The organism is Paractinoplanes durhamensis (genome assembly GCF_016862175.1).
Lineage (GTDB): Bacteria > Actinomycetota > Actinomycetes > Mycobacteriales > Micromonosporaceae > Actinoplanes > Actinoplanes durhamensis.
In genome coordinates this window covers 1-57,671 of the sequence record NZ_BOML01000064.1, presented here as the reverse complement: position 1 = coordinate 57,671, position 57,671 = coordinate 1, and the positions used below count along the sequence as shown (strand labels likewise).

Annotated in this window: 44 protein-coding genes (1 of these 44 running past the window's edge); 20 read left to right on the top strand and 24 right to left on the bottom strand. The window is 70.2% G+C overall.

Annotated features, from left to right (window positions below; genetic code table 11):
* On the top strand, window positions 1-1,133 hold the 3' portion of the coding sequence (locus tag Adu01nite_RS39135) for an MFS transporter (RefSeq protein ID WP_203734386.1). Its footprint begins 94 nt before the window's first position; the window shows 1,133 of its 1,227 coding nt (coding positions 95-1,227); its start codon lies beyond the left edge, outside the window; its stop codon occupies window positions 1,131-1,133.
* A gap of 16 nt (window positions 1,134-1,149) precedes the next feature.
* On the opposite strand, the gene Adu01nite_RS39130 is transcribed toward Adu01nite_RS39135, so the two are convergent.
* Window positions 1,150-1,524: a hypothetical protein gene (locus tag Adu01nite_RS39130; protein ID WP_203734385.1), complete on the bottom strand. Its 375-nt coding sequence runs from the start codon at window positions 1,522-1,524 to the stop codon at window positions 1,150-1,152.
* Between the two features lie 7 nt (window positions 1,525-1,531).
* Entirely contained in the window at window positions 1,532-7,876 is a 6,345-nt protein-coding gene (locus Adu01nite_RS39125; RefSeq protein ID WP_203734384.1) for an RHS repeat domain-containing protein, read from the bottom strand.
* A 313-nt stretch (window positions 7,877-8,189) separates the two neighbouring features.
* Between Adu01nite_RS39125 and Adu01nite_RS39120 the strand changes: the two genes are divergently transcribed.
* The 3 genes from Adu01nite_RS39120 to Adu01nite_RS39110 are packed head-to-tail and all read left to right on the top strand — an operon-like array spanning window position 8,190 to window position 16,360.
* Entirely contained in the window at window positions 8,190-14,045 is a 5,856-nt protein-coding gene (locus Adu01nite_RS39120) for a LamG-like jellyroll fold domain-containing protein (RefSeq protein WP_203734383.1), read from the top strand.
* A 57-nt stretch (window positions 14,046-14,102) separates the two neighbouring features.
* Window positions 14,103-14,654: a PadR family transcriptional regulator gene (locus Adu01nite_RS39115; protein ID WP_203734382.1), complete on the top strand. Its 552-nt coding sequence runs from the start codon at window positions 14,103-14,105 to the stop codon at window positions 14,652-14,654.
* Complete coding sequence (locus tag Adu01nite_RS39110; RefSeq protein ID WP_203734381.1) at window positions 14,651-16,360, top strand: acyl-CoA dehydrogenase family protein; 1,710 nt, start codon at window positions 14,651-14,653, stop codon at window positions 16,358-16,360. The genes Adu01nite_RS39115 and Adu01nite_RS39110 overlap by 4 nt, the downstream gene beginning before the upstream one ends.
* 6 nt (window positions 16,361-16,366) lie before the next feature.
* Here Adu01nite_RS39110 and Adu01nite_RS39105 read toward each other — a convergent pair whose 3' ends face one another.
* Window positions 16,367-16,945 (bottom strand): TetR/AcrR family transcriptional regulator, encoded by a 579-nt coding sequence (locus tag Adu01nite_RS39105; protein WP_239133041.1) that lies wholly within the window; start codon window positions 16,943-16,945, stop codon window positions 16,367-16,369.
* A gap of 65 nt (window positions 16,946-17,010) precedes the next feature.
* Between Adu01nite_RS39105 and Adu01nite_RS48770 the strand changes: the two genes are divergently transcribed.
* Complete coding sequence (locus tag Adu01nite_RS48770; RefSeq protein ID WP_307836673.1) at window positions 17,011-18,186, top strand: class I SAM-dependent methyltransferase; 1,176 nt, start codon at window positions 17,011-17,013, stop codon at window positions 18,184-18,186.
* Between the two features lie 19 nt (window positions 18,187-18,205).
* Here Adu01nite_RS48770 and Adu01nite_RS39090 read toward each other — a convergent pair whose 3' ends face one another.
* Window positions 18,206-18,817, bottom strand: a complete 612-nt coding sequence (locus Adu01nite_RS39090; RefSeq protein WP_239133040.1) for a GNAT family N-acetyltransferase — start codon at window positions 18,815-18,817, stop codon at window positions 18,206-18,208.
* A 1,370-nt stretch (window positions 18,818-20,187) separates the two neighbouring features.
* Here Adu01nite_RS39090 and Adu01nite_RS39085 point away from each other — a divergent pair.
* The gene (locus Adu01nite_RS39085; RefSeq protein WP_203734379.1) at window positions 20,188-20,628 is read left to right on the top strand and encodes a hypothetical protein; all 441 of its coding nucleotides are present in this window, start codon (window positions 20,188-20,190) and stop codon (window positions 20,626-20,628) included.
* Window positions 20,629-21,138: 510 nt separating this feature from the next.
* Here the strand turns inward: Adu01nite_RS39085 and Adu01nite_RS39080 are convergent.
* On the bottom strand, window positions 21,139-22,083 hold the full coding sequence (locus Adu01nite_RS39080) for a serine hydrolase domain-containing protein (RefSeq protein ID WP_203734378.1): 945 nt from the start codon (window positions 22,081-22,083) through the stop codon (window positions 21,139-21,141).
* A 252-nt stretch (window positions 22,084-22,335) separates the two neighbouring features.
* Window positions 22,336-23,076, bottom strand: coding sequence for a GNAT family N-acetyltransferase (locus tag Adu01nite_RS39075; protein WP_203734377.1), 741 nt, complete (start codon window positions 23,074-23,076; stop codon window positions 22,336-22,338).
* Between the two features lie 186 nt (window positions 23,077-23,262).
* Here Adu01nite_RS39075 and Adu01nite_RS39070 point away from each other — a divergent pair, with 186 nt between their 5' ends.
* Window positions 23,263-23,667 carry a hypothetical protein gene (locus Adu01nite_RS39070; protein ID WP_203734376.1) on the top strand — a complete coding sequence of 135 codons (405 nt, stop codon included), beginning with the start codon at window positions 23,263-23,265 and terminating at the stop codon, window positions 23,665-23,667.
* A 57-nt stretch (window positions 23,668-23,724) separates the two neighbouring features.
* Here Adu01nite_RS39070 and Adu01nite_RS39065 read toward each other — a convergent pair whose 3' ends face one another.
* The 3 genes from Adu01nite_RS39065 to Adu01nite_RS39055 all read right to left on the bottom strand — a co-directional run bounded on the left by Adu01nite_RS39065 (window position 23,725) and on the right by Adu01nite_RS39055 (window position 26,916).
* Window positions 23,725-23,910, bottom strand: coding sequence for a hypothetical protein (locus tag Adu01nite_RS39065; protein ID WP_203734375.1), 186 nt, complete (start codon window positions 23,908-23,910; stop codon window positions 23,725-23,727).
* On the bottom strand, window positions 23,907-25,661 hold the full coding sequence (locus Adu01nite_RS39060; RefSeq protein ID WP_203734374.1) for a cellulase family glycosylhydrolase: 1,755 nt from the start codon (window positions 25,659-25,661) through the stop codon (window positions 23,907-23,909). The genes Adu01nite_RS39065 and Adu01nite_RS39060 overlap by 4 nt, the downstream gene beginning before the upstream one ends.
* Window positions 25,662-25,776: 115 nt before the next feature.
* Window positions 25,777-26,916 carry a helix-turn-helix domain-containing protein gene (locus Adu01nite_RS39055; protein ID WP_203734373.1) on the bottom strand — a complete coding sequence of 380 codons (1,140 nt, stop codon included), beginning with the start codon at window positions 26,914-26,916 and terminating at the stop codon, window positions 25,777-25,779.
* 93 nt (window positions 26,917-27,009) lie between these two features.
* Here Adu01nite_RS39055 and Adu01nite_RS39050 point away from each other — a divergent pair, with 93 nt between their 5' ends.
* Window positions 27,010-29,226, top strand: coding sequence for an aminotransferase class III-fold pyridoxal phosphate-dependent enzyme (locus tag Adu01nite_RS39050; RefSeq protein ID WP_203734372.1), 2,217 nt, complete (start codon window positions 27,010-27,012; stop codon window positions 29,224-29,226).
* A gap of 1 nt (window position 29,227) precedes the next feature.
* A complete protein-coding gene (locus Adu01nite_RS39045) occupies window positions 29,228-30,823 on the top strand; it encodes a xylulokinase (protein ID WP_203734371.1) in 1,596 nt (531 codons plus the stop codon).
* On the opposite strand, the gene Adu01nite_RS39040 is transcribed toward Adu01nite_RS39045, so the two are convergent.
* Window positions 30,801-31,550, bottom strand: a complete 750-nt coding sequence (locus Adu01nite_RS39040) for an NPP1 family protein (protein ID WP_239133039.1) — start codon at window positions 31,548-31,550, stop codon at window positions 30,801-30,803. The two genes, Adu01nite_RS39045 and Adu01nite_RS39040, sit on opposite strands and share 23 nt — an antisense overlap.
* A 106-nt stretch (window positions 31,551-31,656) precedes the next feature.
* Here Adu01nite_RS39040 and Adu01nite_RS39035 point away from each other — a divergent pair, with 106 nt between their 5' ends.
* The 5 genes from Adu01nite_RS39035 to Adu01nite_RS39015 all read left to right on the top strand — a co-directional run bounded on the left by Adu01nite_RS39035 (window position 31,657) and on the right by Adu01nite_RS39015 (window position 37,766).
* Window positions 31,657-33,030, top strand: coding sequence for a M4 family metallopeptidase (locus tag Adu01nite_RS39035; RefSeq protein ID WP_203734369.1), 1,374 nt, complete (start codon window positions 31,657-31,659; stop codon window positions 33,028-33,030).
* A gap of 141 nt (window positions 33,031-33,171) precedes the next feature.
* On the top strand, window positions 33,172-33,855 hold the full coding sequence (locus Adu01nite_RS39030; protein WP_203734368.1) for a hypothetical protein: 684 nt from the start codon (window positions 33,172-33,174) through the stop codon (window positions 33,853-33,855).
* Window positions 33,856-33,871: 16 nt separating this feature from the next.
* Window positions 33,872-34,432, top strand: a complete 561-nt coding sequence (locus Adu01nite_RS39025; RefSeq protein ID WP_203734367.1) for an AAA family ATPase — start codon at window positions 33,872-33,874, stop codon at window positions 34,430-34,432.
* Window positions 34,433-34,637: 205 nt separating this feature from the next.
* Window positions 34,638-37,574, top strand: a complete 2,937-nt coding sequence (locus Adu01nite_RS39020; protein ID WP_203734366.1) for a helix-turn-helix domain-containing protein — start codon at window positions 34,638-34,640, stop codon at window positions 37,572-37,574.
* Between the two features lie 27 nt (window positions 37,575-37,601).
* Window positions 37,602-37,766: a hypothetical protein gene (locus tag Adu01nite_RS39015; protein WP_203734365.1), complete on the top strand. Its 165-nt coding sequence runs from the start codon at window positions 37,602-37,604 to the stop codon at window positions 37,764-37,766.
* A 69-nt stretch (window positions 37,767-37,835) separates the two neighbouring features.
* Here Adu01nite_RS39015 and Adu01nite_RS39010 read toward each other — a convergent pair whose 3' ends face one another.
* Window positions 37,836-38,378: a DUF4352 domain-containing protein gene (locus Adu01nite_RS39010; RefSeq protein WP_239133038.1), complete on the bottom strand. Its 543-nt coding sequence runs from the start codon at window positions 38,376-38,378 to the stop codon at window positions 37,836-37,838.
* A 106-nt stretch (window positions 38,379-38,484) separates the two neighbouring features.
* Window positions 38,485-40,644, bottom strand: a complete 2,160-nt coding sequence (locus Adu01nite_RS39005) for an MMPL family transporter (protein ID WP_203734364.1) — start codon at window positions 40,642-40,644, stop codon at window positions 38,485-38,487.
* A gap of 178 nt (window positions 40,645-40,822) precedes the next feature.
* On the opposite strand from Adu01nite_RS39005, the gene Adu01nite_RS39000 reads away from it, so the two are divergent.
* From Adu01nite_RS39000 to Adu01nite_RS38990, 3 genes are all read left to right on the top strand, one after another.
* Window positions 40,823-41,956 carry a sensor histidine kinase gene (locus Adu01nite_RS39000; protein ID WP_239133050.1) on the top strand — a complete coding sequence of 378 codons (1,134 nt, stop codon included), beginning with the start codon at window positions 40,823-40,825 and terminating at the stop codon, window positions 41,954-41,956.
* On the top strand, window positions 41,953-42,633 hold the full coding sequence (locus Adu01nite_RS38995; RefSeq protein WP_203734362.1) for a response regulator: 681 nt from the start codon (window positions 41,953-41,955) through the stop codon (window positions 42,631-42,633). The genes Adu01nite_RS39000 and Adu01nite_RS38995 overlap by 4 nt, the downstream gene beginning before the upstream one ends.
* A 99-nt stretch (window positions 42,634-42,732) precedes the next feature.
* On the top strand, window positions 42,733-43,425 hold the full coding sequence (locus tag Adu01nite_RS38990) for a ferritin-like domain-containing protein (protein WP_203734361.1): 693 nt from the start codon (window positions 42,733-42,735) through the stop codon (window positions 43,423-43,425).
* 46 nt (window positions 43,426-43,471) lie between these two features.
* Here the strand turns inward: Adu01nite_RS38990 and Adu01nite_RS38985 are convergent, their stop codons facing one another.
* The 7 genes from Adu01nite_RS38985 to Adu01nite_RS38955 form a co-directional block, all read right to left on the bottom strand.
* Window positions 43,472-44,836, bottom strand: coding sequence for a HAMP domain-containing sensor histidine kinase (locus Adu01nite_RS38985; RefSeq protein ID WP_203734360.1), 1,365 nt, complete (start codon window positions 44,834-44,836; stop codon window positions 43,472-43,474).
* Entirely contained in the window at window positions 44,826-45,518 is a 693-nt protein-coding gene (locus Adu01nite_RS38980) for a response regulator transcription factor (protein WP_203734359.1), read from the bottom strand. The genes Adu01nite_RS38985 and Adu01nite_RS38980 overlap by 11 nt, the downstream gene beginning before the upstream one ends.
* Window positions 45,519-45,572: 54 nt before the next feature.
* The gene (locus Adu01nite_RS38975) at window positions 45,573-46,085 is read right to left on the bottom strand and encodes a DsrE/DsrF/DrsH-like family protein (protein WP_203734358.1); all 513 of its coding nucleotides are present in this window, start codon (window positions 46,083-46,085) and stop codon (window positions 45,573-45,575) included.
* Window positions 46,086-46,099: 14 nt separating this feature from the next.
* Window positions 46,100-46,414, bottom strand: a complete 315-nt coding sequence (locus Adu01nite_RS38970; protein ID WP_203734357.1) for a TusE/DsrC/DsvC family sulfur relay protein — start codon at window positions 46,412-46,414, stop codon at window positions 46,100-46,102.
* Window positions 46,415-46,419: 5 nt separating this feature from the next.
* The gene (gene sqr / locus Adu01nite_RS38965) at window positions 46,420-47,661 is read right to left on the bottom strand and encodes a type III sulfide quinone reductase, selenoprotein subtype (protein ID WP_203734356.1); all 1,242 of its coding nucleotides are present in this window, start codon (window positions 47,659-47,661) and stop codon (window positions 46,420-46,422) included.
* A 302-nt stretch (window positions 47,662-47,963) separates the two neighbouring features.
* On the bottom strand, window positions 47,964-48,683 hold the full coding sequence (locus tag Adu01nite_RS38960; RefSeq protein WP_203734355.1) for a YceI family protein: 720 nt from the start codon (window positions 48,681-48,683) through the stop codon (window positions 47,964-47,966).
* Window positions 48,680-49,192, bottom strand: a complete 513-nt coding sequence (locus Adu01nite_RS38955) for a nitroreductase/quinone reductase family protein (protein ID WP_239133037.1) — start codon at window positions 49,190-49,192, stop codon at window positions 48,680-48,682. Before Adu01nite_RS38955 ends, Adu01nite_RS38960 begins: the two co-directional genes overlap by 4 nt.
* 109 nt (window positions 49,193-49,301) lie before the next feature.
* On the opposite strand from Adu01nite_RS38955, the gene Adu01nite_RS38950 reads away from it, so the two are divergent.
* Complete coding sequence (locus Adu01nite_RS38950; RefSeq protein WP_203734354.1) at window positions 49,302-50,168, top strand: TetR/AcrR family transcriptional regulator; 867 nt, start codon at window positions 49,302-49,304, stop codon at window positions 50,166-50,168.
* 101 nt (window positions 50,169-50,269) lie between these two features.
* Here the strand turns inward: Adu01nite_RS38950 and Adu01nite_RS38945 are convergent, their stop codons facing one another.
* The gene (locus tag Adu01nite_RS38945) at window positions 50,270-51,637 is read right to left on the bottom strand and encodes a sensor histidine kinase (protein ID WP_239133036.1); all 1,368 of its coding nucleotides are present in this window, start codon (window positions 51,635-51,637) and stop codon (window positions 50,270-50,272) included.
* Window positions 51,638-51,720: 83 nt separating this feature from the next.
* On the opposite strand from Adu01nite_RS38945, the gene Adu01nite_RS38940 reads away from it, so the two are divergent.
* Complete coding sequence (locus Adu01nite_RS38940; RefSeq protein WP_203734353.1) at window positions 51,721-52,395, top strand: response regulator transcription factor; 675 nt, start codon at window positions 51,721-51,723, stop codon at window positions 52,393-52,395.
* 77 nt (window positions 52,396-52,472) lie between these two features.
* Complete coding sequence (locus Adu01nite_RS38935) at window positions 52,473-54,212, top strand: phosphatidylglycerol lysyltransferase domain-containing protein (protein ID WP_239133035.1); 1,740 nt, start codon at window positions 52,473-52,475, stop codon at window positions 54,210-54,212.
* Here the strand turns inward: Adu01nite_RS38935 and Adu01nite_RS38930 are convergent.
* From Adu01nite_RS38930 to Adu01nite_RS38915, 4 genes are all read right to left on the bottom strand, one after another.
* Window positions 54,170-54,907, bottom strand: a complete 738-nt coding sequence (locus tag Adu01nite_RS38930) for an SGNH/GDSL hydrolase family protein (protein WP_203734352.1) — start codon at window positions 54,905-54,907, stop codon at window positions 54,170-54,172. The genes Adu01nite_RS38935 and Adu01nite_RS38930 overlap by 43 nt on opposite strands.
* Before the next feature lie 2 nt (window positions 54,908-54,909).
* On the bottom strand, window positions 54,910-55,935 hold the full coding sequence (locus Adu01nite_RS38925) for an alpha/beta hydrolase (protein ID WP_203734351.1): 1,026 nt from the start codon (window positions 55,933-55,935) through the stop codon (window positions 54,910-54,912).
* Complete coding sequence (locus tag Adu01nite_RS38920; RefSeq protein ID WP_203734350.1) at window positions 55,910-56,836, bottom strand: hypothetical protein; 927 nt, start codon at window positions 56,834-56,836, stop codon at window positions 55,910-55,912. Before Adu01nite_RS38920 ends, Adu01nite_RS38925 begins: the two co-directional genes overlap by 26 nt.
* A 71-nt stretch (window positions 56,837-56,907) precedes the next feature.
* Window positions 56,908-57,651: a TSUP family transporter gene (locus tag Adu01nite_RS38915; protein WP_203734434.1), complete on the bottom strand. Its 744-nt coding sequence runs from the start codon at window positions 57,649-57,651 to the stop codon at window positions 56,908-56,910.
* Window positions 57,652-57,671: the final 20 nt, after the last annotated feature.

Here is a 57,671-nt window from a genome sequence, read left to right as displayed (position 1 = left end):
ACGGCATCGCGGTCGCGGCCGGTCCGCTGCTGGTGGCGGCGCTCACCGACGACCCGTTCCTGATCTCGATGGCCTCGCTGCTGCGCTGGCTGCCGCCGCTGCTGTTCGGCCTGCACGCCGGGGTGCTCTCCGACCGGCACGACCGCCGCCGGATCGTGCTGATCGGCGACGGCAGCCGGGTGATCGTGCTCGCCGTGATGATCGCGTTGCTGGCCACCGATCGGCTCACCGCGGCCGGCGCGCTGATCGCCCTCGGCCTGCTGGCCACCGCCGAGGTCTACGCCGACAACACCGGTTCGACGCTGACCCCGATGCTCGTGCACCGCGACGACCTGGCCCTGGCCAACGCCCGCATGCAGTTCGGCTTCCTCACCCTCAACCAGCTGGCCGGCCCACCGATCGGGGCGGCCCTGTTCGCGATCGGCTACGTGTGGCCGTTCGCCGGCCAGGCCGTCCTGGTGCTGGCCGGCGTGCTGCTGGTGGCGCGGGTCCGGCTGCCCGCGGGCGTCGCGCGTTCCGGCTCGGCGGGCAGCGCCCTGCGGGACATCCGCGAGGGCCTCGCGTGGACGGTGCGCCATCCCGCCGTACGCACCCTGGTCCTGACGATCTTGATCTTCAATGTGACCTTCGGGGCCGCCTGGTCGGTGCTGGTGCTCTACGCCGCCGACCGGCTGGGGCTGGGACCGACCGGGTTCGGCCTGCTCACCACCGTGTCGGCGGTCGGCGGCCTGCTGGGGACGGGCCTGTACGGCTGGATCACCGCCCGGGTGAGCCTGGGCAACGTGATGCGGATCGGCCTGATCATCGAGACCCTGACCCACCTGATCCTGGCCGCGACGACGTCACCGTGGGTGGCGATGCCGGTGTTCTTCGTCTTCGGCGCACACGCCTTCGTCTGGGGCACGACGTCGGTCACCGTGCGCCAGCGGGCCGTCCCGGCCGAGCTGCAGGGCCGGGTGAGCAGCGTCAACACGATCGGCGTCTTCGGCGGCCTGGTCATCGGCTCAGCGTTCGGCGGTCTCCTCGCGACGCACTGGGGAGTGGCCGCCCCGTTCTGGTTCGCCGGCATCGGCTCAGCCATCTTCCTGGTCATGCTGTGGCCGCAGCTCACCCGCATCGCCCACTCGGGCTGACCGAGCGGGGCCTGTTTCAGGCCACCGGCTCGATCAGCCCCTTTCCGCCGGCGCGGAGAACGGGAACCAGGAGACGGAGCGCCGCCGCCTGGGACTCCACCGACGCCTGCATTTCGGACGGTGTCCGGGCGGCGATCCGGATCCGGTCCGGGTCACCGACCCGCGCCAGGTCCAGGACGGCCCGCATCGGCGCCCGGTAGACCTGCACGACGTCGTCGTAGCGAAGGTTCGTCTCGACCGCGTCGCCACGTCTCTCGTGCACGACCCAGACCGCCCACGGGCCGTCGGAGTAACCGACGAACCCGTCGTGGCTGGTGTCGGCCCCGGTGAAGCCGAGGTCATCGACCAGGAACTGGAAGCGCGCGACGACACATTCGGAGAAGTCACCCATTACTCGCTCACTTCTTCTGCACGATCCAATACGTATCCTTCTTTTCCCACTTGTAATGCTCATCGAGATATTCCAATTCTTTGGAATAAATCCCGCCACCTTTTTTAAAGGCGGCGGGATTGTGCATGAGACGGATCTCATCGCCCCGCCCCAGTGCCTCGTCGATGAACTGCATGTTCCGATTCCAGGTGTAGCGGTTCGGTCCTTTGTTCGGCAGGTCGAGGACGTTGTAGTCGGGGTTGCCCCGGTACCTCCACAACGCGTTCGGATCGTCCGGGGTAAGGCCGTCCAGTTTTCCGAGCAAGGTTACCCGGGGTTTCCCGGGGACGACCTTGGGCGTTTTCGGGGCGTGCGGCTTCGGCGCGCTCGCCGCGGCGTCGGCCTTGGCCACGCCGGCCTCGACCCGGGCCGCTGCGCTCTCGGCGCCGAGCCCGCCGGTGGCCGCGGCCGAGATGACGAAGAAGGTGAAGTGCCCGGCGCACTCGGCGAAGCTGTTCGCGCAGCCGATGTCCTCCTCGAGCGCGCCGCAGCCTTTCTGGGCCACGCATTGGAAGAGGTGCACGACGGTCATCGCCGTCCGGTACGGCCGCTTGGCCTCCTCGATGCAGCCGTCGATGCCACCGGACAGGCAGCTGAACGGATTCAGCGAGTTGACCAGACCGCCGGCGTCGCTGAGGACGGTGGTGGCGAACTTCTTGATGGCCTGCCGGTTCTGCTGGCCTTTCTTGCGACCGCCTTCGCTGACCGCGACGTCGCTCATCGACCGGTCGAGGGGCCGGCCGAAGCCGTCGTCCAACTCGTAGTCGATGGCCTTCAGGCCGTCCGGGTCGGCGCTGGTGATCGGGTTGTCGCCGGCGTAGGTGTAGCCGCCGAGCTGGTTGACGTCGGCCCCGTCGAGGAGGGGGTCGGCGCTGATGAAGCGGCCCAGCGCCGGGTCGTACTTGCGCGCCCCGAGGTCCGTGTAGCCGGTGACCGCGTCCGTCGACTTGCCCAGGTAGCCGTGGGTCATGTCCGGCCAGGCCGTGGTGTTCGGGCTGCCGCGCACCTCGCCGTACGGCTTGTACTGCTTGCGGGACACCACCTGGGTGGCCACGTCCATGGCCAGGGCGGACGTGCCGTGCGGATCGGTGAACAGGTAATCGGTGCCGGCACTGCCCGGCAGGGTCGAGCGCACCGCCACCACGCCGCCGCCGTGGGTGTAGCTACGGACCCCGCCCAGCACGACCGCCGGCGTGACCGACGTGTCGGCGACCACCTCGGTGTCGCCGGCGAACAGGGTCGTGCGGCCCGGGTCGCGGCGGATCAGCTGGTTGCCGTCGGCGTCGTACACGTACTTCGTGGTGCCGGCGGCCGACGCGACCGACGCCAGGTTGCCCTCGTCGTCCCAGCTCAGCGTCTGGGCGTTGCCGGTGGCCGGGGTTCGGGTGACGAGGTTGCCGATGGAGTCGTAGGTGAAGGCGGTGGGGTTGGTTCCGCCGGTCGTCGCGGTCAGGGTGTGCGGCTGCGGACCGCTCTTGCCGCACCCGCTGCTGCAGCCGTTCGTGTAACCGGTGATGGCGTCGGTACCGCCGCCGGTGGCGTGGTCGATCAGCGAGGTGCGGTCGCCCACCGGGTTGTAGGCGTACGTCTGCCAGTAGGAGCCCGCCCCGCTCGACAGCGTCCCGGTGGCGCAGTTCCCGTCGACCGTCTTCGCCTCGACGAGCCGGGCCAGCGCGTTGTAGGCGAAGCACTGGGTGTCGGTGACGACGTTGCCGGTCTCGGACTGCTTGTCGACCACCGACAGCGGGTTGCCGGCCTGGTCGTACGTCCACGAGGTGTCGTCGACCCGTGGACCGATGCCCTGAGTACGGTCGACCGTGCGGCCGGACAGGCGCAGCGTCTCCTCGTCGTACGAGTAGTACGCCACCGCGAGGTTGGTCGACGGGCCCATCGCCACCCGGGTCGGCTTGGCGAAGTCGCTGTAGGTCGTACCGGAGACGTAGAGGTTGGTGCCGGCGGTGCTGACCGGCGCCCCGAGCCCGTCGTACCCGTAGGTAATGACCTCGCCGGACATGCCGGTGACGGCCGGGTCGGTCTGCGTGGTGACCTGTTCGGTGTTCGGGCTGAACGCGAACGTCGTCGAGTAGGTGGTCGGCAACGGCGCTTCGACCGCCGGCAGCGTGATCTTCTGCCCGGCGGGGTTGCCCAGGGCGGTGTAGCCGGTGACCCCGACCGTGTAGGCGCCGTTGATGCCGGGGACGAATCGCGAGGACGACGTCGGTTTGCCGATCCGCAGCGTGTCGTAGGTCCACTGCGCGTACTGGAAGCCGGTGGTCTTGCTCGTCGCGGTCAGCTTCCGGCCGAGCAGGTCGTAGGTGTAGTCGAGCTCGATGTTGCGGGCATCGGTGGCGGCGACGACGTTGCCGGCATCGTCGTGCCTGGTCGAGCTGTAGCCGGTATCCGGGTCGGTCTGCGCGATCGGCCGCCGGAGCAGGTCGTACTGATAGGTCCAGACGGAACCGTCCGGCCCGGTCAGCTTCGCCCGCTCACCGGCCGCGGTGTACTCGTACGCAATGCTCTGGCTCGTCCCGCCGGAGGCGCTGAAACCCTGCGTGACCGAACCGCTCAGCGTGGGCGCCGCGGTGAAGTGGTCGAGTGTGGTGGTCTGACCGCGGGCATTCGTCGTGGTCCGGGCGGCGACGGCGCCTTCCGGCGGCAGCACGGTCAGGGTGTCTCCGGTGTACGCCGTCCGCGTGCGCCGGGTGAGTGACCCGTTGTGCTCCTCGGTGCTCTGGGTGACCCGGCCCATGGCGTCGTGGTCGGTGACCGTGGTCTGCGGGATCGACACCTGCGAGATGCGATCCGAGATCAGCGTGGCGGTCGGCGGCCCGGCCGTCGAGTACGCGTTGTTGGTGAGCACGCTCCAGCCGTGCGAGTCGTACTGGGTGTCGGAGACGGTGACGCTGTCGTTCTCGCCGGTCGTCTGCGTTTCGAGCGGACGCAGGAGCGCGTCGTACAGCGTCTGGTCGACCGCGTATTCGCCGCTGTCGAGCAGGCTGCGGGTGGCGACGACGGACGGCGCGGTCCGCGACATCGTGTAGCTGAAGGTGGTGTTCGCCTGCGCCTGAGCGGCCTTGCTCTTGTTGGGCAGCCAGACCGCGGTGAGCCGGCCGAGCGCGTCGTAGGTCAGCGACGTCAGCTTCCCGGCCATGTCGGTCTTGGCGGTGGGCAGCAACCGGGCCGGGTCCAGGGTGGCGGAATCGAGGTAGCAGTTCTTGCTGGAGACGGTGACGACGGCGCAGTTCGTGCCGGGGGTGACCGCGGTGACCGTCGTGACGGTCACCGGCAGGGCACCGGAGGCGGGCGACCGCCGGGTGTAGACGGCCTGGGCGAGGCTTGTCGTGCCGTCGGCGGCCGTCGAGTTCGGGGTCCGGGTGGTCGCGGTGACCCGGCCGTAGCTGTCGTAGGTGGTCCGGGCGATGTCGATGAACGCGGTGGCGGTGGCACCGGTCGCCGCCGACGACTGCTGCACCAGGGTGACCAGGCCACGCGCCGGCCGCGCCGGGTTGCTCTGCCCGTCGCCGTTGTAGGCGAACGCGTTGCCGTCGTACGAGGTGCGGCTGTCGGACAGCAGGGTGCCGGTCGCCGTCGCCCCGGCCGATGAGCAGTCCTGGTCGGTCACGGTGATCTCGGCCGGCACCACCAGGGTCGCGACGCTGCCGTCGAGGTAGCGGGTGAACGTGCAATGCGCGACGTTGCCGGCCGCGCCGATCTCACCGCGGTCGTCGGTCTGCACCGCCATGCCGGTGGTGCTCTGGCCGAGCGTGGTGTTGTAGAAGGTGTCGGTCTCGGTCTTGCGCCAGCCGTAGGAGACCGCCTGCCGGGTGAGGCTCTTGGCGTCCCGCACCATCTGGGCCTTCAGCGTCGGCAGGCCGGTGCGGGCCCGGGACGCGGTCGGCCCGATCAGAGTCGGCACGGTGACCGTCGCGCTGTCGATCGTGCCGCCGGCACCGGTGTAGGTGACGGATTCGAAGACCCGCCCGGCGTAGGCGTCGTTGTCGGCGACCGTGACCGCGCCGTCGGTGCTGTTCAGCGGAGCGACGCTGCGGGTGTCGCCGCCGGGCAGCCGGTCGCCGTTCATGCCGAGGAAGTAGTAGCTCTTGGACAGCGTCTTGCGGTCGAAGACCTGGGTCTTGTCGGTGTAGTGGAAGACCGACGTGTCACCGGTGGTGACGTCGACCTCGGGATAGCCGCGGAACTGGCCCCACGTGCGGTTCTTGGCCTTGACCACCTCGTTGTCGTCGAAGTGCCAGCCCGGGTTCCCCTGGTAGCTGTATTCGGTGACCAGCTTCGGCTGGGTGCCGTCCTGGTATTTGTTGTTGTTGTCGATCGTGGTCACCTTGGTGACCGGGTGCGTGTAGAACCAGTCCATCAGCGGGCGTGGCTGGCCCTCCGGCGTCCAGTAGACCGGGAAGCAACCGGTGGTGTTTGTCGACGCGAACGCCTGCGCGGCGACGTCGTCCGGGTCGGCAGGGTCGCTGGCCGGGACGCTCGAACAGTCCGGCGTGCGGTAGACGACATCGGTCTCCGCGCCGGTCTCGGTGACAATGTTGCTGATCCGGTCGTGGTACATCCGCGGCAGGCCGGGCAGGGTGCCGACCCGGTTGGCGATCTGGATCGGGTTGAACGTGATCGCCGGTGTCGAGGCGTCCGCGTCGGCGCCGCCGATCCGGTCGAGGCCGGTGTGCTGGATGGAGTCGAGCCACAATGACGGCGCGTGGTCGCCGCCGTCCGGGAACGAGTGCGTGAAGTCCCACCGGTCGACCGGCTTGGTGACCCCGCCGACCTGGATCTGGGTGGTGATCGAGGCGAGCCGCTTGCGGGTCCAGAACGACGGCGAGTGGTGGGTGCAGTCGCCGGTGGCATCGCAGTTCAGGTCGACCGGCACATCCGGGTAGTACTCGGGATGCGCGGTGCCGAACGAGCAGTCCAGGGTGCAGCGCTCGGCGGTGGTGAAGACGACCTGCTCGGGCGCGGTGGCCGCGAAGATGGTCGACGCGGTCATGCCGTAGTCGATGCGCTTGAGCGAGCCGCCGCGGACGTACGAAACCGGGGTGTTCTTCAGGTTCGGGCCGTAGTAGCCGGTCTCGGTGTCGTAGTAGTACGCGACCGCGTTGCTGCTGGTGTCGACGACGTAGTCGAGATTGAACCGGTAGCCCAGCGTGCAGGCGGTGTCGGCAAACGTCGACGAGTCGGAACAGACTGCCACCCCGTCGTGCGCCTGGTAGACCGGCATGGTCCAGGCCGACTTGGTCTCCTCGTTGCCGGCCGCCCAGGTGGGCAGCCGGTTGAGACCGAAGTAGTACTGGATCCCGCCTTCGGTGACCCGGAAGTACTCGCCGTTCGCCGTGCCGTTGGTGGCCCCGGTCAGATTCTCGATCTTCGTGGTGGCGCTGTCCGTGGCCGGGCGGAACGTGTGGGTCGCGTCGTCGTAGACGATCGGCGTGGACGAGCCGTTCAGCGACAGGGTCAGGATCTGCCCGGCCCAGCACTGGTCGCCGTCGTGGGCGGGCGCCCCGGAGCCGGCGACGTCCTCGCATGCCTTGTAGGTGCGCTCGATGTAGTTCTCCGTCGACGACCAGCCGTCGCCCAGCCAGGACGACTGATTGTTGGTCGACTCGGTGCGGGCGTCCTGCGACGCCGAGTTGTAGTCGACGCTGATCTGCGGTGCGGCCCCACCGACCGCGGCGGGCACGGTGATCGGGTACGCGTAGGTGAAGGCACCGGTGTTGCCGCCGGTCGACCAGGTGCCACCCGGCGACAGCGTGGTCGCGGAGTAGTCACCGGCCGGGCCGCTGACCGTGGCGTCGGCGGCGAGCACGGTCGCCCCGGTGGCGGCGAGCGAGACCGGCCCGGACAGCGTGGCCGAGATCGGGGTCTGTGTCTGGCAGGCGGGCACGGTCGGAGTGGTCAGCGCACAGGCCGGCAGACGCACGAGCCGCAGCCGGTCGGCGAAGTCACCGCCGTACGCGTTCCGGAAGGTGGCCGCGTCCACGTCCACCTCGACCGAGCCGGACCCGCGCAGCGAGAACAGCAGGCCGCGCACGCCGGCCGCAGCCGCGGCCGCCCGGCCCGGCGTCGTGATCGTGACCGGTGCCCGGTTGCCGGAGACCAGCACCGGCAGCCCGCCGCGGCTCTTGTTGCCGGCCGCCACCGTCGCGGTGCCGGCCGCCGGGAAGTCGGCGTGACCGGCGGGATTGAACTTCGGGTAGGCCTTGCGTTCGACAGCCGGAGCCGAGCGCTTCGGCTTGGTCAGCTCGACCCGCTTGGTCGGCGGCGGCGCGGCCGGATCGGCCGCCGAGGCGCCCGTCACGACCGCCACATTCGTCAGCGCCGGTGTCACCACCAGCAGCAAAAGCGCAGTAATCAGACCGTTTTTCGACAGCATGGAACGCAGCCCTCCCCCGTGGTGGCTGACACCGGATCGGATCATCCGACCGGTGACGAGGAGGCTACGACACGTGTTCGCGAGAGTCGGTCCTATTTAGACATAGATCTAGGTCACAGTTACGTATCTAAATTTGTTGCTGCTTGTCGATCCCTTGATCACGGGGTGGCCAGGCCTGATCCGGAACAGCAGAATGGCCGCGGGGCCTATGTGTTTCACGGGGAAGGACTCCATCACCATGTCTTCACGCGCGTCGCGCCGTCATCTGGCCATTGCCACCGCACTGGCCGTAACCGCAGCTCTGGGCGCCGCACCGGCGGCCCAGGCCGCACCACCACCCACCAACCTCGAGAAGGCCGCGGACACCCGCACGCCGGTGACGATCGCGTCGGAGACGACCGAGTCATCCACGGTGACGGCCAACCCGGACGGCACGTTCACGCTCACCGCCAGTTCCAGCCCGCAGCGGGTCCGGCAGGGCAACTCCTGGGTGCCGGTCGACACCACCCTGGTGAAGAAGGCGAACGGCGACCTCGCACCCCGGGCCACGGTCACCAGGCTGACCCTCGGCGGCCGCGGCGGCACCGACCTGGTCCGGCTCACCGACGGCGCCAACGCGCTCGCCTTCACCTGGCCCACCAAGCTGCCCAAGCCCACCATCAGCGGCAGCACCGCCACCTACCCGGGCGTCCTGCCCGACGTCGACCTGAAGGTGACCGCGAACCCGACCGGCTACTCGTCGATCCTGGTCGTCAAGAACGCGCAGGCCGCGGCCAATCCAGCCCTGCAGGAGCTCGACCTCGGCGTCACCGGCACCCAGGTGCGGATCGCCGACACGGCCAACGGCGGCGCCGAGGCGACCGACGTCAAGACCGGCCGCACCGTGTTCCGCACCGACACGTCGCTGATGTGGGACAGCACCCCGGCAGCCTCGGCTTCTTCACCCCTCGAGAAGCCGGCGGCGGACCGGGTGGGTGCTCACGTCGCGAAGATCAAAGTGGGGGTACGCGCGGGGAAGCAGCACCTCAGCCTCGACCGGTCGCTGCTGACCGCGAAGACCACCAAGTACCCGGTCTTCGTCGACCCGGTCTGGTCCGGCAACCCCAGCCAGCTGAACTGGGCCCGGATCTCCAGCAACGGCTGGAACGTCTACAACTCGACCTCGACCAGCGGCTCGTACAGCGCCCGGATCGGCCTCGACGACTGGCCGGGCGGCGCCGGCGAGAAGGCCCGCACCTACTACTCGATGAACACGTCCGGCCTGCACGGCGCCGTGGTCACCGCGGCCCGCCTCTACGTGGTCGAGCGCTGGGCCGCCTCCTGCTCCAGCACCACGGCGGCCGTCTATGGCGCCGGCCCGGTCGCCGGCTGGAACGACGCCGGCCTCAACTGGGGCAAGCAGCCGACGGTCAGCGCCCTGTCCACGGCCAACGGCGGGCGCATCGACTGCGGCAAGTCGACCGAGCGCACCAGCCCGGCCTCGCTGAACTTCGACGTCACCAGCTGGATCCAGCGGGCCGCGAACGGCAAGTGGAACCTCGCGAACATGATGGTCCAGGCCCAGAACGAGAACGACAAACTCAGCTGGAAGCAGCTCGGCTTCGGTGGCGGTGCCACCCTGTCGGTCACCTACAACTTCCGGCCCAAGCTGCTGAACGGCACCGGCACGCCGAAGATCTCCCCCGCGGTGGCCGACCAGGGCACGTTCTACACCACGTCGAAGACGCCGACGCTGTCCGCCCGTGCCGCCGAGCTCGGCCCCAACGGCAAACCGCTGGAGAACGTCCGCATCCTCTACTCGCTCTACAAGAAGACCGGGACCACGTGGGCGCTGCTCACCCAGGGCTTCAGCGGCTACAGCCAGTACGGCGGCGACTGGACCACGCCGACCCTGGAGGACGGCCAGTACGGCTGGAAGGCCACCGCGCAGAACGCCTCCGGCTTCTGGGCCGGACCGGGCGACGGACTGTGGACGGCCAACCAGGGCTTCATCGTCAACACGAGCGCGCCACCACAGCCGCTGATCGCCTCGACCCAGTTCCCGCCGGGCGAGATCATCGGCGCCGCCTACGACACCGTGGGCACCTTCACGCTGACCCTGCCCGACCGCCAGGGCAAGAACTACGGCGTCGTCGGCTACCTGTTCTCGCTCGACGGCGACCTGGCCAACTTCAACTACGCCCAGAACAAGGGCATCGCCTGGACTCCCGGCACGGTGATCACGCCGGGCGCGGTCTACTACGCCAAGGCTGACAACAGCAACGGTACGGGCACCGTGGTCACCGACGGCAGCACCGCCGTCGCCTTCGCCCCGCGCAGCTCGAACAAACATGTCCTGTTCGCCAAGACGGTCAACACCGCCGGCACCACCTCCGGCGAGCAGACGTACAGGTTCATCGCGGGCACCACCAACCCGATCTACGCGTACGGCAACGACCTGATCAGTGGGTGGACCGCCACCAACACCGACGGCACCACCACCGTCGTACCGCCCGCGACCACCACCAGCACCACCGGCTCGCTGATCGCCCAGCCCAGCCAAGCCGGGTACTTCTTCGCCAACGGCTACCAGGCGATGCTGTCCAACCGGACGACCACCAAGGTCGCCCAAGGGGACGCAGCAACCTTCTACTTCAACCTCCCGCGGTCCGGCTTCTGGCAGATCGGCGCCAACCTGACCACCGGTGCCGACTACGGCAACTACTCGGTGGTCCTGGACGCCGGCACGGCCGGGGCCACCACCCTGCTGCCGGGCTTCGAGGCCTGGAGCAATCCGACCGCCACCCGCTATGTCGACGTCGGCCTGGTCATGAACGGCACGCTCCCCCGCAACCTGGCCAAGGGCGTGCACTCGCTCACCCTCACCCTGGTCGGTAAGCACTCGTCGTCGACCGGCTACCAGGCCGGCATCGACGTGATCCGGCTCGCGCCGACCCTCGGCTGCGCGATCGACGACACCGCCGGCTGCCTCAACAACACCGGGATCAGCACCTTCACCGCGGGCACCCTCACCACCGCCGACGCGGACGGTTCCGGCTGGAGCCTGGACTCGGCGACCCTGCGGGCGGCCGGCTGGACGCCCGGCCGGACGGTCACCGTCGACGGTGCGGCGATCAAGCTGCCGGACGCCTACGGCAACGGCCAGGCCGACAACATGCTGGCCTCCGGCCAGCTGGTCACGGTGCCGGCGACCGCGGTGAACAAGGGCAACGCGGTGGTCTTCGCGGGCTTCGCGACGATGGGCGCGGTGGCCGGGGCGACCGGCCGGATCACGTACGCGGCGGGCACCTGCCGGACCGGCCCGACCGAGGACTACACGATCGGCTCGGTCACCGACTGGGCGAAGGGAACGGCCGGCACCACGATCCTGACCATGCCGTTCCGCAACCACCGCACCGTCATGCAGAACGCGGACAACACCGCCAGCCTCTTCGCGATCAGCGTGCCGCTGAACTGCCCCGGCGCGACGGTCGCGGCCATCAGCGTGCCCACGGTCTCCAACGGGGTCATCGACGGGGTGCCGGCCATGCACCTGCTCGGCCTCGGTATCCGCCCGCTCTCGGCCACCGGCGCCACCCGCTGGACCGGCAGCTGGTCGACCGCCCAGGACACCGGTGCGATCAAGACGACCGCGAATGTCAACGCCACCCTCAACGGCCAGACGATCCGGGTGCCGGTGCAGCTCAGCATCGGCAACGAGGCGGGCGGCAAGGTCCGCGTACACCTCGCCAACAGCCTGGGCACCGCTCCGGTGACCTTCGACGCCGCCTCGATCGCCATCGCCGACCCCGGCGGCGGCGGAGCCGACGCGGTCGAGGCACCGATCCGGCTGACGTTCGGCGGCAGCGCCGCGGTAACCCTCCCGGCCGGCGCCGACGCGGTCAGCGACCCGGTCACCCTGGACGCACCGCAGCAGGTCACCGCCCTGGTGAGCGTTCAGGTGCACGGCACGGCCGCGGCGCTGGCCGGGCACCGGGACGCCCGCACGCCGGTTTACGTCAGCGCCGCCGACGGCGCCGACCACACGACCGCGCAGGCCGGCACCGGCTTCACCGCCACCACGATCGGCATCCCGTTCGTGGCCGGCGTCGACGTCAGCACCCCCGCCGCGGCACCGGCCGGGTCGGTGGTGCTCTACGGCGACCACACCGTCGACTCCGGAACCGGCAGCCTCGGCGACAACCTGACCACGGCGTACGCCGGAAGCCAGCTGACCGGCTTCCTCGTTCCGGCCGGCATCCTGAGCCAGGGCAGCAGCACGGCCCAGGTGCCGACCACCACCGGCCCGGTCGACCGCGACGTGCTGGCCCGGACCGGCGTGCGGGTAGCGCTGATCTCGGCCGGCACCAACGACCTGCTCGCCTGCACCGGCACCGCCGACGCGTGCGCCTCGGCCACCCGGGACAGGTTGATCGCACTCGCCGGCCAGCTGCACGCCTACAGCCCCGACGACGCGATGAACGACGCGGTCAACCTGCCCGGCCCGGCCCGCCGGATCAAGGTGTACGTGGCCACCGTGCCGCCGTTCGCCGGCGCGCACACCGCCGCCCAGGAGGCGGCCCGCAAGCAACTCAACGCGGCCATCAACGACGCGAACTACCCGCTGCTGGGCAGCGCCGACGACGCCATCGACTTCGCCGCGGCCGTCGCCACCGGCGGCGACGCCACCGCCGAGACGGTCAAGGCCGAGGACCTGACCGGCGGCAAGCCCAACGCCGCCTACTACCAGGACCTGGCCCAGCAGTACCTGAACCAGGCACTGGTCACCGACGGCTACCCCGGCGACGACAGCAACCCGAACAACATCAAGGGCGACCCGATCGCCCAGTGGAAGCTCAACGGCTCCGGCGCTGACGACGGTGCCGGTACCGGCGTCGACCAGACCCTGCACCCCGCCACCCTGCACAACGTCACCGACGGCCCCGGCCACTTCGGCGACACCAAGTCCGGCCACTTCGACGGCAGCACCAGCTACGCCGAGGCGGCGCTGGCCCAGAACACGGCGCGCAGCTTCACCTTCGCGGCGTGGGTGCGACTGTCCGACACGTCGACGGACCGAACCATCCTGAGCCGCACCTCCACCACCGGCTTCGGCTCCCTGACCCTCGGCTACGACGCGGCGTCGAACCTCTGGGTGGCGAAGATGCCCGCCGCCCCCACCGGCACACCCGAGTGGGCGGCGGCGTATTCCGACGAGGGCGACCGCCCGCAGATCGGCGTCTGGACCCACCTGACGGCCACCTACGACACCGCGTCGCAACTGCTCCGCCTGTACGTGGACGGCAACCCCGACGGCATCGACGACACGGTGACCCCGTTCAACGACGCGGCGGGTGCCACCTGGATCGGCCGGGGCAGCGACTGGTTCGCCGGCGACATCGCCGACGTGCGGGTCTGGGACCACGCACTGACCGAGGTGGAGGCCACCACGGTGGGCGGCGCCACCCCGCTGGTGAAGTGGAACTTCGACGACGCAACCGGCACCAAGGCCACCGACGTCAGCACCTACGACCACCACGGCGCCCTCAACAGCGGTGCCAGCTGGACAAGCGCCGGCCACACGGATTGGGCGGTGCACATCGACGGCAGCGGCGGCGCGGTAACCACGGCCGGCCCGGTCCTGCGCACCGACCAGTCCTTCACGGTGGCAGCGTGGGTGAAGCTGACCAACAACGCCTGGAACTACAGCGCGGTCAGCCAGGAGGGCATACACAGCGCCGCGTTCGGCCTCTTCTACGGCATGAACTGCGCCTGCTGGTCGTTCAGCACCAACCAGGCCGACGTACCACTGCCGACGGGCGGCCAGGCAGCGTCCCCGGCCTCCGCGGTCACCTTGAACACCTGGACCCACCTGGCCGGCGTCTACAACGCCCGCGACCACACCGTGAAGCTCTACGTGAACGGCACCGAGGCCGGCACCGGAACAGCCCCGAACGGCGTCTACCACGCCACCGGCCCATTTGTGGCCGGCCGCTCCCGCTACGACGACCACCCGACCGACAACTGGCCAGGCGACATCGACGAGGTCCGCGCCTACCAGGGCGCCCTCTCCCCCACCGCAATCCAGAACCTGGCCTCGGCCGGCTCGGCATAAAAGCCGCTTACAGAGCGAGCCTTGCTATGCAACGAATTGCATAGCAGGATGAGTGGCATGGCGCTCGAGCACGCGATCCTCGTCTCGCTGCTCGAGCAGCCCGCGTCGGGCTATGAGCTGGCCCGGCGCTTCGAGCGCTCCATCGGGCGCTTCTGGACGGCCACCCACCAGCAGATCTACCGCGTGCTGAAGCGAATGGAAGCGGACGGCTGGGTCGCGGGGCTCGATGTCGGGCAGGACGGGCGGCCGGACAAGCGGTCCTACCGGGCCTCCGACGCGGGGCGTGCGGTGCTCACCGAGTGGCTGCGGGCGCCGGTGCAACCCGAGGCGGTCCGGCACGATCTGGCGGTCAAGATCAGAGGGGCCGCGTTCGACGACGCTGCGGGCCGGGGCCGGCTCATCGATGAGGTCCGCCGTTATCGCGCCACCCATGAAGAGACCCTCGCCCGCTATCTCGCCGGTGCGGAGCGCGACTTTCCGGCCGGCCGCGCCGAAGACACCGGGCAGCAACTTCAACACGTCGTCCTGCGCGGCGGGATCGCCTATGAGCGGATGCTGCTCGACTGGCTCGACGACGTACTCGAAACGCTTCTGAAAGGTTTGCCGTGATCCTCAATCCGCGCACCTATGACCCGACGCATCTCGACGCCGAATCGCGGCGGCTGCTGCGGGCGACCGTCGACTTCTTCGAGACTCGCGGCAAGCAGGCGCTCATGGCCAGCTACATCGATCGGGCCTGGTATGCCGACTTCCTCGACTTCGCGGCGAAGGAGGGGCTGTTCGCGACGTTCATGACGCCGGCCGCCGACGGTGACGGCAATGCGAACAAGCGGTGGGACACGGCGCGCAACGCGGCGCTCAGCGAGATCCTCGGCTTCTACGGACTCGACTATTGGTATACCTGGCAGGTCACCGTGCTCGGGCTCGGGCCGGTCTGGCAGAGCGCCAATCCGGTGGCCCGCGCGCACGCCGCCCGGCTGCTCGACGACGGGCACGTGATGGCGTTCGCGCTGTCCGAGCGCGGGCACGGCGCCGACATCTACGCCACCGACATGGTGCTCACGCCGACCGATGACGGCGGTTTCACGGCGAGCGGCACCAAGTACTACATCGGTAACGGCAACGTCGCGGGGCTGGTGTCGGTGTTCGGGCGGCGGGCCGACGTTCCGGGGGCGGACGGCTATGTCTTCTTCGCGGCCGACAGCCGGCACCCGTCGTACCGGCTGATCAAGAACGTCGTGAACAAGCAGATGTACGTGAGCACGTTCGAGCTGACCGACTATCCGGTGCGCGAGGAAGACATTCTGCACACCGGCAAGGCCGCGTTCGATGCGGCGCTCAACACCGTCAACATCGGCAAGTTCAACCTGTGCACGGCGGCGATCGGGATCTGCGAGCACGCCATGTACGAAGCGGTCACGCACGCGCATCGGCGGGTGCTCTACGGCAAGCCGGTCACCGACTTCGCGCATGTGCGGCGGGAGCTTTCCGACGCGTACACAAGGCTGTTGGCAATGAAGCTCTTCAGTGATCGGGCCGTGGACTATTTCCGTTCGGCCGGGCCCGACGACCGCCGTTATCTGCTCTTCAACCCGATGACCAAGATGAAGGTCACCACCGAGGGCGAGCGGGTCATCGACCTGATGTGGGATGTCATCGCGGCCAAGGGCTTCGAGAAGGACACCTATTTCGACAAGGCGGCGACGGACATCCGCGGCCTGCCGAAGCTCGAGGGCACGGTGCACGTCAACCTCGCGCTGATCCTCAAGTTCATGCCCCATTACCTTTTTAATCCGATGGCGTACGCCGAGGTGCCGACCCGGCACGACGATGCCGACGACGAGTTCCTGTTCCGGCAGGGCCCGACCCGGGGGCTCGGCGCGATCCGCTTCCATGACTGGCGGATCGCCTACGACGCGCACGCCGAGCTGCCCAACGTGGCCCGCTTCCGGGAGCAGGCCGACGGGCTGTGCGAGCTGCTGCGCACGCACGCGCCGACCGAGGAGCAGCAGAAGGACCTCGACTTCCTGCTCGCCGTCGGGCAGTTGTTCGCGCTGGTCGTCTACGGCCAGCTGATCCTGGAGCAGGCCGACCGGACCACCCTTGGAAAGGGCCTGCTCGACGAGATCTTCGCGGTGCTGGTGCGGGACTTCTCCGAGTACGCGACCGACCTGCACGGCAAGACCGCCACCACCGACGACCAGGCCGCCTGGGCTCTTTCCTACGTCCGCCGGCCGGTCGCCGACCCGGCCCGGACGGCCGAGGTGTGGCAGCAGGTGGTCGCGCTCGTCGGCGCGTACGAGATGAATCCCTGACCCGCATCATCCACGGTCTGCTCGACAGAGGTGCAGCGCGCTGGTCCGAAACGCCCGGCGGGCGTCCGTCGTGGAAATCCTCCCGGCTGCCATCTCGGCGGCCGCCACGTGGATGAGCCCGACTACCGCTGCGGCGAGCCACGGCGGCGGGACCCGGTCGTCGAACTCGCCGACGGCCTGCCCGCGTTCGATCAACCGGGTCAACCGGTCGGTGATCGGCACGTGACGCTGCGGATCGAGTTCGGGTGCCCCGTTCAGTGCGTCGGTGTGCAGGATCGGATATTTCGCCAGGACGTCCCAGAGGAGGTCCAGCCACTGTCCGAGCGCCTCAGCCGGCGCGCCCTCCTCCGGATCGAGCCGGTCCACTCGGGACGTCAGGTCGGCCGAGATGTGGCCGATCACCGCGGCGATCAGGTCCTCGCGGGTCGGATAGTGGGCATAAACGGTCTGCCGGGCCACCCCCGCTGCGGTCGCGAGGTCACGCATGCTGGCTTGCGGCCGTTCGGCCAGCAGATCGATAGCGGCCTGCAGCACCGCCGCGCGACTGCGTTCGGCATCCGCCCGCCTGGCTCGTAACTCTGACACAGTTGTCAAGGATAGCGTCCACCGTTAACTTGGACAGTGATGTCAGAGATAACGGGGGTTCGCTGATGGAGCCGTTGATCGTTCTCGTCGCCGTGACCGCGATCCAGTCCGCCGTTCGACGGCTGCGATCGTGGCCGCTTCCCTTGCGGGACGGCCTCGCCGCGATGTTCGTCATGACCGGGACAGCGCATTTCATCGGCCTGCGCGCCACGATGATCGCCATGGTGCCGCCCGGCTTCCCGGCGCCGGCCACGCTGGTCTCGATAACCGGGGCACTCGAACTGCTGGGCGCGCTCGGCCTGCTCGGGAAGCGCACCATGCCCTGGGCCGGCCTCGGCCTGTTCCTGCTGCTGCTTGCCGTCTTCCCGGCCAACGTCCACGCCGCCCGCGCCGGCATCTCGACCAGTCCCGGCGACTCACTGCTACCCCGTACCCTGATCCAGCTGGTCTTCCTGGCGGCGACCCTCACGATCCCCATCGAGCATTGGCGCTCGCGCCGCCGCACGTCCACCAGAGCTACCTACGGTGTCGACGGCGATTTCCGCCGGGTGTCCGCGGGCACGCAGCTCACGATCGTCGTCCTGGTCTGGCTCGGGCTGATCGCTCTCACGGTCACCGCGCTCGCCCTGGACTGGATCGTGGTCGCGGTACTCGCCGGGGTGGTCACGCTCTGGCTGCTGTTCGCGATCGCCACCTACGCCTACACGACCCGAGCCGGCAAATTCCGGGTCTGGTCCGAACTGCTCACCGGCCTGCGGCTGCACGGTGACGAGGAACTGCTCGATCTCGGCTGCGGCCGAGGCGCCGTCCTGCTCGCCGCGGCCAGACTCCTGCCGCAAGGCCACGCGACCGGTATCGATCGGTGGCAAGCCGACCAGACCGGCAACTCCGCCGACGCAACCCACCGCAACGCCCGCCGCGAAGGTGTCGCCGACCGAGTACGCCTGTTCACCGGCGACATCCGCAGCCTCCCCTTCGACGACGACAGCTTCGACGTCATCGTCAGCAGCCTGGTCATCCACAACATCCACGACGCCGACGACCGGCGCGCGGCAATCGACGAGTCCGTCCGCGTACTACGTCCCGGCGGCCGCCTATTGATCGCCGACCTGGCCCACACCGACGACTACCTCGCCCGCCTGCAACACCACGGCCTCACCGCCGGCCGCCGCAACCTGGGCCCCCGAATGTGGTGGACCGGCCCATGGGGGCCAACCCACCTGGTGACGGCCACGTCCTGACCAAACGCCACGGGAGCCTTCAGCAACCCGGTCGGCTCCCGCGCATCCGGCGCCATTCGTCGGCGAGCACGGCGAAATCGAGTCGCGTCCTCCACTCACCCTTGAACAACTCGTTGTGCACGAGCCGGGACTCCTGACGCATCCCCAGACGCCGCGCTATCGCCGCCGAGGCCTCATTACGCTCGTCGATCCGTGCCACAATCCGATGCAACCCGAGCACCTCGAAGCCGAGGCTCAGTACCGCACGCGCGGCCTCAGTCGCATACCCATGCCCTTGGCGGCCGGGATGGAACACGTACCCGATCTCGCCACCGCGATGTTCGCGGCTGCGCCAGAAAAGCACCACATCGCCGATGAGTTCGCCCGTCGCGGTGAGTTCCACGCCCAATCTCAATTCCTGGCCCTCGTCGGTGAGCCAGCTACCCGCCCAGCGCGACGCTAGGTGTTCCTCGATGTCAGCGCGGGTCATCGGCTCGAAGGGCAGGTAACGGCAGACTCCCGCGTCAGCTCGGTAATCGAGCAGAGCATTGACGTCCGGGCCGGCCAGCGGGCGCAGGGACAGCCGCCGCGTACGCAAGGGATAGCCAGGATGTGGCGATGCCGCCGGCGATAGATCGACCATATCGATCATCATCCTCTTCTATCGACATCCGCTCAACGGCATGATCAAGTGCGCGTTCATCGGCATTCCGGACTTCCGCGAGGCGAACCAGCGTCAACGGATGACGGCACGGCCACCGGTGTCGGGCATACGAGGGTGATACGCCAAGTCCTATCGTCTGTGGTAACTCCAAGATCCGCAGCAAGTGACCCCGGACGTCCGGGTCTACGCTGTGTTACCGGCGAGATAGCGCCGACGCCGCTGATCGCGGACACAAGCGGACGACGGCCATTACCCCTCAATCGGGCCAGTCGAGGCGGATACGTTACTCGGTCGGCGCCGCGTGCAAGTGTCGCGGCATGACGACAAACCGAAAGGCCATGCCGCGTAAGCGGCCGGGCGCGATCTAGTTCAACGCCCAGTGGTTGCCGTCCGCGATCCACCCGGCCGGACCATCTATTTGACCGGGCTTTCGGAGGATGACGGACTCGGTCGGCATAGGGTGGAGACGAGAGGCGCCTTCCCGGCTACTTCCGCCAAGGTCGAACTGGTCGGTAGTTCCGCTTCACATGATGGAATCGGCTGGGTCACTGCCCTGGAAGGACGGTCCGCGGGCAACGCGCTCCTGGTGACGTCATCCGCCGGTGTGTCAATGGCCTTGGCCACGGCTGCGGACTGGTGCACGGACTGCCGACTGGGCTCCTCCGGGGGAGAGGGGTCCGCTGTACGGGGCTCCGGCGCCGACGGGGTGACGGTCACCTTTTTGCCCCCTACCTTGCTGCGGCGTTCTGCCAGATCTCGCTGCTCGGCTTCGACCGCGACCGGCGGGGGCACGGCTGCGACGGGCGGCTTCGAAGGCGCTGTCCCCCAGCTCGCAGATGCCTGTACATCCCCAGTACCTGCCGTGGGAGCGCTGATCGCTTGAGCCCACAGGCCGAGGGTCACGACGATTACCACCGTCGCGGCGACGACGTATCGGAGTTTTGTCGGATTTGCCAGGATCAGCCTCAATCGAAGGCCTTCATATTTGACACGGAAAACGATCTGACTGGGCAAGGACGCCAAGTAGAAGATCGTCAAATCGATTGATCGCGCGATGGCAGAACTCATCTTATGCCGCAAGCCGACACCGCCACTCCTGCTAGTCCCGTCGATCGCCTGAGTGGTGCCCGTGAGCTGCACCACCCCAGTGAGCCAGGTTTACCAACGTTTTCCGGTGCAACGAGGCAGTGAGCGGCCAGTCGCGATTGATCGAGAGTGATCGATACAAAGGCGACGATAAGGTACTAAGGCCAATAAAACACATATAAGCCGCAACTCGGTCCGCCGCCACATCGTTGAATTCGGCGACGGAGGAGGAGCGATGTCCACAGAAGCGTCGACTTTCGCTGGTCAGTCCCATGCCTGAAAATCTGTCGGCCGGGGTGATCATCGAAGCGATTTCCTGCCTGTTGAGTGGTCTTGCGCTCACAGCCGCTGCGATCCAGACACGTTTTACGAAGTGGACCTACCAGCTTGCTGCCACAACAGAGCTGGAGTCCGTCATGAAGAAGAAGCGCGAAGACATGATCAAATTTGCGTCTGGACTTCTCCGGGGAATCTGCGTCCTTTGTGGTGAATGTGGACCGGATGTGGAGCGCGCCATCGCACGTGATGCCGACCGCATTGTGACCAGAGCGGAGGTGCGGGTCCGACAGAAGCATGCCGGGAGTAGCTCGATATTGACTCCAGGCGCGGTGGCACGCGATTTGCGAGACTTCGTCTGGCACGAAGTGATGGGACACTGCAACGCCGCCGTCTGCCCGGCGGCACCCAGGGATTGCACCTACCGAATCGTTTAAGAGTTCCGGGCCTGCAGCGGATCATCGCGTGCATCCGCTCATCGGCTACTTATTACTGGTCGTACGATCATGTCAGACCTTTACAGCGGTGAGGCGATCCCGACGTCACTCGGAGTGACCGGAAGCGCAGCGTGAGCCGCGCGCCGCCGTTCCTGGCGGACACACTTCGATGGCAAAACCTCGCCTGGAACATGATGCGACGACGCGGACAAGCTTCGTTGGGCATGAACAACCGGGTCCAGATCGGCCAGCCCCTGTCCCTTGCCATCGAAGTATGTCCCTCGTGCCAGTGAACTTTGTCCCCGTGCGAGTCTTTGCCATCGAACTTTGTCCGCCACGTTGAGATGATCGGCTTGTGAGCAGGCAGATCGAGGATGACGAGGCTAGCTCTGGCTGGGCTAGATTCGAGATCGAGTACGTCGAGGCGACCGGCTTACGCCGCCGCGGCGTCCTACGTGGCCGCCGATCGCCGCGCCCGGAGCTGATCAAACGCTGAGCGGCTGAAGTTTTTCAGCGGGCGACCAGCTCGTTGATCAGGCTGTCGGCCAGTTTCTGAGTACGGGCTTCCGTATGATCCAGCGCGATCACGACCATACCGGCACGCTGCGCGGGCAACCGGGCGATCTGGGCGCTCAGACCCGCCCACAAGCCGCCGTGACGGTGCAGCGGGAAACCGGCCCGGGTCAGCACATCGACACCCCAGCCGTACGGGAGGGACGTGCCGTCGTCGAGCCGGCCCGGCGTGTGCAACAGGCCGGAAACGCCCAGCTCGTCGTTCGCCAGGGCCTCGTTCCAGCGCATCAGGTCGGCCGCCGTCGACCAGACGCCGCAGTCGCCGAGCGACAGCGGCGCCGGGGAGCCCAGCTCGGTCGGCGTGGTACCGGGCGGGAACGGATCCGGGCCGGGCCAGTAGCAGGTGGCGGCCATGCCGAGTGGCTCGAAGAGGCGCGAGCGGGCGAAGTCGGGGAACGGCTCGCCGGCGATACGTTCGACGATGACCGACAGGCAGGTGTAGCCGGGATTGCGGTAGCTGAACGTGGTTCCCGGCGTGCTCTCCAAGGTCTCGTGGCCGCCCAGCTCCGCCAGCATGCCGGCGACGGTCCGATCCCGCCCGGCCTTCTTGAGCGCGAAGAATTCGCCGGTCTCGGGTAGCCCGCCGGTGTGGTGGATCACGTGCCGCACGCGGACGGTGGCTGCCCACGCCGGCAGCTCGGGAATCCATGTGGCCAGCGCCGAATCGACGTCGAGCTTTCCCTGCCGCACGAGCAGCGCCACGCACGCGGCCGTCATCTGCTTCGACACCGACGCGACGCAGGCCGTCGTGAACGGCTCGCCGTGGCTCACGTACACCGGCGGCGCGGCCCCGTGCCGCAGCCCGACCACGACCCGGTCGCCGGCGCCGTACCCCGCCGACGCGATGAGCGCGGCGGCCCGCTCGGGAAGCCCTTGATCCACCAGCCCAGTATCGGCAGCGACCGCGACCAGGTACACCGAATTTAGGGCGGTTTCGTAAGGACACTAATGAGTGGCAGAAACATGCGGTGGGACAAAGTTCGCTGACACCCGAACGAAGTTGGTTGGCGAAGGACAGCCCCGGCTGGTCTTGTAGGCGAGTTCAAGCGCCAGGTATCGGTGACTACCGGCGCCGCCATCTTTCGGCGAGGGATCGTGTCGGCGAGTTCCGGCGCCACCTGGGTGGATGGTCGGTCAGGGGCGTCCGGCGTGGCTGTCGACGGGGGTGAGGCGAATGCTCAGTTGGGAGCCCAGCTCGCTGAAGCCGAGTGCTTGGGCCACGCGGCGTGACGCTGCTGGGCGTGCCCGCCACTGGGGTAGCAGGTCGGCCTGCAACGCGGCGGCGACGGCCGCAGTGGCGACGATGCGTGCGAGCCCTCGTCCGCGGGCGACCGGGTCCGTCAGCACGCTGAGGTGAGCGGTATCGCTGGGCCAGGCGCGGTAACCGGCTGCGGCGATGATCTCCGACCCGCTCCGTACTACGAACGCGGGGGAGGTGATCTCGTCCAGACCCGATTCGGCGGCGTCCTCAGCCGGCACCCGAGCGAGCAATGTCGCTACGTCGGCGTGGTCGGCCGGGCTCATCTGAACATCACTGGATTCACGGGGCTGGAAGCCGGCCCTGTCGCAGTAGGCCAAGGTGGCGGGCCCGAGAATGTCGCTGATCGGCAGCCTGGCACGCACCGCGGCCGGGTCTGTCATGGCGGCGGGCGGAAGGCCGTTGAGGGTCTGTTGCACGATCTCGGCAGCGCTGTCGTCAGGGGCGGTAGCGATCGCGGCGTTTCCCATCACGACGATGCCCACCCAGCCTGGCGGACACAACAGCGATCGCGGGGAGACGACTACCTCGATGGCTGAGGTAGTGAAGGTGACCGGCGTTGCGGCCAGGGTGGCCCAGAGCCGCTGGGCGTGTTCGAGAAGCGCGTCGCCGACCATGCTCGCATGATCGCAATCAAGCCGGCTGCCCACCACCGAGAATCATGACGGTTCACTGTGGCCGGCACAGGGTCAGCGGCTCTCGTTCTCGGTGGGGCTCCTCGCGTGTCGACCGGATTCGGGTGTGAAGGCCTCCGCCATGCTGGACATAGACAGGGTGGGAGGTCGAATGGGACGTTCCCGGCCATGTGGCGGGGTGCGGCACCGGCTCCGGCCGGGGTGAAGAGCTGGCTCGCGATCGGCCACCCGGCGGCGAACGGGCCGGCCGAGACCCTGGTCGCGGTCGCCGACCTGGCCCGGGAGCGGGTGCTGTCGCCGGAGTTGCGGGCGGCCGTCCTGCGCACCGTCGCCGAGCTGCCCGGCCTGACCTACGACGGCACGGTCACCGACCGGGCCGGCCGGGCCGGCGAGGCGTTCTCGCTGATCTCCGACTACTCCGGGCTGCCCACGAAGTACACCCTGATCGTGAATCCGGCCGACGGCACGCTGCTCGGCTACGAGACGATGCTGACCACCACGGCGGGCAAGCTCGACGTCCAGGTCCCGGCGGTCATCGGCTACGAAACGTACGTGACGGCCGAGCTCAATTAGAGCAGCCGAGGGGCGGCCCCAGGTCCCGTGGAGCCGCCCCTCGGTGCAATCAAGACGTCAGCCTTCGACGGAGTCCGCGGTGTCGTTCCAGACCGTGCCGACGTTCGACGAGTAGCTGCCGCCACCGGTCAGGAAGGTCGGCTGGTTGTTGCGCCAGGACGACAGGGTGCGGCCTCGGCCGCGGTGGCGTAGCAGGTGACGACGCTGCGCGACGTGATGACGCAGCTCTGGTCCCGTCGTCACCCGAAGGCGGCCGCTGCCCAGCCGGACAGCTCGGTCCGGGCGGCCGCCAGGACGGTGGCGGACGGCGCCACCGCGTCGGTGATCAGGGCGAAGTGCACGACGCCGGCCGTGCCGCCGCCGGTGAGCGACAGGGTGCGGCCGTCGGCCGCGATCGCATAGGTGACATCGGCGACGACGGTGTTGCGGAAACCGGCCGGCAGCTTCACCTCGGTCGCGGCACCGTCGCCGCCGGAACGCCAGACCAGCACGGCGTAGCGGCTGCCGTTCACGGTGGTCGTCACGTTCGGCAGGCGGGACGGCACCGGGGTCCAGGACATCGGGCTGGTGCCGTCGCGGGAGCGGTCCTCGTAGACGAACGCCAGGGTCCGGCCGGCGACCGCGGCCGGGTAGACGCGGTCCAGCAGGCGCGCGTCCTGGCGCAGGTACGCCGTACCCGCATCGTCGAGAGCGACCGCCGAGAAGTCCTCGCCGTTCCAGCCGTCGCCGGCGGTCTGGACCTTGTCGGCGTTGCCGTTCATCAGCTCGTGGTGCCGTCCGCTGTAGATGTCCCACTGCCACTGGGTGCCGGAGAGCACCGGCCCGGACGTGGCCACGCCGGTCCACCACTGCGCGCCCGGCAGCCGCGAGTCGAGACCTTGATACATCGCCTTGTCGACGCTGGGCGCCTTGTCCGAGGTGTAGCCGGTGAGCGGATGGCCGAACTCGCTGACGAAGGCCGGCGCCGACAGGGCGGCCGCGCGGTCCCGGATCGCCGCGAAGTCGTCGCTCTCCTGCCCATCGGTGGCCTTGCCCCACATGAGTACGCCGGAGATGGCCTGCTGGTCGTAGAAGTGCGAGTTGAACACGTAGCGCGGCCCGATCGCCCCGCTGTCGAGGAATCCGCCGGCCTGCTGGGAGACGTTTCCGTTCCAGAACAGGTTGGGTTCGACGAACGCCGGCCGCTCGGCCCACCCGGCCGCGTCCATCACGCCGCGGAACTGCACGTAGAACGGCCACAGCACGTCCCGTTCCCAGGTCCGGCTGTTCTGCCCGCTGTCGTAGGTGCCGGCAAACGGCTCGTTGAACGGGTTGACGCCGAGCATCCGCGCGAACCGGGCATCGCCGAGATTGGCCCGAAGATAAACCAAGACCTGCTTTGCGTACGCAAGGAAAGCGTCCCGCTCGGTCAGGATGCGGTTGTGCCAGAAGTCGTAGGTGGCCTGCTGGACCGCCGCGTTCTGGGTGATGTTCTGCCCCCAGGTGACGCAGATGCCGCAGCTCTCCTGCGGGTAGGCACCGGCCTGCACCAGCCACTGCGGCGCGCCGTCGCCGGTGTACCAGCTGCCGGAGTTGAACAGATACCGGGAGAACAGGTCCTGGTGGAAGTCGAGCAGCACCTCGAAGCCGAGATCGGCGAACACGCCGGCCTGCTCGGCCACCTTGGCGAGGTAGGTGGTGTCGATGACCCCGCGGGTCGGTTCGGCGGCCGCCCAGGAGAGCAGGAACCGCACGCTGTTGGCGTTGGTGAGATTGCGCATGGCCAGCGCCGGCGTCCGGGCATCGGCCGCACTGCCGAACGGCAGCCCGCCCTTCTCGGCGAGCTTCACCTCACCGGAGACGTTGAAGCCGCGCAGCACGACTTCCCGGCCGTGACTGTCGACGAATCGGGTGCCATCCACGGTGACCAGCGGCGCCGAGGCGTCCGCGGCGAGCACCGGCTCGGTCGGAAGAAGAAGGGCAAGAACAACACCGACAACCGCGAGCGTACGCATGACGTCTCCCGTCATCGTGCGGGAAGCGGGGGGCCGAACTTAACCGAAAATTAATCATGTTCATCAATGCAGCACAACGACCGTCGTCTATTCCGGGACAACATCTAAATGGGGCCTAAATAGGACGGTGGGCCAGCGCCAGCTGGAGCTCGAAGCGGGCCGCCGGGTCCTCCAGGGCGTCGCCGAGCAGGTCGCGGAGGCGGTTCAGGCGGTAGCTGACGGTCTGCGGGTGGACGTAGAGCTCGGCCGCCACCGCCGTCCGGGAACCCCAGTTGCGCAGCCACGACTCCAGCGTGACCAGCAGTTGGTCACGTTGCGCGAGACGCAGGCCGGCCAGCGGCGCGAGGCGGCGAGCAGCGAGGGCGGCCATCGCACCCGGCTCGCCGCGCAGGGCGAGGGCGGCGAAGTGGTCCTCGACAAAAACCGGCGCCTCGCCCTCACCGGCCAGCTCGGCCGCGCGCTCGGCCAGCCGGACCGCGCCCGGGACCTCGGTCCAGGACACCGCCGGGCCGATCACCGCGGACCGGCCGGACAGCGACTCGGTCAGCTCGGCGCGCTCGGTGCGCGGCCCGGCGCACAGCAGCAGCACCGCGTCCCGGGCCCGCTCGGCCACCACGCCGTCGCCGGCGAACCGGAACTGGGCGTCCCGGGCCTGATCGGGCGGGAGCAGGACCGGCACCACCCGGTCCAGGCCGGGCCAGCCGATCGCGGCGACCGCCTCGCGGGCGGTCTCGGCCGGGGCGCCGCCGTGCAGCAGCAGGTCGGCGGCCCGGCGCCGGCGCCGATCGCCCTCGCCGGCCTGCTCGCGCAGCTGCCGGGCCAGGCCCTCGGTGCAGGCCGCGGCCAGCTCGTCGACGAACGCGCTGGTCGCGTCGGACAGGTCGATGATCTCCTCGACGGTGACCGGGCGGGAGTCGGCGAGCGACTGCGACGCGGTGCGCAGCAGCAGCCGGGCGGCCATCCGCAGGGCGGCGAGCAGCACCTCCGGGCCGTGGTTCTCGCGGGCCTCGGCCGCACCGAGCGCCACGAACACCTCGCGGATCCGTGGCGGCAGGGCCGGCTCGTCGGTGCCGGCCAGGTCGAGGAAACGGTCCAGGGCGACCTGGACGGCGGTGGTGACGTCGCGCTCGAACTTCGCGCCGGTGGCCGGGTTCAGGTCGGCGACCGCGGCGGCGATCACCGGGACGGTGTCCGGCAGCCGGGGGCGCATGGCGGCGGCCAGATCGGCCGGAACCCGCCGCCACGGAGTCGTCATCGGCCCTTTTTAGCACGGCGTGCTAACGGCGGGGGCAAGGATTGCTGGCCGGACTACGGTGTCTGTACCGGCGCGATGGGTGACGATGGCTACATGAAGCATCTGTCGTCCCGCCGCCATGTCGTCGAGATGTGCCGGACGATGCTCGAGCGCGGATACCTGAAGGCGACCGAGGGCAACGTCTCGGTGCGCATCCCGGGCCACGAGCTCTACGCCGTCACGCCGAGCAACTACGACTACGACAAGATGCGGGCCGAGGACGTCTGCATCGTCGACTTCCAGGGCAAACACGTGCCGGATCCGGATGGCGCGGGCGGGCTCGTGCCGTCGATCGAGTGCGGGATGCACGCCAACATCTACCGCGAGCGCCCGGACGTCAACGCGATCGTGCACACCCACCAGCCGTACGCGTCGGCGCTGGCCTTTCTGCGGAAGCCGATCCCGGCGCTGACCGATGAACAGGTGCGCTTCCTCGGCAAAGAGGTGGCGATCATCGACTACGCGCCGAGCGGCACCGGGTTCCTCGCCAAGAACGTGCAGAAGAAGGTGGCGAGCGGGGACAACGCGTTCATCATCGCCAACCACGGGGTGGTCGCGGTCGGCACCGACCCGACCCGCGCGGTGTTCAACATGGCGCTGCTGGAGAAGGTGTCGATCGCCTATCTGATGGCGCTGACCACCGAGGCCGGCAAGGTCTACACGATTCCGAACACGATCCGGGAGATCGCGTTCGGCAAGCTGAAGAAGGACGAGAAGCGGATCGCGTCGCAGATCGTCGACGCGGTCGAGCCGATCCGGGTGCCCGACGACGAGGAGTTGCCCTCGGCCGTCGTGGCCGAAGCGGACAAATCGGCGCCGGAAGAGCACGGCTACATGATCAGCGAGTACCTCGACGTCGAGGACACCATGCGGCGGCTCAAGGCCCTGGTCGCCCAGCCGATCCGCGGCCTGCGGCACGACGCCCTGCTCGACACGCTGAACTACTTCGAGACCAAGTGCACGGCCAGCAAGGAGATCACCGAGCGGGCCAAGAAGCGGATCCCCGGCGGCGTCCAGCACAACCTGGCCTTCAACTACCCGTTCCCGCTCGCCGTCGACCGGGCCGAGGGCGCGCACCTCACCGACCGGGACGGCAACGTCTACATCGACTTCCTGCAGGCCGGCGGGCCGACCATCCTGGGCAGCAACTACGGTCCGGTCAACGAGCAGGTGGCCGTGGTGATCCGGGAGAGCGGGCCGGTCACCGGCCTGTTCCACGAGTACGAGTTGAAGCTCGCCGAGAGCATCAACCGCTACATGCCGCACATCGAGATGTACCGGTCGCTCGGCTCCGGCACCGAGGCCGTGATGGCGGCGGTCCGGGCCGCGCGGGCCAAGACCGGCAAGAAGATGGTGATCAAGGTCGGCGGGGCGTACCACGGCTGGTCCGACACCGTGGTCTACGGCCTGCGGGTGCCGGGCAGCTTCCGGATGAACGCCAAGGGCATCCCGTGGGGCGCCACCGAGCGGACCCGGGAGGCCTTCCCGAACGATCTCGGCACGCTCAAGCGCAAGCTGGTCGAGAACCGTCTCCGGGGCGGCACCGCCGCGGTCATCGTCGAGCCGTTCGGGCCGGAGTCCGGCACCCGGCCGGTTCCGCACGACTACAACGCGGCCGTCCGCAAACTGTGCGACGAGTTCGGCGCGCTGCTGGTCTTCGACGAGGTGGTCACCGGCTTCCGCACCGGGATGGGCGGCGCGGCCGGCTACTTCGGCGTGCACCCCGACCTCACCGTCTTCGGCAAGGCGGTCTCCGGCGGTTACCCGATGGCCGGCGGGGTCGGCGGCAGCGCCGAGGTGATGAGCGTGTTCGGCTCCGGGCTGGACGGCAAGAGCGGCGCGCACATCCAGGTCGGCGGCACCCTGTCGGCGAACCCGCTGTCCTGCGCGGCCGGCCACTTCGCGATCGAGGAGATGGCCCGGACCAACGCGCCGGTCATCGCCGGGCGGGCCGGCGACCGGCTCACCCGCGGCCTGCAGCGGCTCATCGACAAGTACGGGCTGCCCTACGTGGCGTACAACCAGGGGTCGATCGTGCACCTGGAGTGCAGCGGCGTCATGCTGCTGAGCATGCGCGACCCGATCAAGCTGCTGAAGGAGAACAAGAAGCGCAAGACGCTGATGGAGCAGATGGGCGCGGCGTACGCGGCGCACGGCATCATCACCCTTGCCGGTTCCCGGATGTACACCTCGATGGCCGACACCGACGAGGTCATCGACGACGCCCTCACCCGTTTCGACCAGGTCTTCGCGCTGGTCGAGGGGGTCTGAGTTGGCCGTAGCCCCGCAGATTCTGGCGATCGACCTCGGCACCTCGGGGATGAAGGCCGCGCTGGTCGCCGCGGACGGCACGGTGACCGGCTGGGCCGAGCGCCCGGTGCCGCTGGTCGTGCTGCCCGGCGGCGGTGCCGAGCAGGACCCGGTCGCCTGGTGGGACGCGCTCGCCGAGGCGGTCGCCGACCTGGGCCGGGAGTTCCCGGAGCACCTGCGCGCGGTGACCACGATCTGCTCCTCGACCCAGGGCGAGGGCACCATCGCGGTCGACGCGAACGGCGAGCCGCTCACCCAGTGCATCAGCTGGCTGGACATGCGCGGGGCGGCACATCTGAAGAAGCAGTTCGGCGGCTTCCCGGCGTACTCCGGAATGTCGGTCTTGAAAATCGCTCGATGGCTGCGCCTGACCGGGGGCATGCCGTCGGTGACCGGCAAGGATCCGGCCGCGCACATGCTGCTCGTGCGCGACGAGATGCCGGCGATCTACGCGAAGACGGCGACGTTTCTCAACGTCCTGGACTGGATCAACCTGAAGCTCACCGGGCGCACGGTGGCGACCGTCGACTCGATCCTCACCTCGTGGGTCACCGACAACCGGGTCGCCACCGACATCAAGTACTCCCCCGCGCTGGTCGCGGCGAGCGGGATCGACGCGGACAAGTTCCCGCCGATCGTCAAGTGCACCGAGGTGATCGGCAGGCTTGCCCCCCAGGCTGCCGATCACCTCGGACTCCCGTCGTCGGTGCAGGTGGTAGCGGGGGCGATCGACAACACCGCGGCCGCGATCGGGGCCGGCACGATCCGCGACAACGAGCCGCACCTCTACCTCGGGACGTCGTCCTGGATCTGCGCGCACGTGCCGGCCAAGAAGACCGATGTGGTCAGCGGGATCGCGTCCATCCCGTGCGCGCTGCCGGACCGCTACCTGATGACCGCGCTGCAGGCCACCGCGGGCGCGAACCTGACCTGGCTGCGCGACAAGATCGTCGAGTTCGACGACCCGATCGTCTCGGCGGGGCATGTCAGCCGGGACGAGGGCACCATCTTCGACGCGTTCGACAAGATCATTCCGTCGGTGCCGGCCGGCGCGGACGGGGTGCTCTACATGCCGTGGCTGTACGGCGAGCGCGCGCCCGTCGACGATCCGAACCTGCGGGCCGGCTTCCTCAACATCTCGCTCGAGACCACCCGCTCCGACCTGCTGCGGGCGGTCTTCGAGGGGGTCGCGCTGAACACCCGGTGGATGGCCAGGGCGGTGGACAAGTTTCTTGGCGCCCCCGTGCAATCCATGGTGATCACCGGTGGGGCCGCCCGCTCCAACTCGTGGTGCCAGATCTTCGCCGACGTGCTCGGCATGGAGATCCGGCGGGACGCCAACCCGGTCGTGGTCAACGCGCGCGGTGCGGGCTGGATCGGCGCGGTCGGCGCCGGGATGATCGACTTCGCCGACATCCCGGACCTGGCCCGCAACGATCACGTTTTCGAGCCCGGTGCCGACCGCGCCACCTACGACGGCATCTACGAGACCTACACGCTCTTACACAAGCAGCTGGCCCCGATCTATCGGAGGCTCAACCGGCCGGGTCAAAACTGATCCCGGCGGGCTTCGCCTCGGTGATCAGGTTGACGAAGTTGGCGTCCTTCAGGCCGAAGTTGGCGCTGCCGAAGTCGTAGTTGCTCAGCGTGTCCCGGATGCTGGTGGAGGGATAGCCGGTCCAGCCGACCAGCGTCGGGTACTGCCAGGCGGCGTACGCGTTCTCCGGCGGCTCGTCGCCCGAGTTGGCGAGCCGGAAGTCGTGGGTGCTGACGCCGTCCTTGTGATAGACGATCTTCGGGTGGTTGCCGGTCCAAAGGACGCTGGTAGAAGCAAAAATGTTGAAGTCGCCGTGCGCCGACGTCGACACGTACTTGGCCACGTCGTTCTGCACCCAGACCACGACGTGCTCCCAGTCGTGCCGGTGCCCGCCGATCGAGCTGTTGGCGAGCGCCTGGTCCTTCTCGAAGTAGAGCCCGTACGCGACCGCGCACCACCCGTTGTTGCACTTGTAGCGCGCGTAGCCGTTGGTGTTGTCCAGATCGGACGTGTCGTGGCACTCCCCGCTGAGCGAGCCGCCCGGCTTGAGGCCGCCGTTGACGACGCCGGTCGGTCCGATCGCCGGGGTCGGGTAGCAGCCGTCGGTGTCGTAGTCGTAGGCCGGCTGCCACTTGGTCTCGATCGCCTCGGCTTTGCCGGGCAGTTTCGCGGGCACCGCGGCGAATGCGGGGGTGGCCGCGATGATCACGATGGCGAGGCCGAGGGCGCCGCCGACGAGCTTCTTCATATCGAAGAGCGTGACTTCCATTGATCCGGAAGGCAACGACTTGAGGGGCGATATAACCTGTTCGCGATCCCCTCTTAGGTTTACATGCATCAATATGATGCTTGACATGATGAAGCGCCTCGCCGCCATCGGCAGCATCGTCGGACTGGTCATCGTCGCGAGCGGCAGCGCCGCCCACGCGGCCCCGGACGGCCTCACCCTGGTGGCCACCAAGCACTCCCTTCTCGGCACGCACACCTGGTATCAGCAGACCTACAACGGCGTGCCGGTTCTCGGCGGCTACTACGCGACGCACACCGACCGCGCCGGCGCGACCGCGGTCGCCGACGGCCGCATCGCGATCAAGGGGATTCCTGCTCGTAGCGCCGCGGTTGCCCAGGGCCGGGCCGAGTCGTCGGTCACCGGCCGCCTCGCCGGGACGCTGCTGCGGTCGCGGGCGGTCATCGTGCCCGGTGACACCGCCAAGCTCGGCTGGCTGGTGCTCACCGACACGGCCCGCGGCACGGTCGAGTCGGTCGTCGACGCGGCCAGCGGCACCACGCTCTCCGAGAAGAGCACGGTCAAGGAGGTCGACGGCTCCGGGCAGGTGTTCAGCCCCAACCCGGTGGTGACGCTGCAGAACGAGAGCCTCAAGGACACCACCGCCGCGAGCACCTTCACCGCCGCCTACAAGACGGTCACGCTGACCCAGCTGACCAGCGGCGTCACCACGCTGCGGGGCAGCTACGCCAGCAACCAGAGCAGCAGCGGGGTCACCTCCAGCACCCGGGCCTACACGTACACCCGGGCGCAGGCCGGGTTCGAGCAGGTCATGGGGTACTACAGCATCACCTCGGCGCAGGAGTACATCCAGAGTCTCGGCTTCACCGACGTCAACAACTCGGCGCAGAAGTACAAGACCACCGGCTACACCGACGACAACTCCTACTACGACCCCTCGACCGATCAGATCACCTTCGGTACGGGTGGGGTCGACGACGCCGAGGACGCCGAGATCATCTGGCACGAGTACGGCCACGCCATCCAGGACGCGCAGGTGCCCGGGTTCGGCTCGTCCAGCCAGTCCGGTGCGATCGGTGAGGGCTTCGGCGACTACTGGGCCTACACCATGTCGTCGGCGGTCAGCACCAACACCACGGTGACGCCGCTGGTCTGCATCGGCGACTGGGACGCGGTCTCCTACACCAGCACCACGCCGCACTGCCTGCGCCGCATCGACGGCACCAAGGTCTACCCCGGCGACTTCGAGAACGAGGTACACGCCGACGGCGAGATGTGGTCCCGCGCCCTGTACGACATCAGCACGTCCCTCGGCCGCGCCACCGCCAACACCATCATCCTCGAGGCCCAGTTCAACTTCACGCCGAGTACGACGTTCGCCGCGGCCGCCAACGCCACGGTGACCGCCGCCCAGACCCTGTACGGCAGCACCGCCGCCACCGCGGTGACCGCCGCTTTCCACGCCCGCGGCTTCATCTGACCGGCTCCCGGCCGTCCGCCACGGCGGGCGGCCGGGCACCGCCGCGGTGACGCGCGGCTGAGGGCAACCGGCCGAGTGGGTGAGCCGGGTGACGGGTGGATCGACGTACCCTCTTGATCTCCCCGACGCCGGAAGGGCCCCATGACTGTGAATGATCGCCCGGCGTGGGCGGGCCTGGTCATGCGGTACTTCTGGCGGCCGCGGCACGGCCAGGACGGGGAATCCGGGAGCATTCGATGGATTCCGGTCGCGGTGATGGCCACCTTCCTGCTCGGGGTCGGCGTCGCGGCGTACACCGGGATCCGGGACGATGACGACGACGCCTCGCTGCCACCGCCGCCGCCGGCCGCGGTGCTGAACGTGCCGGGCGACCATGCCTCGATCCCGGTCTACGTCGAGCCGTCGCCCTCCGCCTCGCCTTCTCCTTCGCCGGCGCCCTCCGCCCGGCCGGTCACGACCACCACGCCCTCACCGGCCACCCGATCCACGGCACCGGTGTGGGCGGAGAAGGTGATCGCGAGCACGAGCGAACTCACCACCGGGCAGAGCTGGGCCACCAACCGGCTCAAGCTCACCGTGACCGGCGGTGGCAACCTCGTGCTCCAGGACCAGGGCAGGACCGTCTGGCAGACCGGGACGACGACCGGCGTCAAACTCGTCATGCAGAACGACGGCCACCTCGTCCTCTACGATGCGGGCAACGCCGCGGTCTTCAGCAGTGGCACCGTGGGCAACCCGGGCGCGGTCCTGATCCTGCGGGCCGACGGCAACATGGTCATCTCGCTGAACGGCCGCATCCTCTTCCAGACCGGGACCGGCGACTGACGCGAAGGGGCTCGTCGTGCGCCGATACATCCTCACCGGCGCACCGGGTGCCGGGAAGACGACCATCCTCGAGGCCCTGCGCGACCGCGGGAACGCGGTGGTCGAGGAGGCGGCGACCGAGGTGATCGCCCGCGGGCAGCCGCCGGACGACGGGGACTTCCTGGCGGCGATCGCGCTCCTGCAACGCGAGCGGCAGCTACTGCCGGCGCCGCCCGGCGCCGGCGTTCAGGTCTTCGACCGGTCGCCGATCTGCACGCTGGCGTTGGCGCACTACATCGGACATCCGGTGCCGCCGGTCCTGGCCGACGAGGTCGAGCGGGTCGTCTCGGCCGGGATCTACCACTCCCGGGTGTTCTTCGTTCACCTGCTCGGGTTCATCACGCCGACGGCGGCCCGCCGGATCACCCTCGAACAGTCGATCCGGTTCGAGCGGTTCCATGTCGACGCGTACCGCAAACTCGGTTTTGAATTGATCGAGGTGCCGGTCGCGCCGCTGGTGGAGCGGGTGCGGCTGGTCGACCGGCACCTCCGGGTCAGCGACGGCGACGGGCCAGGCGCAGGTGCAGCACCGCGTTGACGGTCGAGATCGTGGCGGCGACCAGCTGTAGGGTCGCGACTACTATTTCCACGGTCCGCATGTCGGTTCCTCCTTCGTGGTGGGTGTGCCAAGAGGCTCCCGCGATCGGTGGCACCGGCGGCCGGTTTCCGGAGCGTTCCGGAAATCGCGGGCGTTCGTGCAGGTCACGGCGCTTCCGGAGCGGCGGAGAGCGGAAAGGGCGGCGGTGGAGGAGTTCGTTTCGGTCGAGGCGATGCGCCGCGAGTTCGGCTCGCGGCTGCGGCAGCTGCGCACCGACGCCGGCCTGTCCCTCGAAGCCCTCGGCCCGAAGATCAGGATCTCCCGGTCCCGGGTGTCCGAACTCGAGCGCGGCGACTTCAAGAAGGTGCCGGACCAGGCGGTGATCGACGCCTACGTCGCGGTGTGCGTGGCCCGGCTCGACGGCGGTCCGGCGATCCGCGAGGCACGTGCGGCGGACCTCGCCGAGCGGCACAAACTGCTGATCCGGCTGCAGGAGAACGCGGTCGCGACATCGGGCAGGAGCGGGCCGCCGGCGGTTGGCCGGATCCCGCTGGCGGCCGGCTGCTATCAGGCCCGCGAGGTGGTCGACGAGCTCTCCGCGGCCCTCGCCGACTCCCCGGTGGTGGTGCTGAGCGGCCTCGGCGGGGTGGGAAAGACGCAGCTCGCGGCCGATCTGGCCCGCCGCCGGGAAAAGGCCGGCACGCTCGTCGTCTGGGTTTCCGCCGCCTCCCAGGAATCCATCGTCGACCGCTTGGCGGAGGCCGGCGAGGAGTACGCCGAGGCCGCGCGGGGCGATCGCGAGCGGGCCGCCGAGCGGTTCCTGGCCTGGCTGGCCACCACCCCGCGGCGCTGGCTGGTGGTGCTGGACGACGTGAGCGACCCCGAGCACCTGCGTGGGCTCCGGCCACCGGTCTCTTCCCCCACCGGGCGCACGCTGATCACCACCCGCCTGCGCAAGGCCGCGGTCGCCGGGCTGGGTGGGCGACCGGTGGAGATCGACGTGTTCACGGTGGACGAAGCGGAGCGGTACCTGTCCGCCGCGCTCCGCGGGCGGCTCGACGACGACGTGCCCGGGGTGGTCGCCGACCTCGACCGGCTGCCGCTCGCGCTCGGGCAGGCCGCCGCCTACCTGCTCGATCAGAACATCACCTCGGGCGACTACCGGCGCCGGTTCGCCGACCGCACCCGGCGGCTCGCCCAGCTCGTCCCGCCGGCGCGCGACAACCCCGACGAATACCGCGCGACGGTCGCGGCCACCTGGTCGCTGTCGATCGAGGCGGCCGACGCCGAGGAACCCACCGGCCTGGCCCGGGCGGTGCTGGAGCTGGCCAGCGTGCTGGGCACGGCGATCCCGGGGGTGGTGTTCCGCACCCCGGCCGCGGTCAACTGGCTGAGTTACGCCGCCGGCGGCCCGGAGCTCGACCCGGACACGATCCACCGCGGGCTGCGCTCGCTGTACCTGTTCAGCCTGGCCGCGGTCGACGCCGACGTGGTCCGGGTGCATGCGCTCGTCCAGCGGTCGGTCCTCGACGACCTGCCCGCCGACCGGCTCGGCGAGCTGGCCTGGGCCGCGGCCGACGCCCTGGTCGAGGTCTGGCCGGAGGACTCCCGCGACCCCGGCCTCAACCAGCACCTGACCGCCGGCACGGACGCCCTCGACCGGTGCGCCGGTGATCATCTCTGGGAGCCGGACGGCTACCACCCGGTGCTCGCCGTGGCCGGCAAGAGCCTCGGCGGCGCCGGCCAGGTCGCCGCCGCCGCCGCCCACTTCCAGCGCCTGCACGAGCGCGCCGCCGACCGGCTCGGGCCGGACCACTGGGCCACCCTCGCGGCCCGCGGCAACCTGGCGATCTGGCAGGGCGAGAGCCGGACCGCGTCGAGCCTGGCCCGCGCGCGGCACCTGCTCGCCGACCGCACCCGGGTCCTCGGCGCCGGCCACCCCAGCACCCTCACCGCCCGGCACACCCTGGCCCGCCAGCTCGGCCTGACCGGCGACCTCCCGGGCGCGATCGCCGAGCTCGAATCGCTGGTCGCCGACCGGATTCGGATCCTCGGCGCCGATCACCCGGACACCCTGACCACCCGGCACAATTTGGCGACGTGGCGCGGCGAGGCCGGCGACCCGGCCGGTGCGTGCGCGGACTTCGCGGCCAATCTCGACGACACCGAGCGGGTTCTCGGGCCCGATCATCCGGACACCCTCAGTGCCCGGCACGAGCTCGCCCGGTGGCGCAGCATCGCCGGTGACCCAGCCGGGGCGGTGGCCGACTTCGAGCAGCTGGTCGCCGACCGGATCCGCGTGCTCGGTGCGGATCATCCGCTCACCCTCGCCAGCCGCAACGAGCTGGCGGTCGCCATGGCCCACGCCGGCGACGCCGCGGCCGCGTTGACCGCTCTGCATGAGTTGCTGGCGGATCGGCTGCGGGTCCTCGGGCCGGATCATCCCGACACGCTCAACACCCGCCTGCACCTCATCGACATCGGCGGGGTCACCGACGATCTCGCCGCCCTGACCGTGCTCCTCGACGACATGATGCGAGTTCTCGGCCCGGAGCACGACTACACCCAGCAGGCCTGCTACGTGCTCGCCCTGCTGCGCGACCCCCAGGGCGACGACCCGGGCCGCGCCGCTCCGGAGGAGATGCTCACCGCGTTCCTGCGGGTCAACGGCCCGCACCATCCGCTGACCTGGCAGGTCCGGAGCGCGGTCGTGCTCGCCCGGCAGGAGCGCGGCGACTTCCCGGCGATGGTGGCCGCGATGGCCGACCTGGTCGACGATCTGGCCGTGCTGCGCGGACCCGGCCACGAGGAGACCACCAAGCTCCGGGGCGTCCTGGCGCAATGGCGGCTCAACCTCGGCGACGCCGCGGGCGCGGCCACGGCGTACACGGAACTGCTGCCTTTGTTGATCGAACAGCACGGCCCGGAGCATGCGGACGTCTTCGCCGCGCGGGCCAACATCGCCTTCAGCCGCGGGGTGTCCGGTGATCCGGCGTTCGCCGTCGCGGCCTACGAGGAGGTGCTGGCCGACTGGATCCGGGTGTTCGGCGCGGACGATCCGGCGGTCGCGCCCCTCCGCAAGAACCTGGAGGGGTTCCGCGGCCTGGCCGACGAGGGTCATGCGGACGGTGGCGACCGCTAGCCACGATCAGCTGACAGGGTGGAGGACGTGGCCACTCGGAGCTGGAACTCGCGGGATGAGCTTTCGGTGGGCGCGAAGCCCGCGAACGAGGCCGCGCACGTCTTGCAGCACTCCGGGCAGACCGGCGACGCCGGGCTCGGCGCGGAGGGGCACGCGGGCGCGGTGGCCGACGCGGTGGTCGCCGGCCGGTGACCTGGTCGGCCGACGAGCAGGTCAAGGCGGGGGACGCCCGGTACCGGGTGAGCCTGACGCTGCCGCCGCTCAGCGGAGCTTGACCTCGACCCCGCCGGAGAGCAGCGAGTCGTGCAGCTCCAGGGTGGTCAGCGTGACCGCCTTCGGGACGTCGAAGACCAGCTTGCCGACGACCCGCTCGCCGGGGCCGAGCTTCTGCAGGAACGTCTGGGTGTCCCGGTTGACGTAGACGCCGGCGATCTCGTCGTTGCCGTAGGACGTGCCGGCCGCGTCGATCGCCTTCTGCGCGTGGCCCAGAAAATACTGCGAATCGTCGGAGATGTTCCGCACCGACAGGCTGACCACGCAGAACTTGCCCTGGGCGGTGCGCTTGAGGTGCTCGACCCCGAGGCTGGTCTGCGCGCAGTCGACCCGGGACACGATGAACTCGAACTGGCCGTCCCGGACCGCATCGTCGATGCCCGGCGGCTTGACCGTGGCCTTCTTGGTCGGCGCCGTGGTCACCGCGGCGGCGGCCGGTTCCTTGTTGCCGTAACGCTCGGCGGCGGCGCCGACCCCGAACAGGACGACCACCGCGCCGACCGCGAGCAGGACGGCGACAAGAGGGTTCAACGAGGGACGAGACTGCGCCATCGAGCCGCTCCAGGGTCCGGTCTGACTCTCCTCACTGTGAGTCAGCCGGACCCCCGAAGCTACCGGTTTCGCCGGATCGCCATTTTCAGACACTCACCAGGGGGCGGTCCTCCTCGGCCGGGCGATCACCGAGCGTACGGCTGAGCTTCTCGCCCTCGATGTCGACGTTGGGCAGCGCCCGGTCCAGCCAGCGCGGCAGCCACCAGGCCGCCCGGCCGAGCAGCGACAGCACCGCCGGCACGATCGTCATCCGGACCAGGAAGGCGTCCACCGCCACCCCGAAGGCCAGCGCGAAGCCGAGCGACTTGATGATCGCGTCGTCGGCCAGCAGGAAGCCGGCGAACACGCTCATCATGATCAGCGCGGCCGCGGTGACCACCCGGGCGCCGTGCCGCACCCCGGTGATGATCGCCTCGTCCGGCCCGGCGCCGTGCACGTACTCCTCGCGGGCCCGGGTGACCAGGAAGACCTCGTAGTCCATGGCCAGGCCGAACAGCACCCCGATCAGGAAGATCGGCATCATGCTGATGATCGGGCCGGGGTTGTCCACCCCGAACAGGCCGGCCAGCCAGCCCCACTGGAAGACCGCCACCACCGCGCCGAACGTGGCCGCGACCGAGAGCAGGAAGCCCAGGGTGGCCTTCAGCGGGACGGCGATGCTGCGGAAGACCAGCATCAGCAGCAGGATGGCCAGCCCGACCACCACGCTCAGGTAGGGCAGCAGCGCCGCGGACAGCTTCTCGGACACGTCGATGTTGAGCGCGGTGGTGCCGGTGACCGACAGGGTCGCGCCGGACACCGAGCCGCGCTGGTCGCGGATCGCGGCCACCAGGTCCTCGGTCTCCGTGCTGTTCGGCGAGCTCTTCGGCATGACGGTGAGCAGCGCGGTGTCGCCGGCCTGGTTCGCGGCGGGCGGGGTGACCAGGGCGACGTCGCCGAGCCCCTCGATGATCTTCTGGGCGGCCGCCCCGGCCGTCTTGGCCTGACCCGCGCCGGCCTCGACCACGACGATCAGCGGCCCGTTGAAACCGGCTCCGAAACCCTCGGCGAGCTGGTCGTACGCCTTGCGCTGGGTGCTGTCCTGCGCCGCCGTACTGGCGTCGGGCAGGGCGAGCCGCAGCTGGGTGGCGGGCAGGGCGATCACGATCAGCGCGCCCGCGGTCAGCACCAGGGCGGGGACACGGTGCTTCACGATGCCGCGGGCCCAGCGCTCGCCGAACGCCACGCCCTTGACCTTCCGCGGCCGTTTCGGCAGCACCTTGCGGCCCGCGAAGCCGAGCAGGGCGGGCAGCAGGGTCAGGGTGATCAGGACGGCGACCGCGACCGTGCCGGCGGCGGCCAGGCCCATGCTGGTCAGGAACGGGATGCCGACCACCGACAGCGCGGCCAGCGCGATGAACACGGTCAGCCCGGCGAAGACCACCGCGGACCCGGCGGTGCCGAGCGCCCGGCCGGCGGCGTCCTCCGGTTCGCGGCCCTCGGCCAGCTCGTGCCGGTAGCGGGACACCACGAACAGCGCGTAGTCGATGCCGACCGCCAGGCCGAGCATCAGCGCGAGGGCCGAGGTGGAGGTGCTCAGGTCGAAGAAGCCGGTGGCGATCCGGATGCCGAGCATCCCGACCAGCACGCTGAGGATCGCGGTGAGCAGCGGCAGGCCGGCCGCGACGAGCGCGCCGAACGTGATGATCAGGACCACCGCGGCCACCGCCACGCCGATCACCTCGGTGGCACCACCGGCCTCGTTGGCCTCGGTGGCGGTGCCGCCGAACTCCACCCCGACGCCGGCGCTCTGCACCGTGCGGCCCGCGGCGAACAGCGCCTCCCGGTCGGCCTCGGTGACGTCGGCCTGCCCGATCGTGTAGCTGACCGTCGCGTACGCGGTCTGCTTGTCGGCGGAGAGGGTCGGCTGGGTGACCGCGGCGACGTCCGGCGCGGCACCGAGCGCGGTCACCGCCTGCTTCAGCGCGGCCTGCTGCGCCGTCCCGGCCAGCGTCGCGTCGCCGCCGACGGTGAAGACCACGGTGGCCGAGGCGGTGTTCGCGGTGCCACCGCCGCCCATCTTCTCGGCGATCACCTCCAGCGCCCGCGACGACTCGGTGCCGGGGATCGAGAACGCGTTGCTGGTCGGCCCGGACAGGGTCGCCGCGCCCAGGCCGAGCAGGGCGAAGACCACCACCCACAGAGCCGTCATCCGCCGGCGCCGGCGGAACGAGAACCGGCCGAGCCGGTACAGGAGAGTCGCCACCGGGTGAGTCCTCCGAAACTGTCGGGAAGCTGTGTCACTCCACGATTTCCGGAATCCCGCCAGGCGTCGTCGTCCCGGCGGCGTCGGCGCCTACCGCACCCGCGGTATTTCCGGATCGGGGGGCTACTCCCCCGAGACGACGTCGCCGCTGGGCCCGGCCGCCTACCGTGCATAGGTGATGGATCGGGTGCAGGCGTGGGGGCAGCGGCACCGGGCCGTCCTGTCCGACGTCGGCGTGGCGATCTTCCTGGCCGCCGCCACCCTCCAGATCGAGCGGGCCAACCAGACCGGGCACGGCACCGCGGTCACCAGCCTCGCGGTCGCCGCCGTCTTCCTGCGCCGCCGCTGGCCGTACCCGACCCTGGCCGTGGTCACCGCCGGCGCGCTCGCCTCCGTGATCGTCCAGCCGATGTCCGGCGGGCTCCTGCTGGCCCTGGGCGTGGTCATGTTCTCGGTGCCCCGGCAGCCCATCGCGTACGCAGCCGGAGTCTCGATCTTGATCTTCGGAACCGGCCTGGTGGTCGACGCGTCCGGCTGGTGGAAGATCCAGTCGCTGGCCGCGTTCACCTGGATCTTCGGGGGCGCCGGGATCGGCGACGGGGTGCGCTCGCGGCGGGCCTATCTCGCCGAGGTCACCGAGCGGGCCCGGCAGGCCGAGCAGACCCGCGAGGAGGAGGCCCGGCGCCGGGTGATGGACGAGCGGCTGCGCATCGCCCGCGAGCTGCACGACGTGGTGGCGCACCACATCGCGGTGATCAGCGTGCAGGCCGGCGCGGCCGGGCACGTCCTGCGGCAGCAGCCCGAGCAGGTCTGGCCGGTGCTCGGGAACATCCGCGAGGCCGCGGACACCGTGCTGCGCGAGATCCACTCGGTGATCGGGGTGCTGCGCGACCCGGACGAGGCGGGCAGCACCGAGCCGACCCCCGGCCTCGACCGGCTGCCCGAGCTGATCGGCGGGCTACGCGGGGCGGGCTTCCGGGTGCGGTCGGAGCTGCGCGGCGAGCCGCGGGCGCTGCCGGTGGTGACCGATCTGGCCGCGTACCGGATCGTGCAGGAAGCATTGACCAACGCGCACCGCTACGGCGACGGCGCGGCCACGCTGACCGTCGACTACGGGCCGGACGCGATCACCGTCGAGATCACCAACACCATCGTCGCGTACCGGGTGAACACCCGGGCCGGCTCCGGCTTCGGCCTGCTCGGCATGCGCGAACGGGCCGCCGCCGCGCACGGCACGCTCAGCACCGGGCCGGTCGATCCGGGCGACCGATATCGGGTGCTGGCCGTCCTGCCGACCGGAGGAAAATCATGACCATCCGCGTACTGCTCGCCGATGACCAGGCGCTGATCCGCGCCGGCTTCAAAATGATCATCGACGCCGAGCCGGGCCTGGAGGTGGCCGGCGAGGCGGCCGACGGCCGGGAGGCGGTCGAGCTGGCCCGCACCACCCGGGCCGACGTGGTGCTGATGGACATCCGGATGCCGCACGCCGACGGCATCGAGGCAACCCGCCGGATCTGCGAGGATCAAACCCTTTCCGGGGTACGCGTTCTGGTGCTCACCACGTTCGAGGAGGACGACAACGTGGTGCTGGCCCTGGAGGCCGGCGCGAGCGGTTTCCTCGGCAAGAACGTCCCCCCGGCCGACCTGGTCTCGGCGATCCGGGTGGTGGCCGACGGCGAGGCGCTGCTGTCCCCACGGGCGACCCGAGGGTTGGTCGGCCGTTTCCTCGACCAGCTGCGCCCGGCCCCACCGCAGACGGCGGCCGCGCTGGCCCTGCTGACCGAGCGCGAGCGGGAGATCCTCGTCCTGGTCGCGCACGGCCTCTCCAACGACGACATCGGCCGCCGCCTCTACGTCTCCCCGCTGACCGTCAAGACCCACGTCAACCGGGCGATGGCCAAGCTGGACGCCCGCGACCGAGCCCAGCTCGTGGTCCTCGCCTACCGCGGCGGCCTGCTCCGCGCAGGCGACCCACTGCCGGGCTGAACACCCCCCTCTCCACGTGCTCTCCACATCGGTTCCATCCGGCCCGCACAGCGCGGCGTCACGGTAGGGGTGTCAACCGGATCGACGAGTGGAGGAGCGATGAGGACGACGACACGCCGGACGGTGGTTCTGGTAGCCGCGGGTGCTCTCGGTATCGGCGGGATCGCGGTGGCGGCTCCGGCGCTGGCCGGGGTAGGTCCGTTCGCCGGCCAACCGATGGCGGCGGTAACTCCGGGGCCGGGAGGGTTCGGCTCCGGCATGGGCTTCGGGTACGGCCCGGGCGGCTCCGGGATGATGGGGGCCGGCGTCCGTGACGGCACCTGCCTCGATCCGGCGATCACCGCCGGGAGGGGCACGCTCACTGAACAGCAGAAGACGACGCTGGGCGCGATGGCGCAGGAGGAGAAGCTGGCATACGACCTGTACACGGCGTTCGCCGGCGAGTACGACATGGTCGTCTTCGACCGGGTCGCCGCCTCGGAAACCCAGCACCTGGCCGCGGTGCGGACCTTGCTGACCCGGTACGGTGTCGCCGACCCGACTGCGGGCAGGACCGCCGGGCAGTTCAGCGACCCGACGGTGCAGGCGACCTATGACAGGTTGCTGGCACAGGGCCGGGCCGGCCGGGCCGCCGCGCTGCAGGCGGGCGTCACTGTCGAGCAGACCGACATCGCCGATCTCAGCGCCGCCCTGGACGGGTTGAACGCTCCCGACGTCACGCAGGCCTATACCCGGCTCCGGATGGCCTCGCAGCATCACCTGGCCGCGTTCCAGAACTGGTCCACCCGGTAGCGGGGCGCATCGAAAGCGGCGGCGGCGTTCAGGTCATGCGCGACGACTATCGATCTGCTCCAGCGAGCGGGAGTCGAATGGTGATGGTGGTGCCGCCGCCGGTGGGTGCGGCGGCTGAGACGGTGCCGCCGTGGGCGGTCACCAGTTCGCGGACGATGGCGAGGCCGATGCCGGAGCCGGCAACGGACCGGGCCTCGGCCCCACGCCAGAGCCGCTGGAAGACGTGCGGGAGTTCGTCAGCGGGGATGCCGGGGCCGGTGTCGGCGATCTCCAGGACGACCAGGTCGCCGCTGCGATGTCCACTGATGGTGACGCGGTCGCCGGGGCGGCAGTAGCGGGCGGCGTTGGCGAGCAGGTTGGCGACGGCCTGGTGCAGCCGGTCCGGGTCGGCGTACACGGGCAGCGCGACCGCCAGGTCGGTGCCGCTGTGCAGGCCGGCGGCGTCGAGCCGGGCCTGGTGCGTGCTGAGTACGGTGCGGGCGATCTCAGCGAGGTCGGTGTCGGTGCGGTGCAGCGACAGCGCGGCCGACTCGGCGGCGGACAGGTCGGCGAGGTCCTGCACCACCCGGCCGAGACGCAGGGTCTGGTCGTGCAGGGCGGCGAGGCGTTCGGTGTCCGGTTCACGCAGGCCGTCGCGAAGTTCTTCGAGGCCGGCCTGCAGGGCTGCGAGCGGGGTGCGCAGTTCGTGTGCGACGTCGGCGGCGAGCCTGCGCCGGTCTTGATCGGCGCGGACCATGTCGTCGGCCATGGTGTCGAACGCGGCGGCGAGCTCACCGAGTTCACCGGGGCCCGCAAGCCCGGCGCGGGCCTCGGGTTCCCCGGCGGCGAACCTGCGCGCGGCCCCGGTGATGGCCTGCAGGGGCCGGGTCAGTCGCCGGGTCACGTAGCCGGCAGCGGCCAGTGCGGTGAGCAACGCGACAGCGGCCGCGCCGAGCACCCAGGACCAGGCCACCGCCCGCCCGGTGGCCGCGGGAGTGGTGAAGGCGAGCCGGACGCTGCCGACGGTCTGCCCGCCGACGACGATGGGCGCATCGACCATGGTGGCGTTGGCCGCCGTAAGCATTCCGCCCATCCCCGGCCCCATCCCACGGCCCGGCCCGACCATCCGGCCATCGTCGTCCTGCACGACCAGTCGGGCCCCGGCCGCCCCGGCGATCGCCGACGCGGCGTTGAGGTCGGCACCGGCCCAGCCATCGGCCTGCTGATACGCAGTGGCCACGGCTTCCGCGGCGCGTGCTGCGGCTTCCCGGCGGTCGTTCTGCTGGGCGCTGGTCAGCCCTTGGGCGGTGCCGACCAGGGCCGCGGTGGTCAGGACGGCGACCGAGGACAGCGCGACGAACAGGAACGCGGCAAGCAGCCGCCGGCCGAGCGGGCTGCGCAGCGGGCCACGGAGCCATCGGTCAGCGGTCATGGGACCACCCGAGGCGGTATCCGACCCCGAGTACGGTCTCGACGATCTCACCGCCATCGTCGCCGAGTTTGCGGCGCAGGTTCTTCACGTGCGAGTCGATGGTGCGCTCGTAGCCGGCGAACTCATACCCGCGGACCCGGTTGACGAGTTCGTACCGGGAGGACACCCGGCCGGGGGCGGCGGCCAGGGCGGTCAGCAGGCCCCATTCGGTGGGGGTCAGCTCCAGCACGACACCGTCGAGGTGCGCTTCGTGCCGAATCTCGTCGATCCGCAGGCGTCCGCCGCCGTACATGGCCGTCTCGGCCGCGCCTTCGGCGCTCCGGGTGCGGTGCAGGACGGCCTGGACCCGCAGGACGAGTTCGGTCGGGCTGAACGGTTTGGTGACATAGTCGTCGGCACCGCGGCGAAGCCCATCGATACGGTCCTCGACCTGACTGCGCGCGGTCAGTACCACCACCGGCACCTCCCGCCCCTGGCGGGCCGCGGCCAGGACTTCCCGCCCATCCACATCGGGCAGACCCAGATCGAGGACGACGAGGTCGACTCCGCCGGTGTCCAGCAGGCTCAATGCCTCGGCACCGGAACCGGTGGTGTGCACCGCGTGCCCGGCACGTTCGAGGTAGCGGCGGACGACCTCCCGCAGCTCCCGATCGTCCTCGACCACCAGGACCACACCAGGCATGGCTTCACGACCCCCTTCAGCTACCCGACGGAAAGGCCGGCCACGGCAGGTCTCCTAGATGAACAGGAGCTGGGCGCCGTCGGTCTTCTCGATGAAGTCGGCCGCGTTGATGATGTCCTCGACGCCCTCGTAGAGGTCGTCCTTGCTCAGGTGCATCATGTCGGCGGACATCCGGCAGGCCCACAGGTGGCCGCCGGAGGCGACGATCTGTTCCAGGAACTCCGGCACCTCGGGCACGCCCACCTCGGCGATCTGCTTCTTCATCTGGTGGGTGGCCATCGCGGTCATCCCGGGCAGGCCGCCGATCCCCTGCGGCATGTGGGTGGCGGTGTTGCCCAGCATCGTGAACTTCAGGTCGCCCATCCTCGACTTCGTGATCATGTCGAAGCCCCAGAAGGTGAAGAACAGGTGCGTCTCGACGCCCTCACCGAGGGCGGCGTTGGCGAGGATGAGGCCGGGGTAGGCCATGTCGAGGGTGCCCTTGGAGCAGATGATCGCGAGTTTGCGGCCGGTGGTGGCGTCGTCGCCGAAGTTCGGGACGATCGCCGGTGCGGCTTGGGTGGTCATGGCAGTACTCCCGTTCAGACGCAGCCGTGTGGTTTGGGCAGTCCGGCGATGTAGGCCATCTTCTTGGCCGGCTTCTTGGGGAACAGCGAGAACAGCTCTTTGGTGGGGATCCCACCCAGCGCGGAGACCCGGCGCAGGGTGGCCGTCTCGCCCTGGGTGACATAGTCGGCGCGCAGGAAGGTCAGCGCCTTGAAGTGCTCGTCGGTGAGGTCGAGGCCGATCTGGGCGGCCAGTTGCCTGGCCAGGTCGGGGTCCCACTCGTCGTAGACGGTCAGGAACCCTTCGTCGTCGACGTGGACGTCGCGGCCGGCGATGGTGGTGACGGGCATGTCGCTCACTCCTCGGATCTCGGGAGGTGTTTGCCGGCCATGGACATGTGCGCCGGCAACGGGATCGGCCGTCCGGGCAGCAGGAGATTCCAGTACATCCATCGGAACGCGAGCTTGCCCCAGTGGTTGACGGCGGCCTCGTCGAGCAGCCGGAACGGCCCGACGGCGGGCACCGGGTAGCTGCCCGGCAGCGGTTCGGTGTCGTAGTTGAAGTCGATGAGCAGGGCCTTGCCATCACCGGACTCGACGAAGCAGTTGGCGTGCCCGTCGAAGCTGCCGGTCATCGGCTTTCCGGCGGTGTATTCGACGAAGTTGTCGGCGAACACGTCGACGGCGAAGTGCGCGACCGACCCGGCCTTGGACGTGGGGACGTCGTTGGCGTCGCCGAGGGCGAAGATGTTGTCGTACGCCTTGGCCAGCATGGTGTGCCGGTCGACCGGGACCAGGTTCAGTTCGTTGCCCAGCCCGGAACGGGCCACGTAGTCGGCGCCCATGTTCAAGGGCACGGTGACCAGCAGGTCGAACGGGATCTCCCGCTCGTCGTACGACACCAAGGTGGTGTCCTCGATGCGTTCGACCAGGAAGTCGGGTTCGACGGTGATCTTCCGGTCGTCGAGCATCGAGCCGAGCCGGGCGGCGGCGATGGGTTTGGTGAACGCCCCGGGCAGCGGGGTGGCGTACACGAGCTCGACCCGGTCCCGCATGCCGCGGCTGCGGAAGTAGGCGTCGGCGAGGAAAACGAATTCCAGCGGCGCGACCGGACATTTGATCGGCATGTCGGTGATGTGCACGACCAGCCGGCCGCCCTCGAACGCGTCAAGGGCTTTCGCCAAGGCCAGGGCGCCGTCGTAGGTGTAGAAGTCGAAGATGCTGCGGCGCCACTGCCCGCCGTCGAGCATGCCCGGCGTCTGATCCGGCCGGGGAGTGACGCCGGTGGCGATCACCAGGTAGTCGTAGGGCAGCGACCGGCCGTCGGCCAACAGCACCCGGTTCTCCGCCGCGGCCACCCGGTCGACCTCGCCCCGGACGAGGTCCACGCCGTCGGTGATCAACGGCGCGGTCGGTTTGACCACCTGCTCCGGGCCGTACGCACCGAACGGCAGGAACAGGTAGCCCGGCTGGTAGTAGTGCGTGTCGCTGGGCTCCACCACGGTGATCTGCCATTCCGCGCGAGCCAGTCGGCGGCGCAGCTTGTTGACCACCATCGTGCCGGCCGTGCCGGCACCGAGGACGAGTAGCCGTCGCATCGCGTCCACCTCCCGCTACCCCTTGATACCCCCCACGGTATTGGTGCGGCGCGCGTCGTCGTAGGGGACTAGGTCCCGGGATCCCACCGGCCGGCCGCCTCGATCAGGCCAGGGACAGGAATAGTTTTTCCATGCGCTCCAGGTCGGCGCAGCCGCTTGACCACATCGCCGGTGGCGGTCTCATCGACCTGCATCACGCACTCCCTCGTTCCATGTTCCGGTCCCCGATGCTACCCCAGGGGGTATGCGGCGAAGATCACTGTTGGCCGCCAGAACGCCAGGCGCGCGCTGGACGCCGGCCGTCAGCTTCGCTGCAGGACGAGGAGAAACTCCGCCGTGCCGTGGTCGGCGAGCGAGCCGAGTCCCCCGTATCCCTCGGGTCCGGCGATGTCGTAGTCGGCGAAGGCGACCGGGAGGGACCCGGCGACGTAGATACCGGTGCCGTCTCGCCGGAGGGCCAGCGCGACGGAGGCGGGGCGGGTGACGCCGTGCAGGGTGACGGTTCCGGCCGCGTTGACGGTGACTGCTGTTCCCGAGATGAAGGCCGGGTCGAGCGTGACCGGCTGGGTCATGCCGATGGTCGCGTCCGGGTATCGCTGGGTGTCGAGGCTGATGCCGAACTGAGGAGCGGGTTTGGCATCGCCCGAGGTGAGGGCGAGCAGTCCTACTCTCAGGCTCGCCGTTGTGGCCCGGCCTCCGGCGATGGTGACGGTGCCGGTGATGTCGCCGGTGCGGCCGACCACGTCGCTGGTGAGCCCGAGGACGGACTGCTGGATCCGGAAGCCGGCCAGCGACCCGGACGCGGCCCGGTAGGTGCCATCCGCCGGGCCGGATGGTGCGGCCACGCTCGCCGGCAGTGCCAGCGGCGCGGGCACCGGTTGCAGTTTGATGGCCGCGGCGACCAGTCCGACGATGAGTACCGTGAGCGCGGCGACGCCGGCAATGGTCCACCGCAGCCAGCGGCGTTTGCGTCTGGTGGGCGCAGCCCGCGCCGGCCGTCGGGGGGCGGTGGGGGCGGTCATGTCGCGATCTCCTTCACGGTCCGAGGCGGGGTGACGGCGTCCTCGACGCGAAACGCGGGGTAACGCGCCGCAATCGCCTCGAACTCGGCCAGCGGGGCGTGCGGGTCCACCGGGAGGTGTGGCCGAGCGCCGGGAACTTTCTGCAGGTAGCGCCGCAGAATGGGCGCCCGCTCCGCGACGGGTATCTCGATCAGGCGGCAGGCGCGGGCATGCCGGTGCCGAATCGTTGCGAGTCCGCCCGCGGCGCGCACGTTGCGGACCCAGTTGCAGTCGTTCCCCAGCATCGAGACCAGGTACCAGTCGCCCATCCAGTCGGCCATGCCGAGCGGGAACCGGGTGACTCGTCCGGTGCGGCGGCCGACGACCTCGAGGGTCACCCAGCGCCGCGGGAAGAGTCCGGTACTGAGCACGTACGCCCAGAAGCGCGCAAATCGGCGAGCCGCAGCGTTCCCGCGTCCACCTCGGTACATGGCCCGGAGCTCGTCATTGTTGTAGGGCCAGCGTGCCATCGGTCATCGCCCTCCTCCTGGTTGCTCGCCGAAGCTTGCGGTGGTCCGAACCATACGGGGTTTTAGACTTGAGATACAGTGTCTCAAGTCCTCGGGTAGGATCGCCCTCATGACCGAACATCCGTCCGCTCCGACCGGCCTCGGGCGGCGCAACCGCCGCTTGTCCGATCAGCAGACGCGCGACCGGATGCTGCGGGCCGCCATCGACATGGTCAACCGGACCGGACTGACCGTGAGCCTGGATCACATCCGGTTCGAGGACGTCATCCGCGACGCGGACGTCTCCCGCAGCACGGCGTACCGGCACTGGCCGTACAAGGATCTGTTCTTCAGTGACCTGGTCAAAGAGCTGGCCGGCAGCGCCAGCCCGGCGATCATCAAGGATGAGATTTCGCTCATCAAGCAAGTACTCAACGAGCGCCGGGAATGGCTGCGGACGCCCGGGCAGCGCCACAGCCTGATCCTCGAACTGATCCGCCAGTTGGCACTGCTGGACTACCGGAGCATCCTCGCCTCGCCCGAATGGCGAACCTATCTGGCCCTGCACGCGACGTTCTCGGGCCTGTCCGACGGCGATCTCCGCAACCAGATCCAGGCCGCACTCGCGCACGCGGAGGCCCGCCACATCGCGCTCGTCGCCCAGGCCTGGACGCAAATCGCCGGCCTGTTCGGCTATCGGCTGCGGCCCGAGCTCGCCACGAGCTTCGAAACCCTCGCCGCGCTACTCAGTGCCACCATGCGCGGCTTGGTAATCGCCGCGCTGTCCACCCCTGAGGTCGCTACCAGCCGGATGGTCGCCAAACCACCCGGCGCGGCGGGTGCCGATCAGTGGTCCCTGCCCGCTATCGGCATGGCGAGCATCGCCATGGCATTCCTCGAACCGGACCCGTCCGCCGCATGGAACGAGCATCGCCTCGCCGAGATCCACCGGACCTTGGACACGTGGGCCAACGGCGGCCCCGGTGAAGGCCGGTAGCGGTGACCTTCCCTCGACTCCGCCCGATGATCGTTTCGATCTCCCGCAACAGGTCCGGGTCTACCTGATGCCGCTGCCCACCCGGCTGATGACGACACCGGTCAGCCGGCCGGCAGCCGCACCGTGACGACGGCGCCGCCGAGCGGGCCGCCGTTGCCGAGCTGGGCGGTGCCGCCGTGCGCGGCCACCACGGCCCGGACGATGGACAGTCCCAGCCCGGCGCCCGAGGCCCCGCTGCGTGCCGGGTCGCCGCGAACGAACCGCTCGAACGCGGCGGCGAGCAGGCCGGGCGGGAAGCCCGGGCCGTCGTCGGCCCACTCGAGGCGGGCCGTCGCACCGTCGGCGCCGATCGTGAGGTGCGCCGCGGTGGCGCCGGCCGCCGCGCTGTTGGTGGCCAGGTTGATCAGCACCTGCCGTAGCCGGTCGGCGTCCGCCTCGACGACCACCGGACCGCCGGCGACGGCGAACGCCAGCCCGGTCACCGGGGCGAGGAGCTCGGTCTCCGCGATCGCCAGGTCGGTGAGGTCGACCGGAACGCGGTGCACGACCAGGGCGCCGGCGCGTTCCCGGGCCAGCAGCAACAGGTCCTCGGTGAGCCGCTCCAACCGGGCGACCTGGCCCTGGGCGGCCAGCAGTGACTCCCGGACCTCGTCCGGATCGTCGACGGCACCCAGCGCCAGGTCGATCTCGCCGCGCAGCACGGCGAGGGGCGTGCGCAGCTCGTGGCCGGCGTCGTCGACGAAGGCCCGCTCCCGGGCGAAGGCGACCGACAGCCGGGCGAGCATGCCGTCGAGGGTGGCGGCGAGCCGGGCGATCTCGTCGTCGCCGCGGACCACCGGCAGGCGGCGATCGGAGTCGAGCGTCGAGATGGCGGCGGCCTCGCGGGTCAGCAGGTCGACCGGGCGCAGCGCGGCCCGCAGCAGCAACCAGCCCAGGCCGGCCAGCAGGGCGATCAGCAACGGTGCGGCCACGGCCAGCACGATCAGCTGCCGGTCGCCGGCGTCCTCGACGGCGGCCGTCGGCAACGCGACGGTCAGCACCTGCCCGGTCCGGCCGACCGGCTGCGACCGCAGCCGCACCCGCAGCGGTGCGCCGTCCGTGCCCAGCGGCAGCGTCCGGCTCGACACCGTGGTGCCCCGAACCTCGCGGGCCTGCGCCGGGCTCAGCAGCACCCGGCCCGCGATCGACACCGACGTGGCGATCGGTGTCCCGGCGGAGTCGTAGAGCTGCGCCATCGGATCCCCGGCCACCGCGGTCAGATCCTGGGCTCGCACGCCGGCCATCAGATCGTCGCTGCGCCCGGCCAGAGCCACGTCCACCGCCCCCGCGAGCTGCCGGTCCAGGGCCAGATAGAGCAGCGACAACGCCAGCAGCAACACCAGCAGAGTGCCCGCCCCGAACAGCACCGCCAGCCGGGCGCGCAGGGAGGCGGGAACCAGCCGCACCAGGTCACCTCCCCCGATCTTCACGATCCTCTCATGACGGGTGGACCAGGCTGGCCGGCATGACGCGGCCCGCTGCTGATCTCGATCCCGGCCCTATGCTGGGCCGCATGAGGGTGCTCGTCGTCGAGGACGACCCGGCGATGGCCGCCATGCTCCAGCGCGGTCTGCGCCGGGCGGGCTACGCGGTGGACACGGTCGGCACCGGCACCGACGCCATCTGGACCATCGTGGAGAACCCGTTCGGTGTCGTGGTGCTGGACGCGATGATCCCCGCACCGGACGGATTCGAGGTGTGCCGGCAGATCCGCGCGAAACAGCGCTGGACGCCGGTGCTGATGCTGACCGCCCGCGACGGGACCGCCGACAAGGTTCGCGGCCTGGATGCGGGTGCCGACGACTACCTGACCAAGCCGTTCGCCCTGGACGAGCTCCTGGCCCGGGTGCGGGCGCTGCTGCGCCGGGAGCCCGTGGCGCGGCCGGCCCTGGTCCGCGCCGGTGACCTGGTGCTCGACCCGGCGAGCCGGACCGTGCGCCGCGGTGACCAGCCGATCACGTTGTCGGCCAAGGAGTTCGCCCTGCTCCACGAGCTGATGCGCCGGGCGGGCGAGACCCTGTCCCGGACGCACCTGATCGAGCATGTCTGGGACTTCGCCTACGACGGCGGGTCCAACGTCGTGGACGTGTATGTGCGATATCTGCGGGACAAGGTCGACCGGCCGTTCGGCCGGGACACGATCCGCACGGTGCGCGGCGCCGGCTACCGCCTCGACCCGCAGGGCTGAGCCCGCGGCATTCACCGTTTTCTCATCCACGCCCCGCTACGGTCCGGACGCCGTCGGGGTTGATGGAGGGACGCAGGATGATGAGCAGGCGCAGCGAGCAGCAGTGGCGGTCGCGGCCGCCGCTGAGCCGGGTGGCGATCGCGCGGATTGTGCAGCTCGCGGGGCTGTTCAACGTGGTCACCGCGATCGCGCCGGTCCGGGCCGGGCGGATGGCCGGACTGAGCGAGTTCATCCCGGTCACGGGTGTCCTGTCGGCCCGGGCCGGCACCGCCGTGGCCGGGGCGCTGTTGATCTACCTGGGCGCCGGGCTGCGCCGCGGCAAGCACCGGGCCTGGCAGTTGGCCGTCGCCCTGGCGGGCGCCGGCGTGCTCCTGCATCTGGCCAAGGGGCTCGACGTCGACGCCGCGGCCGGATCGGCGGCGCTGCTGGTGCTGCTGGTCGTGGTGCGCGGGCGGTTCCAGGCGGTGGCCGACCCGCGCAGCCGGTGGCGGGCGCTGACCGCGCTGCTCGGGTTCGCGGCGACCGGCTGGCTGCTGGGATTCGTCGAGATCGCGGTCCGCATGGACCGGCTCGCCGGTGCGCCCGGGGTGCGGGCATGGGCGGTCGAGGCCGCGCTCGGCCTGGTCGGGGTCACCGGGCCGATCCATTTCGTGCACCCGCGGGCGGCGCTGGCGGTGGACCTCACCACCGGCGCGTTCGGCCTGCTCGCGGCGATCGCCGGGGTGGTTCTGCTGCTGCGCCCGGGCACGCCGCTGCCCCGCCGGACCGAGGCGGACGACGACCGGCTGCGCGCGTTGCTCGGCCGGTACGGCGACCGCGACTCGCTCGGCTACTTCGCGCTACGAAAGGACAAGTCCCTGGTCTGGGCACCCTCCGGCCAGGCGGCGATCGCCTACCGGGTCGGCCACGGCGTCTGCCTGGCGTCCGGCGATCCGGTCGGGGTGCCCTCGGCCTGGCCCGAGACGATCGCGGCGTGGCTGGCCGAGTGCGCCCGGCACGGCTGGACGCCGGCGGTGCTCGGCTGCGGCAACGCCGGCGGCAGGGCGTACCGGCAGGCCGGCCTGGACGTGATCGAGCTCGGCGACGAGGCGATCGTCGACACCGCCGGGTTCAGCCTGCAGGGCCGGCCGATGCGGTCGGTCCGCCAGGCGGTGGCCCGGATGCGGCGAGCCGGCTACACCTGCGCGGTGACCCGGCAGCGGGACCTGCCGGCGGCGGCGCTGGCCGAGGCGGTCCGGGCGGCCGACGCCTACCGGGACGGGCCGGTCGAGCGGGGCTTCTCGATGGCGCTGTCCCGGCTGGGCGATCCGCGCGACGCCGACTGCGTGCTGGTGCTGGCCCAGGACAACGGCGGGCGGCTGCGCGGGCTGCTGCAGTTCGTGCCGTGGGGCACCGACGGACTGTCGCTGGACCTCATGCGCGGTGACCGCACCGCCGACAACGGGCTGACCGAGCTGATGATCGTCACCGCGATCGAGGCGGCGGCGGCCATGGGCGTACGGCGAATGTCGTTGAATTTCGCCGTTCTGCGGTCGGTCTTCGCACGCGCCGACGAGCTCGGTGCGGGTCCGGTGCTGCGGCTGTGGCATCGGCTGCTGCGACTGGCGTCGCGGCTGTGGCAGATCGAATCGCTGTATCGGTCGAACGCCAAGTACCAGCCGGACTGGCAGCCGCGCTACCTGTGCTTCCCCACCGCCCGGGACCTGCCCCGGATCGCCGTCGCCGCCCTGGCCGCGGAGGCGTTCCTGCCGGCCGGGACAGCGGCGCGTGCGGATCAGCGGGCCGCCGTCCTGGTCCCGGCTCGTCCCGCCGCGTAGATCAGCGCGGCGATCGCCGCGTGCCCGCGAGCGTTGGGGTGGTCGCCGTCGGCGGCCAGCAGGCCGGTGGGATCGCCGCTGCCGGTCGGGCCCTTGAACACCGCCGCCGTCGGGAGGTAGCGGGCCAGGCCGGATGCTGCCGTCCGCAGCGCGTCATTGGTCTGATCGGTGATCCGCGCGGCCTCGGCCGTGGTCGCGTCGTCGTAGTCGGCCCGAGCGACGTCACCGTCCTCCACCACGTTCCAGTAGCCGAGCACGTCAACGGTCACCGAGGGCCCGACGATCTGCCGGATCCCGTTCAGCGTGCCGCGCACGTTCGCCTCGACCTGGGCCGCGGCGTCGGCGTAGGCCTTGGTGCCGCCGTCCCCGGCGAAGACGGCGGCCAGGTCGTTCGCGCCGATCATCAGCAGCACCGCCGAGGCCGAGCGCAGCGCCGAAACGGTCACCGGCGTATCGACCTGGGACAGCACGTCGCGGGAGGTGGCACCGGACCGGGCCAGATCGGTCGCCCGGCCGTCGGCGGACAACAGCCGGGCATACAGCGCGGGAAACGGGGTGCAGCCGCACGCTGTTCCGGCCGGCACCGAGTCACCCAGCGCCACCACCACCGGCCCGCTCGACCGGGGCAGCACCGCGGCACCCCACCACGAGCAACACAACAGAGCAACCGAACAGAAGGCGAGCGTACGGATCATCCTCACACCGGGCCGCCGACGGGCCGCCCGAGCATGGTGGACAGCCAGTCGAACGCCGGCGCCTCCATGGCCAGCCAGGTCTGCGTGTTGTGCCCGCCGCCGTTGATGAAGGCGGTGGTGACCGCCAGCGGCGGCCGGGCCGCGTGGGCCAGCTGGGCGGTGCTGCGCATCGCGGCCGGATCGGCCCGGGCGCAGGACAGGTAGAGGGCGACCGCCGGGATCGGCAGGTGGCGCAGCCGCCATACGTCGTCGTACAGGGTGTTCTCGGTGCCGTTGCCGATCCTGATACCGGGGGTGGCGTAGCCGGAGAGGCTCGCCGCGGCGGTGTACTCGCCCGGGTGGCGCAACGCCAGGTCGGCGGCGCAGTAACCGCCGGCCGAGAACCCGATGAGCCCCCACCCGTCCCCGGTCGGGCGCAGATGCAGCCGGGCGCGGGCGGCGGCGGGCACGTCGACGGTCAGGAACGTCTCGGCCTGGGGGCCGCCGACGAGGTTGGCGCATTCGGTGTCGACCAGCGGCTGTGGCGTCTGGTAGGGGAACAGCACGACGGTGGGGGCCATCCGGCCGGCGCTGATCTCCTGGTCGAGCACGGCGGCGACGCCGAACCTGCGGATCCACTGCAGCGGCGACCCGGGGTACCCGTGCAACGCCTCGACGACCGGGAACCGGGTGTCCGGCCGGCTGTCGTAGCCGGGCGGCAGGTAGGCGTACACCGGCATGGTCATCCCGCTGGCCCGGCCGGCCACGGTGAAGCCGATGATGCGACCGGCGCTGCCGGTGGCGGGCGCGGCCGCGGCGGCCGACGTCGAGCCGAGCAGGCTCCCCCAGGTCGGATAGGTGTCCACCTGGCGGTTCACCCAGATTCCGCCGGTGGCCGCCGCGGTGGCCAGGCAGGTGGCGACGGCCGCCGACCGGATCAGGATCCGCGACCGGCTGCGCCCGGCGCCCCACACGATGCCCAGCATGACAGCGGCGGCCACGGTCGCGACCAGCGCCACCACTTCAACGGCGAGGCTGTCCGGCGACATGGTCACCTCCGGGTGCCGGCGGAACGGCCGGGCCCGACGGACGGGCCGCCGGGTGCCGTGGCCGGCGGTGGACCGGCAGGTGCGTGACGGGCGGCGTCGATGCGGCCAGCGGTGGTGGGGTCTGCTCGCACGCCCAGGTCAGAGCGGCGGCAAGGCCGCCGGCCCTGGTGGATGCGATCCCGGCCGGCAGCGACACCAGCGATGCCGCGGCCGGCGTGCCGCCGAGAACGGCCACCGCCGGGTAGCGGGACGGTGCCCGGACGGCGGCGATGCGGGCGAGAGCGGCGCCGGAGCTCGACGTGACCAGCGCCCAGCGGCCGGCGGTGACGCGCAGATCGCCGGTGAGGGCGGCCGGCAGGCTCGTGGTGAGCGTGGCCACGCTGGTCCGCGGGCCGGCCGGGACGAAAACCATGATCGCCGGGCCGGCGACGGTGCCGGCGGTACGGACGGCCGCGGTCTCGGCGGCGTGCGTCCAGGCACCGACGGCCAGCACGACGGAGTAGCGCCAGGCCGGGTGCAGCAGGTAGCCCGGCGGGACGGCGACGGCCGGTGCGGCGGTGAGATGCCAGGTGGTCCATCCGGCCGGCAGCCAGGGAAAGGTGCTCACCGGTCCGGCGAGCGCCGGCAACGAGGCGTCGAGGTGGCCGGGTTTCACGGCGTACGAAATGCCGCTGGTGTTGCTGGTTTGCCGCAGTGCCGACCAGGAGGGGTAGAACTGCTCGAACCGGTTGGCCACCAGGCCGACGGTGGACAGCAGCAGCGCCTCGGTGACCAGGACGCCGAGAGTCCGCCACAGCAGCCGCAGCCGCCGCCCGCGCCGCCAGAGCACGATCGTGCCGGCCAGGGCCGCGGCGGTGGCGAAGATCGCCAGCACGATCAGCGGCCGTCCCGTCAAGGACATGACACTCTCCTCCCCGCATGCTGCGCGGATCGAGAGTGCCCGAACGCCGATGAGAGCGCGGTGAGAACCAGCTACGAGAATCCGGCGAGGAGGAGCAACCCCGCAACGACAAGACCGATCTCGACGAGTACGACGAACGTGTGATCGCTGACCCGGTTGACGACCTTCTTGCCCACCCAGGCTCCGGCGAGCGTGGCCGGCGTCAGGGCGGCGCCGTAGAGCAGCACTCGGGTGGTGAGCAGATCGCCGGCCCCGTAGACCGCGATCTTGGTCAGGTGCATGGTGATCGCGGCGGCGGCCTCGGTGCCGATGTAGGCGGCGCGGGCGAGTCCGTACGCCAGAAAGAACGGCGCGGTCAGCGGCCCGACCGAGCCGAACAGCGCGGATCCGAAGCCGGAGGCCGCCCCGACCCCGATGAACGTTCGCTCGCGCGGCGGCCCGGCCCGCCGCGGCAGTCGCCGCCAGACCACGACACCGATCAGGAAGACGCCGAGGACACGCTTGAGCGGGCTGAGCGGAGCGTGCGTGAGGAGCAGCCCGCCGGCAACGGCCAGCGGAACCGCTCCGGCCGCGAACCACCCGACGATGCGCCACCGGACAGCGCCACGATTGAGCCACACCCGGGCCCCGTTGCTGGACAGCTGGGTGAGCGTCAGCATCGGCACGGCGAAGCGAAGCCCGAAAAGCGCGACAAACACCGGCAGCAGAAGCACCCCGCCGCCGAACCCGGCAACCGCCGAGAGCACGGCCAGCAGAAACGCCGCCACCGACGCGAGCACCAGCGTGAACACCAGAGTCCCCCACCTGACGGTCATGGCAGGCGGCGCCTGCGGCC

Bases quoted from the DNA above. Each gene is read 5' to 3' on its own strand.
- Adu01nite_RS39000 (WP_239133050.1), top strand. From the start codon at position 40,823: ATGGATCGGGTGCAGGCGTGGGGGCAGCGGCACCGGGCCGTCCTGTCC.
- Adu01nite_RS38970 (WP_203734357.1), bottom strand. From the start codon at position 46,414: ATGCCCGTCACCACCATCGCCGGCCGCGACGTCCACGTCGACGACGAA.
- Adu01nite_RS39120 (WP_203734383.1), top strand. From the start codon at position 8,190: ATGTCTTCACGCGCGTCGCGCCGTCATCTGGCCATTGCCACCGCACTG.
- Adu01nite_RS39030 (WP_203734368.1), top strand. From the start codon at position 33,172: ATGACTGTGAATGATCGCCCGGCGTGGGCGGGCCTGGTCATGCGGTAC.
- Adu01nite_RS39075 (WP_203734377.1), bottom strand. From the start codon at position 23,076: ATGGTCGGCGACGCGCTTCTCGAACACGCCCAGCGGCTCTGGGCCACC.
- Adu01nite_RS39090 (WP_239133040.1), bottom strand. From the start codon at position 18,817: ATGATCGATATGGTCGATCTATCGCCGGCGGCATCGCCACATCCTGGC.
- Adu01nite_RS38985 (WP_203734360.1), bottom strand. From the start codon at position 44,836: ATGACCGCTGACCGATGGCTCCGTGGCCCGCTGCGCAGCCCGCTCGGC.
- Adu01nite_RS38940 (WP_203734353.1), top strand. From the start codon at position 51,721: ATGAGGGTGCTCGTCGTCGAGGACGACCCGGCGATGGCCGCCATGCTC.
- Adu01nite_RS38990 (WP_203734361.1), top strand. From the start codon at position 42,733: ATGAGGACGACGACACGCCGGACGGTGGTTCTGGTAGCCGCGGGTGCT.
- Adu01nite_RS39040 (WP_239133039.1), bottom strand. From the start codon at position 31,550: ATGAAGAAGCTCGTCGGCGGCGCCCTCGGCCTCGCCATCGTGATCATC.
- Adu01nite_RS38925 (WP_203734351.1), bottom strand. From the start codon at position 55,935: ATGTCGCCGGACAGCCTCGCCGTTGAAGTGGTGGCGCTGGTCGCGACC.
- sqr (WP_203734356.1), bottom strand. From the start codon at position 47,661: ATGCGACGGCTACTCGTCCTCGGTGCCGGCACGGCCGGCACGATGGTG.
- Adu01nite_RS38980 (WP_203734359.1), bottom strand. From the start codon at position 45,518: ATGCCTGGTGTGGTCCTGGTGGTCGAGGACGATCGGGAGCTGCGGGAG.
- Adu01nite_RS48770 (WP_307836673.1), top strand. From the start codon at position 17,011: ATGGAGCCGTTGATCGTTCTCGTCGCCGTGACCGCGATCCAGTCCGCC.
- Adu01nite_RS38935 (WP_239133035.1), top strand. From the start codon at position 52,473: ATGATGAGCAGGCGCAGCGAGCAGCAGTGGCGGTCGCGGCCGCCGCTG.
- Adu01nite_RS38920 (WP_203734350.1), bottom strand. From the start codon at position 56,836: ATGTCCTTGACGGGACGGCCGCTGATCGTGCTGGCGATCTTCGCCACC.
- Adu01nite_RS38915 (WP_203734434.1), bottom strand. From the start codon at position 57,651: ATGACCGTCAGGTGGGGGACTCTGGTGTTCACGCTGGTGCTCGCGTCG.
- Adu01nite_RS39085 (WP_203734379.1), top strand. From the start codon at position 20,188: ATGCCTGAAAATCTGTCGGCCGGGGTGATCATCGAAGCGATTTCCTGC.
- Adu01nite_RS39035 (WP_203734369.1), top strand. From the start codon at position 31,657: ATGATGAAGCGCCTCGCCGCCATCGGCAGCATCGTCGGACTGGTCATC.
- Adu01nite_RS39115 (WP_203734382.1), top strand. From the start codon at position 14,103: ATGGCGCTCGAGCACGCGATCCTCGTCTCGCTGCTCGAGCAGCCCGCG.
- Adu01nite_RS39050 (WP_203734372.1), top strand. From the start codon at position 27,010: ATGAAGCATCTGTCGTCCCGCCGCCATGTCGTCGAGATGTGCCGGACG.
- Adu01nite_RS38960 (WP_203734355.1), bottom strand. From the start codon at position 48,683: ATGACCGCCCCCACCGCCCCCCGACGGCCGGCGCGGGCTGCGCCCACC.
- Adu01nite_RS39055 (WP_203734373.1), bottom strand. From the start codon at position 26,916: ATGACGACTCCGTGGCGGCGGGTTCCGGCCGATCTGGCCGCCGCCATG.
- Adu01nite_RS39060 (WP_203734374.1), bottom strand. From the start codon at position 25,661: ATGCGTACGCTCGCGGTTGTCGGTGTTGTTCTTGCCCTTCTTCTTCCG.
- Adu01nite_RS39070 (WP_203734376.1), top strand. From the start codon at position 23,263: ATGTGGCGGGGTGCGGCACCGGCTCCGGCCGGGGTGAAGAGCTGGCTC.
- Adu01nite_RS38995 (WP_203734362.1), top strand. From the start codon at position 41,953: ATGACCATCCGCGTACTGCTCGCCGATGACCAGGCGCTGATCCGCGCC.
- Adu01nite_RS38975 (WP_203734358.1), bottom strand. From the start codon at position 46,085: ATGACCACCCAAGCCGCACCGGCGATCGTCCCGAACTTCGGCGACGAC.
- Adu01nite_RS39130 (WP_203734385.1), bottom strand. From the start codon at position 1,524: ATGGGTGACTTCTCCGAATGTGTCGTCGCGCGCTTCCAGTTCCTGGTC.
- Adu01nite_RS38955 (WP_239133037.1), bottom strand. From the start codon at position 49,192: ATGGCACGCTGGCCCTACAACAATGACGAGCTCCGGGCCATGTACCGA.
- Adu01nite_RS38950 (WP_203734354.1), top strand. From the start codon at position 49,302: ATGACCGAACATCCGTCCGCTCCGACCGGCCTCGGGCGGCGCAACCGC.
- Adu01nite_RS38930 (WP_203734352.1), bottom strand. From the start codon at position 54,907: ATGATCCGTACGCTCGCCTTCTGTTCGGTTGCTCTGTTGTGTTGCTCG.